General features: G+C 70.7%; 53 protein-coding genes and 1 tRNA gene (2 of these 54 cut by a window edge). 16 read left to right on the top strand and 38 right to left on the bottom strand.

Translation table 11 applies throughout. The features are described from left to right. The 21 genes from atpA to OG917_RS23800 all read right to left on the bottom strand — a co-directional run. Positions 1-850, bottom strand: the 5' portion of a protein-coding gene (gene atpA / locus OG917_RS23900) for a F0F1 ATP synthase subunit alpha (RefSeq protein WP_328319662.1). Its footprint begins 746 nt before the window's first position; only the first 850 of its 1,596 coding nucleotides appear in the window; its start codon is at positions 848-850; the stop codon falls past the left edge of the window. 98 nt (positions 851-948) lie between these two features. After that, on the bottom strand, positions 949-1,764 hold the full coding sequence (locus tag OG917_RS23895) for a F0F1 ATP synthase subunit delta (RefSeq protein ID WP_328319661.1): 816 nt from the start codon (positions 1,762-1,764) through the stop codon (positions 949-951). Further along, positions 1,761-2,303: a F0F1 ATP synthase subunit B gene (locus OG917_RS23890; RefSeq protein WP_328319660.1), complete on the bottom strand. Its 543-nt coding sequence runs from the start codon at positions 2,301-2,303 to the stop codon at positions 1,761-1,763. Before OG917_RS23890 ends, OG917_RS23895 begins: the two co-directional genes overlap by 4 nt. Before the next feature lie 39 nt (positions 2,304-2,342). Further along, complete coding sequence (atpE, locus tag OG917_RS23885; RefSeq protein ID WP_326693989.1) at positions 2,343-2,576, bottom strand: ATP synthase F0 subunit C; 234 nt, start codon at positions 2,574-2,576, stop codon at positions 2,343-2,345. 73 nt (positions 2,577-2,649) lie between these two features. Next, positions 2,650-3,486 carry a F0F1 ATP synthase subunit A gene (gene atpB, locus OG917_RS23880; protein ID WP_328322124.1) on the bottom strand — a complete coding sequence of 279 codons (837 nt, stop codon included), beginning with the start codon at positions 3,484-3,486 and terminating at the stop codon, positions 2,650-2,652. A 210-nt stretch (positions 3,487-3,696) separates the two neighbouring features. Then, the gene (locus OG917_RS23875) at positions 3,697-4,134 is read right to left on the bottom strand and encodes a hypothetical protein (RefSeq protein WP_328319659.1); all 438 of its coding nucleotides are present in this window, start codon (positions 4,132-4,134) and stop codon (positions 3,697-3,699) included. 261 nt (positions 4,135-4,395) lie between these two features. Continuing rightward, a complete protein-coding gene (locus OG917_RS23870) occupies positions 4,396-5,766 on the bottom strand; it encodes an MraY family glycosyltransferase (protein WP_328319658.1) in 1,371 nt (456 codons plus the stop codon). A gap of 106 nt (positions 5,767-5,872) precedes the next feature. Further along, entirely contained in the window at positions 5,873-7,114 is a 1,242-nt protein-coding gene (glyA, locus tag OG917_RS23865; protein ID WP_328319657.1) for a serine hydroxymethyltransferase, read from the bottom strand. Between the two features lie 122 nt (positions 7,115-7,236). Beyond that, positions 7,237-7,884 carry an arsenate reductase/protein-tyrosine-phosphatase family protein gene (locus tag OG917_RS23860; RefSeq protein WP_327295226.1) on the bottom strand — a complete coding sequence of 216 codons (648 nt, stop codon included), beginning with the start codon at positions 7,882-7,884 and terminating at the stop codon, positions 7,237-7,239. After that, a complete protein-coding gene (locus tag OG917_RS23855) occupies positions 7,881-8,528 on the bottom strand; it encodes an L-threonylcarbamoyladenylate synthase (protein ID WP_328319656.1) in 648 nt (215 codons plus the stop codon). The genes OG917_RS23860 and OG917_RS23855 overlap by 4 nt, the downstream gene beginning before the upstream one ends. Positions 8,529-8,596: 68 nt before the next feature. Beyond that, positions 8,597-9,442, bottom strand: coding sequence for a peptide chain release factor N(5)-glutamine methyltransferase (gene prmC / locus OG917_RS23850; RefSeq protein ID WP_328319655.1), 846 nt, complete (start codon positions 9,440-9,442; stop codon positions 8,597-8,599). A gap of 24 nt (positions 9,443-9,466) precedes the next feature. Further along, complete coding sequence (gene prfA, locus OG917_RS23845) at positions 9,467-10,546, bottom strand: peptide chain release factor 1 (protein ID WP_328319654.1); 1,080 nt, start codon at positions 10,544-10,546, stop codon at positions 9,467-9,469. Between the two features lie 109 nt (positions 10,547-10,655). Continuing rightward, positions 10,656-10,883 (bottom strand): 50S ribosomal protein L31, encoded by a 228-nt coding sequence (gene rpmE / locus OG917_RS23840; RefSeq protein ID WP_328319653.1) that lies wholly within the window; start codon positions 10,881-10,883, stop codon positions 10,656-10,658. A 181-nt stretch (positions 10,884-11,064) separates the two neighbouring features. Next, positions 11,065-12,168 (bottom strand): LCP family protein, encoded by a 1,104-nt coding sequence (locus OG917_RS23835; protein ID WP_328319652.1) that lies wholly within the window; start codon positions 12,166-12,168, stop codon positions 11,065-11,067. A gap of 408 nt (positions 12,169-12,576) precedes the next feature. Continuing rightward, on the bottom strand, positions 12,577-14,700 hold the full coding sequence (rho, locus tag OG917_RS23830) for a transcription termination factor Rho (RefSeq protein WP_328319651.1): 2,124 nt from the start codon (positions 14,698-14,700) through the stop codon (positions 12,577-12,579). Positions 14,701-15,050: 350 nt separating this feature from the next. Further along, the gene (gene thrB / locus OG917_RS23825) at positions 15,051-15,968 is read right to left on the bottom strand and encodes a homoserine kinase (RefSeq protein ID WP_328319649.1); all 918 of its coding nucleotides are present in this window, start codon (positions 15,966-15,968) and stop codon (positions 15,051-15,053) included. Positions 15,969-16,388: 420 nt separating this feature from the next. Continuing rightward, positions 16,389-17,459, bottom strand: coding sequence for a threonine synthase (thrC, locus tag OG917_RS23820; protein WP_328319648.1), 1,071 nt, complete (start codon positions 17,457-17,459; stop codon positions 16,389-16,391). A gap of 6 nt (positions 17,460-17,465) precedes the next feature. Next, a complete protein-coding gene (locus OG917_RS23815; protein ID WP_328319647.1) occupies positions 17,466-18,767 on the bottom strand; it encodes a homoserine dehydrogenase in 1,302 nt (433 codons plus the stop codon). A gap of 94 nt (positions 18,768-18,861) precedes the next feature. After that, on the bottom strand, positions 18,862-20,253 hold the full coding sequence (gene lysA, locus OG917_RS23810) for a diaminopimelate decarboxylase (protein ID WP_328319646.1): 1,392 nt from the start codon (positions 20,251-20,253) through the stop codon (positions 18,862-18,864). Positions 20,254-20,265: 12 nt separating this feature from the next. Then, positions 20,266-21,252, bottom strand: coding sequence for a DALR anticodon-binding domain-containing protein (locus OG917_RS23805; protein ID WP_328319645.1), 987 nt, complete (start codon positions 21,250-21,252; stop codon positions 20,266-20,268). A gap of 55 nt (positions 21,253-21,307) precedes the next feature. Next, positions 21,308-21,766, bottom strand: coding sequence for a response regulator (locus tag OG917_RS23800; protein ID WP_328319644.1), 459 nt, complete (start codon positions 21,764-21,766; stop codon positions 21,308-21,310). Between the two features lie 155 nt (positions 21,767-21,921). On the opposite strand from OG917_RS23800, the gene OG917_RS23795 reads away from it, so the two are divergent. After that, a tRNA-Arg gene (locus OG917_RS23795) sits at positions 21,922-21,993 on the top strand. A gap of 141 nt (positions 21,994-22,134) precedes the next feature. Here the strand turns inward: OG917_RS23795 and OG917_RS23790 are convergent. Further along, positions 22,135-22,500, bottom strand: coding sequence for a YybH family protein (locus tag OG917_RS23790; protein ID WP_328319643.1), 366 nt, complete (start codon positions 22,498-22,500; stop codon positions 22,135-22,137). A gap of 169 nt (positions 22,501-22,669) precedes the next feature. On the opposite strand from OG917_RS23790, the gene OG917_RS23785 reads away from it, so the two are divergent. Further along, positions 22,670-23,698 (top strand): LysR family transcriptional regulator, encoded by a 1,029-nt coding sequence (locus OG917_RS23785; protein ID WP_328319642.1) that lies wholly within the window; start codon positions 22,670-22,672, stop codon positions 23,696-23,698. On the opposite strand, the gene OG917_RS23780 is transcribed toward OG917_RS23785, so the two are convergent. From OG917_RS23780 to ku, 3 genes are all read right to left on the bottom strand, one after another. Continuing rightward, positions 23,682-24,422, bottom strand: coding sequence for a glycoside hydrolase family 75 protein (locus OG917_RS23780; RefSeq protein WP_443059099.1), 741 nt, complete (start codon positions 24,420-24,422; stop codon positions 23,682-23,684). The genes OG917_RS23785 and OG917_RS23780 overlap by 17 nt on opposite strands. A 190-nt stretch (positions 24,423-24,612) precedes the next feature. Further along, the gene (locus OG917_RS23775) at positions 24,613-26,457 is read right to left on the bottom strand and encodes an MFS transporter (protein WP_328319640.1); all 1,845 of its coding nucleotides are present in this window, start codon (positions 26,455-26,457) and stop codon (positions 24,613-24,615) included. A 478-nt stretch (positions 26,458-26,935) separates the two neighbouring features. Continuing rightward, complete coding sequence (gene ku, locus OG917_RS23770) at positions 26,936-28,165, bottom strand: non-homologous end joining protein Ku (protein WP_328319639.1); 1,230 nt, start codon at positions 28,163-28,165, stop codon at positions 26,936-26,938. A 119-nt stretch (positions 28,166-28,284) separates the two neighbouring features. Between ku and ligD the strand changes: the two genes are divergently transcribed. Beyond that, a complete protein-coding gene (gene ligD, locus OG917_RS23765) occupies positions 28,285-29,172 on the top strand; it encodes a non-homologous end-joining DNA ligase (protein WP_328319638.1) in 888 nt (295 codons plus the stop codon). Positions 29,173-29,247: 75 nt separating this feature from the next. Here the strand turns inward: ligD and OG917_RS23760 are convergent, their stop codons facing one another. Continuing rightward, positions 29,248-30,126, bottom strand: a complete 879-nt coding sequence (locus OG917_RS23760) for an NERD domain-containing protein (RefSeq protein WP_328319637.1) — start codon at positions 30,124-30,126, stop codon at positions 29,248-29,250. A 100-nt stretch (positions 30,127-30,226) separates the two neighbouring features. Between OG917_RS23760 and OG917_RS23755 the strand changes: the two genes are divergently transcribed. From OG917_RS23755 to OG917_RS23735, 5 genes are all read left to right on the top strand, one after another. Beyond that, entirely contained in the window at positions 30,227-30,538 is a 312-nt protein-coding gene (locus OG917_RS23755) for a zinc-ribbon domain-containing protein (RefSeq protein ID WP_328319636.1), read from the top strand. Positions 30,539-30,712: 174 nt separating this feature from the next. Beyond that, positions 30,713-32,092: an FtsW/RodA/SpoVE family cell cycle protein gene (locus OG917_RS23750; RefSeq protein WP_328319635.1), complete on the top strand. Its 1,380-nt coding sequence runs from the start codon at positions 30,713-30,715 to the stop codon at positions 32,090-32,092. Beyond that, positions 32,089-33,546: a penicillin-binding transpeptidase domain-containing protein gene (locus OG917_RS23745; RefSeq protein WP_328319634.1), complete on the top strand. Its 1,458-nt coding sequence runs from the start codon at positions 32,089-32,091 to the stop codon at positions 33,544-33,546. Before OG917_RS23750 ends, OG917_RS23745 begins: the two co-directional genes overlap by 4 nt. Before the next feature lie 98 nt (positions 33,547-33,644). Beyond that, positions 33,645-34,769, top strand: a complete 1,125-nt coding sequence (locus tag OG917_RS23740) for an amidase family protein (protein WP_328319633.1) — start codon at positions 33,645-33,647, stop codon at positions 34,767-34,769. A gap of 101 nt (positions 34,770-34,870) precedes the next feature. Next, positions 34,871-37,540, top strand: coding sequence for a SpoIIE family protein phosphatase (locus OG917_RS23735; RefSeq protein WP_328322122.1), 2,670 nt, complete (start codon positions 34,871-34,873; stop codon positions 37,538-37,540). A gap of 69 nt (positions 37,541-37,609) precedes the next feature. On the opposite strand, the gene OG917_RS23730 is transcribed toward OG917_RS23735, so the two are convergent. Next, a complete protein-coding gene (locus OG917_RS23730) occupies positions 37,610-38,710 on the bottom strand; it encodes a ferritin-like domain-containing protein (RefSeq protein WP_328319632.1) in 1,101 nt (366 codons plus the stop codon). Between the two features lie 128 nt (positions 38,711-38,838). Between OG917_RS23730 and OG917_RS23725 the strand changes: the two genes are divergently transcribed. After that, positions 38,839-39,771, top strand: a complete 933-nt coding sequence (locus tag OG917_RS23725; protein ID WP_328319631.1) for an AurF N-oxygenase family protein — start codon at positions 38,839-38,841, stop codon at positions 39,769-39,771. Positions 39,772-39,977: 206 nt separating this feature from the next. Here the strand turns inward: OG917_RS23725 and OG917_RS23720 are convergent, their stop codons facing one another. From OG917_RS23720 to OG917_RS23710, 3 genes are all read right to left on the bottom strand, one after another. Beyond that, on the bottom strand, positions 39,978-40,520 hold the full coding sequence (locus tag OG917_RS23720) for a GNAT family N-acetyltransferase (RefSeq protein WP_328319630.1): 543 nt from the start codon (positions 40,518-40,520) through the stop codon (positions 39,978-39,980). A 70-nt stretch (positions 40,521-40,590) separates the two neighbouring features. Beyond that, positions 40,591-40,800 carry a DUF397 domain-containing protein gene (locus OG917_RS23715; protein WP_328319629.1) on the bottom strand — a complete coding sequence of 70 codons (210 nt, stop codon included), beginning with the start codon at positions 40,798-40,800 and terminating at the stop codon, positions 40,591-40,593. Further along, positions 40,797-41,675 carry a helix-turn-helix domain-containing protein gene (locus OG917_RS23710; protein ID WP_328319628.1) on the bottom strand — a complete coding sequence of 293 codons (879 nt, stop codon included), beginning with the start codon at positions 41,673-41,675 and terminating at the stop codon, positions 40,797-40,799. The genes OG917_RS23715 and OG917_RS23710 overlap by 4 nt, the downstream gene beginning before the upstream one ends. Positions 41,676-41,838: 163 nt before the next feature. On the opposite strand from OG917_RS23710, the gene OG917_RS23705 reads away from it, so the two are divergent. Both OG917_RS23705 and OG917_RS23700 read left to right on the top strand, forming a co-directional pair. After that, entirely contained in the window at positions 41,839-42,282 is a 444-nt protein-coding gene (locus OG917_RS23705; RefSeq protein WP_328319627.1) for an ATP-binding protein, read from the top strand. 297 nt (positions 42,283-42,579) lie between these two features. Beyond that, entirely contained in the window at positions 42,580-43,926 is a 1,347-nt protein-coding gene (locus OG917_RS23700; protein ID WP_328319626.1) for an FG-GAP repeat domain-containing protein, read from the top strand. 408 nt (positions 43,927-44,334) lie between these two features. On the opposite strand, the gene OG917_RS23695 is transcribed toward OG917_RS23700, so the two are convergent. Next, positions 44,335-45,600 carry a 4-hydroxybenzoate 3-monooxygenase gene (locus OG917_RS23695; RefSeq protein ID WP_328319625.1) on the bottom strand — a complete coding sequence of 422 codons (1,266 nt, stop codon included), beginning with the start codon at positions 45,598-45,600 and terminating at the stop codon, positions 44,335-44,337. Positions 45,601-45,747: 147 nt separating this feature from the next. Between OG917_RS23695 and OG917_RS23690 the strand changes: the two genes are divergently transcribed. The 3 genes from OG917_RS23690 (at position 45,748) to OG917_RS23680 (ending at position 48,247) form a co-directional block, all read left to right on the top strand. Next, the gene (locus OG917_RS23690; RefSeq protein WP_328319624.1) at positions 45,748-46,479 is read left to right on the top strand and encodes a TetR/AcrR family transcriptional regulator; all 732 of its coding nucleotides are present in this window, start codon (positions 45,748-45,750) and stop codon (positions 46,477-46,479) included. 25 nt (positions 46,480-46,504) lie between these two features. Then, complete coding sequence (locus OG917_RS23685) at positions 46,505-46,828, top strand: hypothetical protein (RefSeq protein ID WP_328319623.1); 324 nt, start codon at positions 46,505-46,507, stop codon at positions 46,826-46,828. Between the two features lie 204 nt (positions 46,829-47,032). Next, positions 47,033-48,247, top strand: a complete 1,215-nt coding sequence (locus OG917_RS23680) for a C40 family peptidase (protein WP_328319622.1) — start codon at positions 47,033-47,035, stop codon at positions 48,245-48,247. Between the two features lie 180 nt (positions 48,248-48,427). Here the strand turns inward: OG917_RS23680 and OG917_RS23675 are convergent, their stop codons facing one another. Genes OG917_RS23675 through OG917_RS23655 form a run of 5 tightly spaced genes read right to left on the bottom strand, consistent with a single transcriptional unit; the run spans position 48,428 to position 53,720 of the window. Then, positions 48,428-49,666 carry a styrene monooxygenase/indole monooxygenase family protein gene (locus OG917_RS23675; protein ID WP_328319621.1) on the bottom strand — a complete coding sequence of 413 codons (1,239 nt, stop codon included), beginning with the start codon at positions 49,664-49,666 and terminating at the stop codon, positions 48,428-48,430. Positions 49,667-49,680: 14 nt separating this feature from the next. Continuing rightward, positions 49,681-50,307, bottom strand: a complete 627-nt coding sequence (locus OG917_RS23670; RefSeq protein ID WP_328319620.1) for a GTP-binding protein — start codon at positions 50,305-50,307, stop codon at positions 49,681-49,683. Continuing rightward, entirely contained in the window at positions 50,288-50,677 is a 390-nt protein-coding gene (locus OG917_RS23665) for a DUF742 domain-containing protein (protein WP_323183639.1), read from the bottom strand. The genes OG917_RS23670 and OG917_RS23665 overlap by 20 nt, the downstream gene beginning before the upstream one ends. Continuing rightward, the gene (locus tag OG917_RS23660; RefSeq protein ID WP_328319619.1) at positions 50,674-51,162 is read right to left on the bottom strand and encodes a roadblock/LC7 domain-containing protein; all 489 of its coding nucleotides are present in this window, start codon (positions 51,160-51,162) and stop codon (positions 50,674-50,676) included. The genes OG917_RS23665 and OG917_RS23660 overlap by 4 nt, the downstream gene beginning before the upstream one ends. Next, positions 51,159-53,720 (bottom strand): sensor histidine kinase, encoded by a 2,562-nt coding sequence (locus OG917_RS23655; protein ID WP_328319618.1) that lies wholly within the window; start codon positions 53,718-53,720, stop codon positions 51,159-51,161. Before OG917_RS23655 ends, OG917_RS23660 begins: the two co-directional genes overlap by 4 nt. Positions 53,721-54,096: 376 nt before the next feature. Between OG917_RS23655 and OG917_RS23650 the strand changes: the two genes are divergently transcribed. Further along, the gene (locus tag OG917_RS23650; RefSeq protein ID WP_328319617.1) at positions 54,097-54,879 is read left to right on the top strand and encodes a hypothetical protein; all 783 of its coding nucleotides are present in this window, start codon (positions 54,097-54,099) and stop codon (positions 54,877-54,879) included. 58 nt (positions 54,880-54,937) lie between these two features. Here OG917_RS23650 and OG917_RS23645 read toward each other — a convergent pair whose 3' ends face one another. Further along, a complete protein-coding gene (locus OG917_RS23645; protein ID WP_328319616.1) occupies positions 54,938-55,420 on the bottom strand; it encodes a MarR family winged helix-turn-helix transcriptional regulator in 483 nt (160 codons plus the stop codon). Between the two features lie 223 nt (positions 55,421-55,643). Here OG917_RS23645 and OG917_RS23640 point away from each other — a divergent pair, with 223 nt between their 5' ends. Beyond that, entirely contained in the window at positions 55,644-56,471 is an 828-nt protein-coding gene (locus tag OG917_RS23640) for a lysozyme (RefSeq protein WP_328319615.1), read from the top strand. A gap of 61 nt (positions 56,472-56,532) precedes the next feature. Here OG917_RS23640 and lon read toward each other — a convergent pair whose 3' ends face one another. Beyond that, positions 56,533-57,152, bottom strand: the end of a protein-coding gene (gene lon / locus OG917_RS23635) for an endopeptidase La (protein ID WP_328319614.1). It continues 1,783 nt past the right edge of the window; only the last 620 of its 2,403 coding nucleotides appear in the window; its start codon lies beyond the right edge, outside the window — the gene reads right to left on this strand; its stop codon occupies positions 56,533-56,535.

Below are 57,152 nucleotides of genomic sequence, written 5' to 3'. Positions count from 1 at the left end.
CACGGTAGGCGTCGGCCTGCTTCGAGAGGTCATCGAAGATGATCAGGACGTGCTTGCCCGCGTACATCCAGTGCTGGCCGATGGCCGAGCCGGTGTACGGCGCCAGGTACTTGAAGCCGGCCGGGTCGGAAGCCGGAGCAGCGACGATCGTCGTGTACTCCAGGGCGCCCGCCTCCTCCAGCGCACCGCGTACGGACGCGATGGTGGAGCCCTTCTGGCCGATGGCGACGTAGATGCAGCGGACCTGCTTCGACGGGTCGCCGGTGCGCCAGTTGTCACGCTGGTTGATGATCGTGTCGACGGCCAGCGCGGTCTTGCCGGTCTGCCGGTCACCGATGATCAGCTGACGCTGACCGCGGCCGATCGGCACCATCGCGTCGACGGCCTTGTAGCCGGTCTGCATCGGCTCGTGCACCGACTTGCGCACCATGACGCCGGGAGCCTGGAGCTCCAGCGCACGGCGGCTCTCGGTCTCGATGTCGCCGAGGCCGTCGATCGGGTTGCCGAGCGGGTCGACGACGCGGCCGAGGTAGCCCTCGCCGACACCGACCGCGAGCACCTCGCCGGTGCGCTGCACCGGCTGGCCCTCCTCGATCCCGTTGAACTCGCCGAGAACGATCGCGCCGATCTCGCGCTCTTCGAGGTTCAGCGCAAGACCGAGCGTGCCGTCTTCGAACTTCAGCAGCTCGTTCGCCATGGCCGAGGGAAGACCCTCGACCTTCGCGATACCGTCGCCGGCCACGCTGACCGTACCGACCTCCTCGCGCGAGGCCGCGTCCGGCTGGTACGACTGGACAAACGTCTCCAGTGCGTCCCGGATCTCCTCCGGCCGGATCGTGAGCTCCGCCATCTGGGTTCCCTGCTCTCCTTGTTGGGCCCGAATCAATTACTTGTCGGCCCAACTCGGGCCGTTATCAGTACTGTTGAGTTGGTGGCTGAGTCAGCCGGTCAGCCGGCCATCCGACGAGTGGCCTCGTCGAGACGGTCGGCGATGGAGCCATTGACTACCTCGTCGCCGACCCGCACCTGGATCCCGCCGAGGACCCTGGGGTCCACGTCCAGGTTCAGGTGCATCCGGCGGCCGTACAGCTTGGCCAGTACGGCGCCGAGGCGCTCCTTCTGGCCGTCGCTGAGCGGCGCCGCCGAGGTGACGACGGCGACCGTGCGGTCCCGGCGCTCCGCGGCGAGCCTGGACAGGGACTCGAGTCCCGCTTCCAGGCTACGTCCGCGCGGCTGGGTCACAAGACGCACGATCAGACGCTCGGTGACCACGTCGGCCTTGCCGCCGAGCAGGCTGCGGAGCAGCTCGCTCTTGGCCGAGACCGATGCGGTGCGGTCGGTGAGCGCGGCCCGCAGTCCGGTGCTGGAGGCGACGATCCGGCCGAACCGGAACAGTTCGTCCTCCACGTCGTCCAGCGTGCCGGCCTGCTGTGCAGCGGTGAGGTCGGCGGTGGCCGAGAGCTCCTCGACCGTGTCGACCAGGTCGCGCGACTGCGACCAGCGGGACCGGACAAGCCCGGCCACCAGGTCGGCGGTGTCCCCGCTGACCTGGCCGCTGAGCAGCCGTCCGGCCAGCTGGGCCTTGGCCTCACCGGCCTGCGACGGGTCGGTGAGGACCCGGCGCAGCGAGACCTCGCGGTCGAGCAGCGCGGTGACAGCGGCCAGCTCGTCGGCGACCTTCGCCGCGTCGGCCGACGGACTGTCGGTCAGCGCGTCGAGACGCTCACGTGCGGAGGCCAGTGCCTCGCGGCTCGCGCCGTTCATCGAGCGGCCTCGGCCTTCTCCTCAAGCTCATCGAGGAAACGGTCGACCGTGCGGCTCTGCCGGGCGTGGTCCTCAAGGGACTCGCCGACGAGCTTGCCGGCCAGATCCGTGGCGAGCTTGCCCACGTCCTGGCGCAGCGACTGCGCGGCCTGCTTGCGGTCGGCCTCGAGCTGGGTGTGACCGGCAGCGATGATCTCCTCACGCTGACGCTGGCCCTCCGCACGCATCTCAGTGATGAGTGCGGCACCCTGCTCCTGCGCCTCCTGGCGCAGCCGCGCGGCCTCGTGCCGGGCTTCGGCGAGCTGAGCCTTGTACTGCTCAAGCACGCTCTCGGCTTCGAGCTTGGCGGCGTCCGCCTTCTCCATACCGCCTTCGATGGCCTCGCGACGCTGGTCCAGAACCTTGTTGATGTTCGGGAGCAGCTTCTTCGCGAGGAAACCGAAGACGATGACAAAGGCGAGGAAGCCGATGACGAGCTCAGGGATCGGCGGAACGAGCGGGTTTTCCGTCTCGGCCGCCAGGTTGAGCAGCTGGCTCATATCAGTGCCCTTCGTCTAGTGGTTTCGCTGATCCGAAGATCACTTGCCGTAGACGAACGGCATGACCAGACCAATGAGGGCGAGCGCCTCACAGAAGGCGAAACCGAGAATCTGGTTGGACCGGATCAGACCGGCGGCCTCGGGCTGACGAGCAAGTGCCTGGGTGCCGTTACCGAAGATGATGCCGACGCCGACGCCGGGGCCGATCGCAGCGAGGCCGTAGCCGATGGAACCGAGGGAGCCGGACACGGCGGCGGCAAGAGTCTGGGACATGCCAGTTCTTCCTTCTCTTTCACGGACCGATGGGGGTTGGCCACCGGACGAATGGAGGTCAGGGGTGGAGCACTCAGTGGTTCTCGGCGAGCGCACCCTGGATATACGTGCACGTCAGCAGCACGAACACGTAAGCCTGAAGGGCTTGGATGAAGAGCTCGAAGGCCGTCATCACAATGGTCATCACGAAGGAGACGCCTGCGTAGGCGAAGCCGATACCGTTCAGCAGGTACCAGCTGGCGATCGTGAAGAGCAGCAGCAGCGTGTGGCCCGCAAACATGTTCGCGAACAGTCGTACGGCATGTGTGAAGGGCCGGACAAGCAGGTTCGAGAAGAATTCGATGACCATGGCAAGCGGCAGAACTGCGCCCAGCGACTTGTCGTAGCCCGTGAAGTTCTTGAGGGCGCCGACAAATCCGTGCCGCTTGAAAGTGAGTGACACCCACAGGATGTACACGATCGCTGCGAGCGCCGCCGGGTAGGCGATGATCGCCGTGACCGGGAACTGCGCGACCGGGATGATCGACCAGAGGTTCATCACCCAGACGAAGAAGAACAGCGAGACGATCAGCGGGACGTACTTCTCGCCCTCGCGCTTGCCGATCGTCTCGTACACGATCCCGCGGCGCACGAAGTCGTAGCCCGCCTCGGCGACCATCTGCAGCTTGCCCGGGACTACCTTCGGCTTACGGAAGGCCGCCCAGAAGAAGCCGACGATGACGACCGTGCCGAGCAGAGCCAGCAGCATCGTCTTGTTGAAGTACAAGTTGCTGTCCCCGTCGCCCCACAGGGGCTTGAACAGGAACGAGTGCAGGCCGGGAGCCGGGAATCCACAGCCGTCAAAGATGTGGCAGTCGGTCTCGAAGGCGAGCACCTGCGTCGGGTCAGCACTCACCGCGGGCTCCTTCAACATGGCGCATGGGTACGGCAACCTCGTTGTGTCGGCGCGGCGCACAGCCGCGGTTCGGCACTGGACTGGTGTTACGGATGTGGGGGCGGCTGGCAGGCAGTGAGCCTCGCGATGGTGCAGGCGTCAGCTCAGATGCCCGCGCCCGCAGTGCCGCAGTTGGAACCGGACGATAGCAGGATCCAGAACGCCCGCTTATCCCGCCCCTACCCTTCACTTCGACGAACCCGTCTTCTCGGGCTGGTGCCCGTCGGCGGAGTCCGGTTCGACGTAGAGGATCTTGGCCTTCATATGTGCCCGCGCCTGAGCCGCGATCCAGACAACCGTCGCCACAACCAGCGTGATGGCAAAAGACTTTGGGTTGAACAACGTGGTGTTCTTGAACACCGCGACAAAAATGAAGAGCAGCAACAACTGCGCCGTATAGAGCATGAGCCCCATGGCCTGGAACAGGTGCGGCAGGGACTTCGCAGTGCGATTCAGGACGACGAGCCCGATCCCCATGAAGACCATCACTACCACCGTGGCAACGAGTGCCCCGATCGCCCCCTTGCCGCCCGCGACCACGCCGCTGATCACAGCGGCGACAACGCCGGCTGCAGCGGTGGGTACGGCGGTCTGGAGGAGTGATCGGGCGTCATTGGACGGCATGGCGGCAGCTCCGCTTCGGGTGGGGGCAGGGTGTCGTCATGGACGAGCGTAGGCCCGGTTCGAGAGGAACTCTCGGGTCCAAAGAGCCGTCGCACTACGGCCCTTCGGCTTCATCGCCGGGTTTCGTGAACGGTATCACAAACTATTTGATGAGGTCTTTACCATGGGAGTGTGCTGCCCGTCACACATGAGAGTTAACTCGCGCGTCTGTGCATGCGGGCCGTCGGTTTGCCTGATATTGGCGCCTGTTGAGAGGAATGCTCAACGCCACGTGCGGGCCTCGCGCCGATCAGGGAGCCCGGATCGGGGACCAATTGCTGTCGCTCCGTTGACGCCTGCCGGAATCGGTTCGTTTCCGTTCACGTCGACGAGTGGGGCGGGATCTTCCATTTCAAGGGAATTGCCCGACTCGTCGGATTCCTCTGCGCCGGTCGTCTCCGCTTCCGTTCCGGCGGCCGGACGGCGGCTCCTGCGGTAGCGGGGCGGGACGATGTGCTGCGCCCACTTCGGGGCACGCGGGGTGAAACGCGGCATGAGCAGCAGCCCGAGACCGACCCCGCTCAGGACCACGACCGCCAGCAGGATCCAGGTGGACGTGGAGCGCACCGAGTAGGCGAGAGCGCCGAAGGCGAACAGGGCCGACCAGAAGTACATGATCAGCACCGCCCTGCTGTGCGAGTGGCCGATCTGCAGCAGCCGGTGGTGGAGATGGCCGCGGTCGGCGGCGAACGGCGACTGGCCGTTCCAGGTGCGGCGGACGATCGCCAGCACCAGGTCCGCGAAGGGGACCGCGATGATCGTCAGCGGCATCAGGAGCGGGATGAAGACCGGAAGCATCGCGTGGGTGGCCTCACGTCCGCCACCGAGGTTGAGGCTCATCGCGTCCGGGTCGACCTGACCGGTGACCGAGATGGCTCCGGCGGCGAGCACCAGGCCGATCATCATGGATCCCGAGTCGCCCATGAAGATCCGGGCCGGATGCATGTTGTGCGGCAGGAAGCCCAGGCACATCCCCATCAGGACGGCGGCGAAGAGGGTCGCCGGGGCGGCGGCCTCGATTCCGTACCCGTACCAGATCCGGTACGTGTACATGAAGAACGCCGCGGCCGCGATGCAGACCATGCCGGCCGCCAGACCGTCCAGGCCGTCCACGAAGTTCACCGCGTTGATGGTGATGACCACGAGCGCGACGGTCAGCAGGGTGCCCTGCCAGGAGGTGAGCGAGACGGTGCCGACGCCGGGGATGGGCAGCCACAGGATCGTCAGACCCTGCATGACCATCACGCCCGCCGCGATCATCTGGCCGCCGAGCTTGATCAGGGCGTCGATCTCGAACTTGTCGTCCAGGACACCGATGATCCAGATCAGTCCGGCGCCGGAGAGCAGCGCACGCGGCTCGTTCGACAGCGTGAAGACGCTGCCGAGGTTCTGCAGATGGGCCGCGACGAGCAGCCCCGCACAGAGACCGCCGAACATGGCGATGCCGCCGAGCCGCGGCGTCGGTTCTCGGTGCACATCACGGGCACGGATCTCCGGCATAGCCCCGGCCATGATGGCGAACTTCCTGACCGGCCCGGTCAGGAGATACGTCACCGCGGCCGTGACGCAGAGCGTCAGCAGGTATTCACGCACGGGCTGCCCCACAGATATCGCTGGCCATCTCAGCCCCACACCTTAGCTTCGGCCTGCATAAGGTTGAGGACACACGGGTAGCTCCGATGGTTGCACGAGTACTGCTCTAGCCCGAATTCGACGGAAATCTCCTGGCGAGTGCACGGACTTCTTCACGGGTCCCCCGCTCTTCCCGCAGCCCGGCCGGGAAGAGAGCGGCGATCTCGGCCATCTCCGGGGCCGCCATGCCCTGCGTGGTGACGGCGGCGGTGCCCAGACGGATGCCGCGCTCCTCACCGTAGGGCAGCGCGCAGGTGTCCAGGACCATCCCCGCCGAGGCCAGCCGGGCACGGGCAGCCCCGCCGCCGACGCCCAGCGGCGCCGGATCGGCGGTGATCAGGTGGGTGTCGGTCCCGCCGGTGGTGACCGCGAAGCCCTCGGCGGCCAGCCCGGCGGCGAGCACACGCGCGTTCTCCACCACCTGGTGGGCGTACGCCGAGAAGGCCGGCCCCGCCGCCTCGCCGAAGGCGACCGCCTTCGCGGCGATCGTGTGCATCTGGGCGCCGCCCTGGGTGAAGGGGAAGACGGCGCGGTCGATCCGGTCGGCGAGCTCTTCCCCGCAGAGGATCAGGCCGCCGCGCGGGCCGCGCAGCACCTTGTGGGTGGTGGCGCAGACCACGTCGGCGTACGGCACCGGGCTGGGCGCCGCTCCCCCGGCGATCAGGCCCATCGGGTGGGCGGCGTCCGCGATGAGGTAGGCACCCGCCTCGTCGGCGATCTCCCGGAAGGCCGCGTAGTCGGGGTGGCGGGGGTACGAGATCGAGCCGCAGACGATCGCCCGGGGCCGGTGCTGCCGCGCGAGGGCCCGCACCTGGCCGTAGTCGATGAGTCCGCTCTCCGCGTCCACGCCGTAGCCGACGAAGTCGAACCAGCGGCCGGAGAAGTTCGCGGGCGATCCGTGCGTGAGATGGCCGCCGTGCGGAAGCCCCATGGCCAGCACGGTGTCACCGGGTGTCAGAAGGGCCGCGTACGCCGCCAGGACGGCCGAGGAGCCCGAGTGCGGCTGGACGTTCGCGTGCTCGGCTCCGAAGAGCGCTGTGGCCCGCTCACAGGCGATGCCCTCGGCGAGATCGGCCAGCTCGCAGCCGCCGTGGTACCGGGCGCCGGGGTATCCCTCGGCGTACTTGTTGGCGAGCGAGGAGCCCAGCGCCGCCAGCACGGCGGGTGAGGTGAAGTTCTCCGCTGCGATCAGCTGGAGCGAGGTGGCCTGTCGCTCGTCCTCGCCCAGGAGCACATCGGCCATCTCGGGGTCCTGCCTGCGCAGGGCCTCGAAACCGGCGGGATGGGGGGCTGTGGTGGTGACCGGCATCGTGGGCTCCTCGGCGTCCCGTCCAATGTAGGACGGCCCGCTCGGGTGCGCCTGCCGGTGTTCTGCCGTACGGCGGACGGGCTCCGCCGCCCCGGTGCCGGGTCCCGGTTCCGCGGCGCGGCTCAGTGCGGCGCCGCGACCCCCGTGAGCGCCGTGACCACCGGGTCCAGCGCCTGGTTGATCTCGTCACCGATCGACCGGAAGAAGGTGATCGGTGCCCCGTACGGGTCGTTCACCTCGTCCGCCTCGACGGTCGGCGCCAGCAGCCAGCCCCGGAGCGCCGCGGCGGCCCGGACCAGCGCCCGTGCCCGCTCCACCACGCCCTCGTCGAGCGGGTCGGGCAGCGTCGCCGGGTCTATGGCCCGCACCAGCCGCGTGAACTCCTTCAGGGTGAAGGTCCGCAGCCCGGCCGAGTGGCCCATCGAGATGACCTGCGCCCGGTGGTCGCGGGTGGCGGTGAGTACCAGGTCGGCGCGGATGACGTGGTCGTCGAGCAGTTCGCGGCCGAGGAAGCCCCCGGCGTCCGCGCCGTAGTCCGCGAGCACGGTCGCCGCGTTGGCCTCCATCGGGGCGCCCTCGTGGCCCCAGGTGCCGGCGGACTCCACGATCAGACCGTCGGCGAGCCCGGTGCCCAGGCGGTCCGAGAGGGCATGGCGGGTCAGCCGCTCGGTGATCGGCGAGCGGCAGACGTTGCCTGTGCTGACGTGGAGGATCCTGAACGTGCCGCCGGAGGCGGACGCACCTATGCCACGCCCCTCAGGGGCTGTCAATTGGCCACCTCAAGGTCAGGTACCACCTTGCGCAGTTCCTCGGCGGAGAGCGCGCCCGCGCGGAGCAGGACGGGGACCTTGCCGGTGACGTCGACGATCGACGACGGCACGATGCCGGGGGTGGGGCCGCCGTCGAGGTAGACGGAGATGGAGTCGCCGAGCATCTCCTGCGCCGCGTCGCAGTCCTCCGGCGCCGGGTGGCCGGTCAGGTTGGCGCTGGAGACGGCCATCGGGCCGACCTCCGTGAGCAGCTCGATGGCGACGGGGTGCAACGGCATCCGCACGGCCACGGTCCCGCGGGTGTCGCCGAGGTCCCACTGGAGCGAGGGCTGGTGCTTGGCGACGAGCGTCAGCGCGCCCGGCCAGAACGCGTCGACCAGCTCCCAGGCCTGCTCCGAGAAGTCCGTGACCAGGCCGTGCAGGGTGTTCGGGGAACCGATGAGGACGGGGCTCGGCATGTTGCGGCCGCGCCCCTTGGCGTCCAGCAGATCGGCGACGCCCTCGGAGCTGAAGGCGTCGGCGCCGATGCCGTACACGGTGTCCGTCGGAAGGACGACGAGCTCGCCCCGGCGGACGGCGGACGCGGCTTCACGCAGACCGGTGGTGCGGTCGGTCGCATCGTTGGTGTCGTATCGCCGTGCCATTTAGCGCGCCTCCCTGAGCAAAGCCTGCAGAGCTTGAGAAATCTGGTGCGGAACCGGTCCTGCGATCGTCACGGCAGGGCCTTGCGGGCCGTGGCGAAGCGGGGGCGGTTGTTCAGGTCGGGGTGGTCGGCCGCGTCGGCCCAGCCCCGTTCCTCGGTGAAGATCCAGGGGACCTGGCCGCCCTGGGTGTCCGCGTGCTCGATGACGACCACGCCGCCGGGCACGAGGAGACGGTGGGCGGTGCGCTCGATGCCGCGGATCGTGTCGAGGCCGTCCTCGCCGGAGAAGAGGGCCATCTCCGGGTCGTGGTCACGGGCCTCGGGTGCGACGTACTCCCACTCGGTGAGCGGGATGTACGGCGGGTTGGAGATGACCAGGTCGACCTGGCCGTCCAGTTCGGGGAGGGCGGTCAGCGCGTCGCCCTGGTGGACGGTCACCCTGGACCCCTCGGCGTTCTTCCGGGTCCAGTGCAGCGCGTCGTCGGAGAGCTCCACGGCGTGCACGCGCGAGCGCGGCACCTCCTGGGCCATGGCCAGCGCGATGGCGCCGGAGCCCGTGCAGAGATCGACGATCAGCGGCTCGACGACGTCCATCGCGCGTACGGCGTCTATGGCCCACCCGACGACCGACTCGGTCTCCGGACGGGGTACGAACACCCCGGGGCCGACCTGCAGCTCCAGATAGCGGAAGAAGGCGCGGCCAGTGATGTGCTGGAGCGGCTCGCGGGCCTCACGGCGGGCGATGGTCTCCCAGTAGCGGGCGTCGAAGTCCGCGTCCTTGACGTTGTGGAGCTCGCCCCGCTTGACGCCGTGCACAAAGGCGGCGAGCTCCTCCGCGTCGAAGCGCGGGGAGGGCACGCCGGCGTCGGCCAGCCGCTGGGTGGCCTGGGCCACCTCGGCAAGCAGCAGGTTCATGCGGTTCTCCAGTACGGGCGGCTACTACTGGGCGGCGGCGAGCTTGGCCGCGGAGTCCGCGTCCACGCACGCCTGGATCACTGCGTCCAGGTCGCCGTCGAGCACCTGGTCCAAGTTGTACGCCTTGAAGCCGACGCGGTGGTCGGAGATCCGGTTTTCCGGGAAGTTGTACGTGCGGATCTTCTCGGACCTGTCGACGGTGCGGACCTGGCTGCGGCGGACGTCGGACGCCTCCTGTTCGGCGGCCTCCTGGGCGGCGGCCAGCAGCCGGGAGCGCAGAATGCGCATGGCCTGCTCCTTGTTCTGGAGCTGGCTCTTCTCGTTCTGGCAGGAGGCGACCACACCGGTCGGCAGGTGCGTGATGCGCACCGCGGAGTCGGTGGTGTTGACCGACTGCCCGCCGGGGCCGGACGAGCGGTAGACGTCGATCCGCAGGTCGTTGGAGTGGATCTCGACATCGACCTCCTCCGCCTCGGGCGTGACGAGCACACCGGCGGCCGAGGTGTGGATGCGGCCCTGGGACTCGGTGGAGGGCACACGCTGCACCCGGTGCACTCCGCCCTCGTACTTCAGCCGTGCCCAGACACCCTGGCCGGGCTCGGTCGCCCCGTTGCCGCCCTTGGTCTTCACCGCGACCTGGACGTCCTTGTAGCCGCCCAGCTCGGATTCGGTGGCGTCGATGATCTCGGTCTTCCAGCCGACGCGCTCGGCGTACCGCAGGTACATGCGGAGCAGGTCGCCCGCGAACAGCGCCGACTCGTCGCCGCCCGCGCCCGCCTTGACCTCAAGGAGCACGTCCTTGTCGTCGCTGGGGTCGCGCGGCACCAGGAGCAGCCTGAGCTTCTCGGTCAGCCCGTCGAGCTGCTTGTCGAGGATCTTGACCTCGGCCGCGAACTCCGGTTCGTCGTAGGAGAGTTCGCGTGCGGTCTCGATGTCCTCCCCGGTCTGCTTCCAGGAGCGGTACGTGGAGACGATCGGGGTCAGCTCGGCGTAGCGCTTGTTGAGCCTGCGCGCGTTGGCCTGGTCGGCGTGGACGGACGGGTCCGCGAGCTGTTCCTCAAGACCGGCGTGCTCGCCGATCAGTTCCTCGACCGCCTCGAACATCGGGGATTTCCTGCTTTCGTACATCAAGAAGGGCTGCTGCTCCGGACGGCAAAAGCGCCGGTCCGGGACGCTCCGGGAGGGAGCGTCCGAGGACCGGCGCAGTAGCTCGCTACTTGGCGGCGGAGTCCGCGGCCTTCTTGCCGAAGCGGGCCTCGAAGCGGGCCACGCGGCCACCGGTGTCGAGGATCTTCTGCTTGCCCGTGTAGAACGGGTGGCACTCGGAGCAGACCTCGGCACGGATGGTGCCTTCGGCGAGGGTGCTGTGAGTGGTGAACGAAGCACCGCAGGTGCAGCTGACCTGGGTCTCGTGGTACGAGGGGTGGATGTCGCGCTTCAAGGTGACTCCTAGTTTCGGGAGGGCGCCGGGTCGTGCGGGCGGAATTGTCCACACGTGAACCGGGGCCAGCGGACCAGTCTGCCAGGAGTGGCCCGCCCGTCAAAATTCCGGACGCTCGGTGAACCGGAGGTGGACCGGATCTATTCCGCCCACCAGCGCGGGACCGGGCTCCGCCCGCCGGTCACGAGCCGGTGACGACCTTGCCCGCGGAACCCTGGTCGCCCGCCGAGCCCTTGGTGGCGGAGGCCGGAATCGCCTTGTCGTGCTTCAGCGCCGCCCACACCTGCTGGGACTTCGCTTCCAGCGGGATGACGCGGTTGGGGTCGGACGGGTCGTACTCGACCGGCATCGTCACCATCTTCATGGAGCCCGCGCCGATGCCCTTGAGGCCGTCGGCGAAGGACGTCAGGCTCTTCACCGAGTCGATGTCGGAGTCGGTGGTGACGGACTTCGTCGCGGTGTCGGCGAGGTCGTAGAGCTTCTTGGGGTTGCTGAACACCCCCACGTGCTTGACCTGGTTGATCAGCGCCTTGATGAAGGCCTGCTGCAGCTGTATTCGCCCGAGGTCACTGCCATCACCGACACCGTGCCTGGTCCGGACGAGACCGAGCGCGTCCTTCCCGTTGAGGGTGTGGGCGCCCGCCTGCAGGTGCAGATGGCTCTTGTCGTCATTGATCGCCTTGCTGGTGGTGACGGGCACGCCACCCAGATCGTCGATGAGCGTCTGGAAGCCGGAGAAGTCGACTTCCAGATAGTGGTCCATCCGGATCCCGGACATCTTCTCGACGGTCTTGACCGCGCAGGCCGGGCCGCCGGTCTCGTACGCCGTGTTGAACATCGCCTGCCGGGCCCCGGGGGCGGTCGCGCCCTTGGAGGTGGTGCAGTCGGGGCGGTCGATGAGGGTGTCGCGCGGTATGGAGACCACGCTGGCCTTCTTGTGGCCCTTGTACACGTGGACGACCATCGCGGTGTCCGAGCGGGCACCGCCCTCGTCCTTGCCGTACGCGGAGTTGGCGCCGGCCCGGGAGTCGGAGCCGAGCACGAGGATGTCCATCGAGCCGTTGTCGACGTTGTGCGGGCGGTCGGTGCCGAGCTGGGCGTTGATGTCGACGCTCTTGAGGTTGCCGTCGAGCTTGAAGTACAGGAATCCGAGACCACCACCGCCGAGTACGACCACTCCGGCCGCCACCCATGCTGTGATCACCAGCGCCTTCCGGCGCGACGTGGCCTCCTTGCGGCGTTTGCCGCTGCCCCGTATTCGGCTGCCCTTCTGCGGCTCGCCCATGTCCCCTCCAGCTTCTCGGTGGTCCCGCTACCTCCTGCCCCGAAAGATCAGGCGCGGTCCGTCATCACTTGTGAGACGACGTATCCCGGAAAAGCGTTGCACAACGCGCTGTGACCCCGGAACGGCGTGACGGTCACGGACGGTAGCTGGGCGGAAGCGGTAAAAGCGGCCCCCACCTGCGGTTTTCTCATCCCCGCCGCGGACTGCCCGACCCCCGTGACGAGGGGCGCGCTGTGGCGAAGGTCTCGGCGGCGCCCGGGCCGCGCCGGGCACCGGCGGCGATGCCTGCGAGCGGTGAGGGACTGCCACCGCACCCGGCCCGTGCGGCCGGCCCGCAGGCCTCGCGCAAGCGGCCCGCCCCGTCACTTCCGTGACGGGGCGGGCCGGTTGACGCCGGCTGACGGGAGGTCAGTCGTTGCCGTTGCCGGACGAAGGTGTCGTCTTGGCGATCTGCATCAGGAACTCGGCGTTCGACTTCGTCTTCTTCATCTTGTCCAGCAGCAGCTCGATCGCCTGCTGCGAGTCGAGCGCGTGGAGCACCCGGCGCAGCTTCCAGACGATGGCGAGCTCCTCCGCGTTCAGGAGGATCTCTTCCTTACGGGTACCGGACGGGTCGACGTCCACCGCGGGGAAGATGCGCTTGTCGGCGAGCTTCCGGTCGAGCTTGAGCTCCATGTTGCCGGTGCCCTTGAACTCCTCGAAGATCACCTCGTCCATGCGCGAGCCGGTCTCCACCAGCGCGGTGGCGAGGATGGTCAGCGAGCCGCCGTCCTCGATGTTCCGCGCGGCACCGAAGAAGCGCTTCGGCGGGTAGAGGGCGGTCGAGTCGACACCGCCGGAGAGGATACGACCGGAGGCCGGGGCCGCCAGGTTGTACGCACGGCCGAGCCGGGTGATCGAGTCGAGCAGCACGACCACGTCGTGGCCCAGCTCGACGAGGCGCTTGGCGCGCTCGATGGCCAGCTCGGCAACGGTGGTGTGGTCCTCGGCGGGCCGGTCGAAGGTCGAGGAGATGACCTCGCCCTTCACCGACCGCTGCATGTCGGTGACCTCTTCGGGACGCTCGTCGACGAGGACGACCATCAGGTGGCACTCGGGGTTGTTGACCGTGATCGCGTTGGCGATGGCCTGCATGATCATGGTCTTACCGGTCTTCGGCGGAGCCACGATCAGACCGCGCTGGCCCTTGCCGATCGGCGCGACCAGGTCGATGATCCGGGTCGTCAACACACCCGGGTCGGTCTCCAGGCGGAGCCGGTCCTGCGGGTACAGCGGGGTCAGCTTCTGGAACTCCGGGCGCCCGCGGCCGGATTCGGCCGCCATGCCGTTCGCCGAGTCCAGCCGGACGAGCGCGTTGAACTTCTCGCGGCGCTCGCCGTCCTTGGGCTGGCGGACGGCTCCGGTGACGTGGTCACCCTTGCGCAGGCCGTTCTTGCGGACCTGGGCGAGCGAGACGTACACGTCGTTGGGGCCCGGCAGGTAGCCGGAGGTCCGGATGAACGCGTAGTTGTCGAGGATGTCCAGGATGCCCGCGACGGGGATCAGGACGTCGTCGTCGGCGACCTGCGGAGCGTCACCGAACTCCTGGCGCTCACCGCGACGGCCACGGCGGTCGCGGTAGCGGCCACGGCGGCCGCGGCGGCCTCCCTCGAAGTCGTCGTCGTTCTCGTCGGCGCGGGGGCCGTTGCCCTGGTTGCCCTGGTTGCCCTGGCGCTGGCCGCGCTGGCCGCCACCCTGCTGGTCGTCGCCCTTGCCGCCACGGTCACGGCGGTCACGGCCGCCGCGCTCGCCGCGGTCCTGACGGTCACCGCTGCCGCGCTCCTGACGGTCACCGCCGCCGCGCTCCTGACGGTCACCGCGGTCCTGGCGGTCGCCACGCTCACGGCGGTCCCCGCGCTGGCCGCGGTCCTGACGGTCACCGCGACGGCCCTCGGCGGTGTCGGTACCCGCCTCCGCCCTGGTCTCCTTGGACTCGGCCGGAGCCGACGCCGTGGCGGGCGCCGCCGTGGCGGCGGCCACGGACTGCGACTCCGCCTTGGCCTCTGCCTTGGCGGCCTTGGCCTCGGCGGCCGCGGGCTCGGGGCTGCCGGCCTGCGCAGTGGCGCGGCGACGGCGCCGCTCACCGGCGGGCTGGTCGTCGCTGGCGGGCTGACCGGGAATGTCGATCTGCTGCTGGGCCGCGGACTTCCCGGCAGCGGCGGGCTCGTCACCCGTGCGGGACTTGGAAGTGGCGCGGCGCTTGGGCTTGGTCTCGGTCGCGTCGCCGCCGGCGTCGGCCTTGGCGCTCTTCGGCGCGGAAGAACCGGCCTGCGCCTCCTTGATGACCTCGATCAGCTGGCTCTTGCGCATCCGCGCAGTGCCCTTGATGCCGAGGCCGGACGCGACCTGCTGCAGCTCGGCCAGGACCATGCCGTCGAGGCCGGTGCCGGAGCGGCGGCGCCGTGCGGTACTGCCGGTGGCAGCACCGGCGGCGGACGCGGCCTCGACAGAGTTGTCGGCAGTCACGCCCATCAGATCGGTGGTGTCGCTCACGAAGGGTCCTTCCCTGGAGCGGGCGTCGGCCTGTCTGGCTCGGCGACCGGTTGTGCTGTCCGACTGCGGTTCTGATCTTGACTGATCGCGAACCGACGCCGGGGCGGTGGTCCGCCGGAGTACGGCGGAGGGCAAGACGTGCTTGGGGTCCGGCAAAGGCCGGTTCCGGAGCGTGCTCGAAACTGCTCAGGCAGGCTGTCAGGCAGTTTGGGAGGCTCCCGGAAGAAATGGCGGTCCCTGATAGGGACACTGAGCACCGAGCCACAAAGACGTCGAGTGCTGACTTGAGGTTAACACTACCGGATCCAACAAATATTCCCCCTCTCGTTCACCGGCAACCGGACGCGCTCCTACGTACCCAGTGGCAGGACGCTCGTACCGGAGGCGTCGAGCGGCAGCCGGTTGGCCGCCCACCCTTCGCCGGCCAGGCGTGCGACCTTGTCGGCCGCACCGATCTCGACCAGCGCGAGCACCGTGGGGCCCGCACCGGAGATGACTGCGGGGACGCCGTCCGCCCGCAGCCGGTTGACCAGGGCCACGCTCTCGGGCATCGCCGGAGCGCGGTACTCCTGGTGCAGTCGGTCCTCGGTGGCCGCGAACAGCAGCTCGGGGCGCCTGGTCAGCGCCTCCACGAGCAGGGCCGCGCGGCCGGCGTTGGCGGCCGCGTCCACATGGGGGACGTTCCGCGGGAGAAGGCCACGCGCGGTCTCGGTGAGCACCGGCCTGCCGGGCACGAAAACCACCGGAACGATGGAGTCCGCGGGATCCATCCGGATCGCCCGCGCGCTTCCGCCGTCGGTCCAGGCCAGTGTGAAGCCGCCGAGCAGGCAGGCGGCGACGTTGTCGGGGTGGCCCTCGATCTCGGTGGCGAGTTCGAGCAGGGCCTCGTCGTCCAGCTTCTCCGCGCCGCCTATGGTCACGGCCCGGGCGGCGACGATGCCGGCGCAGATCGCGGCGGATGAGGAGCCGAGGCCGCGGCCGTGCGGGATGCGGTTGGCGCAGACGACTTCGAGGCCGCGCGGCTGCCCACCGAGCAGGTCGAAGGCGGTGCGCAGGGACCGTACGAGCAGGTGGCTCTCGTCGCGGGGGAGCGTGTCGGCGCCCTCGCCGGCGATGTCGACGTGCAGCCCGGCGTCGGCGACCCGGACGACCACGTCGTCGTACAGCCCCAGCGACAGACCGAAGGCATCGAAGCCCGGTCCGAGATTGGCGCTGGTGGCGGGGGTGCGCACCCGGACGGCGGCGGCACGGAACGCGGGACCGGCCATCGCTCTGACGACTCTCCTTGTGAGACTGCGAGTCTGGTTCGACCGCTGGATTCTTACGGGAATTGGGCTGTGCGTACCGGGAGAGCACTCCCCCGGTGCCCCTGGGCCGGGCGCCCCGGACAGGCCGGAAGCGCACCTGTAGGACACCACAGCAGCAACACCGCGGCATATGCGGCGGGGTGGGTTGCCTACAGCTTATCGAAGGAAGGTTCTGTCGCGACATAGGGCGCACAGGAGGCGCACGATGCGTGTCGCACACTCACCATGCGCTCCGGACCGGAGAGTCCCTCCGCACACCCCGTCCGGCGGTGACGCGGCAGCTCAGAGGCGCAGCCGGGGTACAGCCGGAGCATGGCCGGGGCACGGCCGCCCGGATCGCCGAAGCGGGCCCGGGCGGGGCGGGCCCCGGCCCGCCGGAGGCTACGCCAGGCCCAGCCGCTCGGCCGCCACCACGGCGTCGACCGGCACGGTGACCGGCTGCGGGGCTCCCGCGACCGCCCAGTCCGGGTCCTTGAGGCCGTTGCCGGTGACCGTGCAGACGATCGTCTGGCCCGGGTCGACCTTGCCCTCGTCCGCCGCCTTCAGCAGGCCGGCCACCGACGCGGCCGAAGCGGGCTCCACGAAGACGCCCTCCTGCGAGGCCAACAGCCGGTAGGCGGAGAGGATCTGACGGTCGGTGACCTCGTCGATGAAACCGCCGGACTCCTCGCGCGCGTCAAGCGCGAACTGCCAGGAGGCCGGGTTCCCGATCCGGATCGCCGTGGCGATCGTGGAGGGGTCCTTGACGATCTCGCCGCGCACGATGGGCGCGGAGCCGGAGGCCTGGAAGCCCCACATCCGGGGCGTACGGCCGGCCGGGCCGTCCGCCGCGTACTCCTTGTAACCCTTCCAGTACGCCGTGATGTTGCCGGCGTTGCCGACGGGCAGCACATGGATGTCGGGGGCGTCGCCGAGGGCGTCGACGATCTCGAACGCCCCCGTCTTCTGACCCTCGATACGGGATGGATTGACCGAATTGACCAGCGCCACGGGGTAGTTGTCGGAGAGCGAGCGGGCCAGCGTCAGGCAGTCGTCGAAGTTCCCGTCCACCTGGAGGATCTTCGCGCCGTGCACCAGCGCCTGCCCCATCTTGCCCAGGGCGATCTTGCCCTGCGGCACCAGGACGGCGCAGACCATCCCGGCGCGCACGGCGTAGGCGGCTGCCGAGGCCGAGGTGTTGCCCGTGGAGGCACAGATGACGGCCTGCGCGCCCTGCTCCTTGGCGTGGGTGATCGCCATGGTCATGCCCCGGTCCTTGAAGGACCCCGTGGGGTTGGCGCCCTCGACCTTGAGGTGCACCTCGCAGCCGGTGCGCTCGGAAAGGACCTGCGCGGGTACGAGTGGCGTACCGCCCTCACGGAGCGTCACGACAGGTGTCGCGCTCGTGACCGGCAGGCGGTCCCGGTACTCCTCGATGATGCCGCGCCACTGGTGGGTGCCCTTGGTGGTCATGGGTCCTTACTCCCCTTCAACACGCATGATGCTGGCGACACCGAGCACGGTGTCGAGCTTGCGCAGCGCCTCGACGGTCCCGGAAAGGGCTGCGTCGGGCGCGCGGTGGGTGACGACGACGAGGGATGCCTCGCCGCCTCCGTCCTGCCGGCCCTGCTGGCGTACCGTGTCGATCGATACGCCCTGCTCGGCGAAGACCGTGGCCACCTGGGCGAGAACACCCGGCTTGTCGGCCACGTCGAGACTGATGTGGTAGCGCGTCACGACATCGCCCATGGGGCTCACGGGCAGCATCGTGTACGCGGACTCGCCGGGGCCTGTGGCCTCGTTGAGCCTGTTGCGGCAGACCGCGACCAGGTCGCCGAGGACCGCGGACGCGGTGGGTGAGCCGCCGGCGCCGGGGCCGTAGAACATCAGCTGCCCGGCCGCCTCGGCCTCGATGAACACCGCGTTGTACGCCTCGCGCACCGAGGCCAGCGGGTGGCTGAGCGGGATCATCGCGGGGTGGACACGCGCGGTGACGGACTTGCCGTCGGCGGCCCGCTCGCAGATGGCGAGCAGCTTGACGGTGCAGCCCATGCGCTTGGCGGACGCGATGTCGGCCGCGGTGACCTCGGTGAGGCCCTCGCGGTGGACGTCGTCGAGCCGTACCCGGGTGTGGAAGGCGATGCCCGCGAGGATCGCGGCCTTGGCGGCCGCGTCGAACCCCTCGACGTCGGCCGTGGGGTCGGCCTCGGCGTACCCCAGCGCGGTGGCCTCGTCCAGCGCCTCGGAGTAGCCCGCGCCGGTGCTGTCCATCTTGTCGAGGATGAAGTTGGTGGTGCCGTTGACGATGCCCAGGACGCGGTTCACCTTGTCCCCGGCGAGCGACTCGCGCAGCGGGCGGACGAGCGGGATCGCTCCGGCGACGGCCGCCTCGTAGTAGAGGTCCCTGCCCTGCCCCTGTGCCGCCGCGTGCAAGGCGGCACCGTCCTTGGCGAGCAGCGCCTTGTTGGCAGAGACGACGCTCGCACCGTGCTCGAAGGCGGTGGTGATGAGCGTACGGGCGGGCTCGATGCCGCCGATGACCTCGATCACGACGTCGATGTCCCCGCGTTTGACCAGGGCCATCGCGTCCGTGGTGATGAGCGAGGGGTCGATGCCCTCACGGACCTTGGAAGGACGGCGGACGGCCACACCGGCGAGCTCGACGGGGGCACCGATCCGTGCCGCGAGGTCGTCGGCGTGCGTCGTCATGATGCGCGCCACCTCTGAGCCGACGACTCCACAGCCCAGCAGCGCCACCTTCAGCGGACGCGTACGCATCATCCGACCTCACTTCTCATACTTCTACGGTTGGACCAGTCTCACTCACCGGACGGGGGTTTCTGTCCCCCGTCCGGATTCTGAGATGACTATTTCACTAGCCGACATCGAGGCGCAGGAGATCTTCCTCCGTCTCGCGCCGGACGATCACCCGGGCCTCGCCGTCCCTGACGGCGACGACGGGCGGCCGGAGCGCGTGGTTGTAGTTGCTCGCCATCGCGCGGCAGTAGGCACCGGTGGCCGGTACCGCGACGAGGTCTCCGGGCGCCAGGTCCGCGGGCAGGAACGCGTCCTTGACCACGATGTCGCCGCTCTCACAGTGCTTGCCGACCACCCGGGCGAGCATCGGCTCGGCGGTCGAGGTGCGCGAGACCAGGGCCACGCTGTACTCGGCGTCGTAGAGCGCCGTACGGATGTTGTCGGACATGCCGCCGTCGACGCTGACGTAGGTGCGCAGCCCTTCGAGCGGCTTGATGGTGCCGACCTCGTACAGCGTGAAGGCCGTGGGCCCGACGATGGCGCGCCCCGGCTCGACGGAGATGCGCGGGGTGGCGAGGCCGGCCGCCTCGCACTCCCGGCTGACGATCTCGCCGAGCGCCTTGGCGATCTCCTGCGGCTCGCGGGGGTCGTCCTCGGAGGTGTACGCGATGCCGAGGCCGCCACCGAGGTCGATCTCGGGGAGCTCGACGCCGTGTTCGTCGCGGACCTCGGCGAGGAGCTGCACGACCCGGCGGGCGGAGACCTCGAAGCCCGCCATGTCGAAGATCTGGGAGCCGATGTGGGAGTGGATACCGATGAGTTCGAGGCCGTCGAGCTTGAGCGCCCTGCGGACGGCTTCGGCCGCCTGGCCGTCGGCGAGGGCGATCCCGAACTTCTGGTCCTCGTGCGCGGTGGCGATGAACTCGTGCGTGTGCGCCTCGACGCCGACGGTGACCCGGATCTGGACCGGCTGGCGCACCCCGTGGCTCTGCGCGATGTGGGCGACCCGGACGATCTCCTGGAAGGAGTCGAGGACGATGCGGCCGACTCCGGCCTCGACGGCCCGCTCGATCTCCTCGGCCGTCTTGTTGTTGCCGTGGAAGGCGATGCGCTCGGCGGGCATCCCCGCGGCCAGCGCGGTGGCCAGCTCGCCGCCCGAGCAGACGTCGAGGTTGAGCCCCTCTTCCCTGAGCCACTTCACGACGGCGCGCGAGAGGAAGGCCTTGCCCGCGTAGAACACGTCCGCGTCCCGCCCGAAGGCGTCGGCCCAGGCCCGGCACCTGGCCCGGAAGTCGTCCTCGTCGAGGAAGTAGGCGGGGGTGCCGAACTCCTCGGCCAGCCGGGTCACTTCGATGCCGCCGACGGTGACGACCCCGTCCGCGTTGCGGCCGACCGTACGCGCCCAGACCTTCTCGTCCAGGGTGTTGAGGTCCTCCGCGGGGGCGGAGTAGTGGCCCTCGGTGTAGACATCGGCGTGCCGGGGCCCGGCGGGGTGTGCGGAACGGCTCATCTCTTCGCTCTTTCAGATGTGTTCGGGTGCGCTGATACCGAGCAGGGACAGGCCGCCTGCCAGCACCGTCCCGGCGGCCTCGGTGAGGGCGAGCCGGGAGCGGTGGGCGGCCGTGGGTTTCTCGTCCCCGACGGGAAGCACCGAGATGTGGAACGCCAGAAAGGCATCGGCGACCACGACGAGCTGCCGTGCGATCCGGTGACCTGCGCCGAAGGGCGCGGGGGCGGTGGGGGTGAGTGCGGGGGCGGAACCGGGGACTGCCGTGGGGGCTCCCTCCCGGGGAGCCGGACGGCCCTGGGGGGCGGTCGCGGATTCGACGGCCGCGGGGTAGTCGGCGAGGGCGGCGACCAGGGCGGCCGCCCCGTGGTCCCGCTCGCAGGCGGCCTCGTAGTCGCTCCCGTACGCGGCACGGAAGCCCAGATCACGGGCGTTGCGGAGGAGAGCGCGGCTGCGGGCATGGGCGTACTGCACACGGAACAGCGGGTTGCTCTCGCGCCGCACCAGCAGCTCGTCACCACCGCCGCCGAAGAGTGCTCCCCAGCGCGCGGCGTCGAGGCCGGGACGGTCGCCGGCGGGAAAGCGGCCTGAGCCGCCCCGCGGCGTACCACTGCTTGCCGCGCCATCGGGCCCCGGTCCTTCGCACGGCGGGGCGTCAGGGCGCAGGCCGTACCGGGCGCCCTCCGCGAGCACGGTACGGACGACGCTTCCGGAGGCGTCCGGCACCAGCGTGAAGTTCAGGAAGCCGGGCCCGGTGACCTCGACACGCTCGATCCCCCGCGTCCCGGCGAGCCGCTGCCGCAGGGCCTCGGCGACCGCGCGGGGCGCCATCCCTGCCGGGCCGGCCAGCTGGAGGGCCGCGCTGGTCGCGTAGTCGCCGCGCCCGCCCGGCCTGGGCCGCTCGACCCTGACCCGCTCCGGCACCGGCACGCACAGGGCACCCTCGTCCACCGCGCGGCGCACGGCGCGCGCGACAGTGAGGGAGAGCTCTGCGGGAGTCACAGGACCAGCGTATGGGAGAAGGGGGGCCACTCCGCGAACCGGTTTCGCCATCCGGTCAGCCGAGGGTGCTCCCCGCCCATCCCGCGGGCGTGCTCCCGCCGCCCGGTGTGCTCCGGTCAGGGGCACCCGCGGGCGAGCGCTCCAGCCGCATCAGCCGGCCCACGAGCCGGATCAGCTCGGCAGGCTCGAAGGGCTTGGCCAGAAAGGCGTCGACCCCGGAGGCGAGTCCGCTCTCCACCTCCTGCTGGGAACACGCGCTGATGATCGCGAGCGGCAGCCGGCAGGTCCGCGGGTCGGCGCGCAGCCGTGCAGCGGTCCGCAGACCGTCGAGGCGGGGCATCACGACGTCGAGGGTGATCACATCGGGGGCGACCCGGTGGACGACGTCCAGGCACTCGGCACCATCGGCCGCGGTCACGACCTCGAAGCCCTCCAGTTCGAGATTGACCCTGATCAACTGCCGGATGACCTTGTTGTCGTCGACAACGAGCACCCTGCCGTACGTGCCTGACACACCTGCGAGCGTAGGACCGCGGCCACCGTCGCGTCCGGGTTTTGCCCACTTCCACCCCGTGCGGGGAAGGGACCCGGTCCCCCGCGGAAACCTGTTCATGATCACCCCTGCTGAGCTGGTAGGGTTCTACCCGTCGCCGCTTACCGCAGCGATACGCCCCCGTAGCTCAGGGGATAGAGCATCGGCCTCCGGAGCCGGGTGCGCAGGTTCGAATCCTGCCGGGGGCACTTCCGGATGGACCCTCCGATCAGCGGAAACGCTGCTCGGAGGGTCTTTTTCATGCGGTCTGCGGTGCTCGGGCCGCAGTGGCCGACGGGCCCGTACGAAGCACCGGGGCACCCGGGGCACACACACCCCGCCCCCTCTCCTCAGCGGCCGGGCGGTGCGAACTCCGGCTGGTCGAGCAGGCGTTGCCAGCTCCCGTCGGGCTGACGGCGGACCACCTGGGCGCGGGCGCCCGTTCCGTCCTTGGGTGGGGTCGAGGTGAGCGCGATGTCGCCGTTGACCAGCGTCGGCAGCGGCTGTTCCGGTTCGAAGTGGGGCCGGTGCGAGAGCACCTTCTCCCACAGGGCGCGGATCGCCTCACGGCCCACCGTCCGTTCGCCCGGCGGATAGGCCATCACCGCACCCTCCTCGTAGAGCTCGGCGACCCCGGCCGCGTCGCCCGCGTTGGAGCGTTCGACGAACAGACGGGTGATGTCCTCGGGCCGCATCGCCTTCTCGTACTCCGGCATGGTCTCCTCCTCGTTCCGCACGGTCGGTCCCGACGCCGTACCCCCGGCCGGGTCGGGGCCGGGCGCCGTCCCCTCCGGCCTGGTCGGGCCGGGCGCCGTACCCCCAGCCTGGTCGGCCCGGAATGAGAAGTCCAACAGATGGATCTGCTGGGAACTAGAATCAGTACTCATGGACCTCAGGCAGCTGGAGTACTTCGTCGCCGTCGCCGAGGAGCGGAACTTCACCCGCGCCGCGGAGCGTGTGCACATCAGCCAGTCCGGAGTCAGCGCTCAGATCCGGCAGCTGGAGCGCGAACTCGGTACGGAGCTGTTCGACCGGTCGGCGCGCACCGCCACCCTGACCGCCGAGGGGCGGGCCGCACTCGACCACGCTCGTGCGGCGCTTTCCGCAGCCGACGCAGTGGGCCGGGCGGTGAGCGACGTGTCCGGCGTGGTGCGGGGACGGCTCTCCGTGGGCATGGTCATCGGGTGCACCGTCTCGCCGCTCTTCGACGCGCTCGCCGCGTTCCACGGGGCACACCCCGGAGTGGAGATCTCACTGCAGGAGGACAACTCCGCCCGGCTGGTCGACGGCGTACGCGCAGGCGCCCTCGACCTGGCCCTCATCGGTACGGCCTCCCCGGCCCCCGGGGGGCTGGAGTCGCTGACCCTCATCAGTGAGCGGCTGGTCGTGGCCGTCCCCCCGGACCATGCCCTGGCGAAGCGGCGCCGGATCGCCCTGAGCGATGTCGCCCGGCACCCTGTGGTGTGCATGCCCGTCGGTACCGGCCTGCGTACCGTCTTCGACCGGGCCTGCGGGGAGCAGCGGGTCCAGCCGGTCATCGCACTGCAGGCCAGCGCCGCGGACGCCATCGCCGACCTGGCCGCCCGTGGTCTCGGGGTGGCCGTCCTCAGCGAGTCGATGGCCGAGCGGTACCGCGACCGGCTCGTTCCGCTCCCGCTGGCCGACGTACCGGCGCCCGCCCTGCTCGCCCTGGTCTGGAAGCCCTCGCCGGGGCCGGCCGTGCGTGAGCTGCTGGTGCACGGCCGGCGGGCGTTCTTCGGTTCCGCGCCGGGGCGGGCGCCCGGCCCCGCACCCGCGCCCCCGGACCGGCCCGGGCGGGGACGGGGCACGGACGGGGGCGGGGACGGGGGCGGGGTCCCGGACGACCGGTCGCGCGGGGTGGTCGGGCGAACCGGCGTCAGTTGTTCGCGATGAACTCCTTCGCCAGGGCTTCACCGCTGGTCACCGCCGCCGAGTGGCTCTCGATCGGGGCGGCCTTCGAGTTCTTGAAGAGGATGTACGTGACGCCGGAATCGGTCCCGCCGGTCTCCGGGTCGGGGTCGATGCCCAGGCTCTTTGCGGTGCTGTAGGAGGCCTCGCCGATGATCTCGTCGGGGCCGGTGTCGCCGACCACCGCGTACTCGACCTTGTTGTTGTAGATGACGGCCACCACTCCACCACCCTTGATCCCGGCCGACGAGTAGTCCCAGATACCGCTGGAGCTCGGCACGACGACGTACGGGAGCGCCGCGGCGCTCAGCGGTTTCCCGTCGGACTGGTGGAACGCGGTGTCGTCCTGGAACCAGGGGTCCGTGTCGGCGTTGCACTGCGTGGTGACCTGACCGTCGCAGTCGACGTCCATGTCGGCCTTCCAGAAGACCGCTCCGCTCTTGCCGCAGACCGGCACGGTCGCCGAAGTCTCCTCATCGGTGCGGTACTTGCCACTGGAGATCTGCGAACAGCTCCCGACCTTCGCCAGCAGGTCCGCCGCGCTCACCGATCCCTCCTGGATCTTCCGGGCCTGCTGGGCCTGCTGGGCCTGCTGGGCCTGGGGTGTCGCTGCGGTGGTGTGCGGAGTGGCCGAAGCGGGCAGCGCTGCGGCGAAAGGGGCGGCGGCGGTGATGAGAAGGGCGGCGGCGCATGGGGGCTCCTCTGCCAGGAAAGCTGTTAGGAAAGTTTCCTTACCGGGACATGACAAAGGTGCCCACCGTGAACCGCCCCGTCAACCCCGCGTACGGAAGGATGCGACGGCCGGAGATCGCGACCGCCCCGCCCGGCAACCCGGTTCCGGCCGGCCGTGCGAGCGGTGTCGGCGCCCCCGGCCTGGGGCGCCGACACCGCTCCCGGACCTAACCGCGCGGCGCCCCGCCGTGCCCCGCGGGGGACGATCCGCGCCCCGGGCCCGCCGGGTGAACGCCCTCACCGTCCGGCACCACCGGCTCGCTCAGGCCAAGGCCCGCGCCTCCGGAGACCCCGGCGAGCTCGGATCCCAGCGACTCGACCGGTACCTGCTTGCGGCTCACCCGGCCGGTCAGCAGGGACGAGACCGCGGCCACCAGACAGGCCGCCACCGCGAACCAGAAGGCGATGACCAGCCCCTGGTGGAAGGGGCCGGAGATCAGGTGCGGGAAGAACTCCTTGCTGGTGAGGTGCTTGCCCCCGTCCGGCAGCTTGGTCAGATGGTCCCCGAGAAGCTGCTGGAGGGGGTTGTAGCCCAGGAACGCGGCGAACAGGACCGCGATCGGGGGGAGCTGGGACACCTGCGAGGCCTCGGCACCCGGTACACCCTGAGCCACCAGACCGTCGTGCATCACGCTCGGCAGGGTGTGCGAGAGGCCCGCGATCATGAGACTGAAGAAGATACCGATCGACAGAACCATCGCCGAGTTCTGGAACGTCGCCGTCATCCCGGACCCGGCGCCCCGCGACTCCGCCGGGACGGCGTTCATGATCTCGGCCCGGTTGGGCGAGGCGAAGAGTCCGGAACCGACCCCGTTGACCAGCAGCAGCAGCGCGAAGACCCAGTAGTGGAAGTCGGTGGGCAGCGTCATCAGCACCAGGAAGCTCACCGCGGTCAGCAGCGCACCGCCGACCGTGAACGGCCGTGACCCGAGCCGGTCCGACAGCCAGCCGGAGAGCGGCGCCGACAGCAGGAAGCCGACCGTCAGCGGGATCATGTAGATGCCCGCCCAGAGCGGGGTCTTCTCGAAGCTGTAGCCGTGCAGGGGCAGCCATATCCCCTGCAGCCAGATGATCAGCATGAACTGGAGGCCACCGCGTCCCAGCGCGGTGAGCAGGCTGGCGATATTGCCCGCCGTGAAGGCCCGCAGCCGGAAGAGGGAGAGCCGGAAGAGCGGTTCGGCCACCTTCAGCTCGATCCAGACGAACGCACCCAGCACGGCCACCCCGCCGATCAGCGCGGTCAGCACCCACGGGTTGAGCCATCCCATGGTGCTGCCGCCGTAGGGCTGGATCCCGTAGGTGATGCCGACCAGCACCGAGATGAGGCCGACCGCGAACGTGACGTTCCCCCACCAGTCCATGCGCGCCCTGGCCCGCACGCCGGTGTCATGCAGCTTCACATAGGCCCAGATCGTGCCGAAGACGCCGAACGGTACCGATACCAGGAAGATCATCTTCCAGTTCACCGGCGCCAGTACACCGCCCAGAATCAACCCGAGGAACGAACCGGCGATGGCGGCGATGGAGTTGATACCCAGTGCCGTACCGCGCTGGTTGGCCGGGAACGCGTCGGTCAGGATCGCCGTGGAGTTGGCGAAGAGCAGTGCGCCGCCGACACCCTGCGCGATGCGCCAGCCGATCAGCCAGAGCGCGCCCGCGCTGCCGTCCATCCAGGTGACCGAGAGCATGACCGAGCAGAGCGTGAAGGCGGCGAACCCGAGGTTGTACATACGGACCCGGCCGAACATGTCGCCGAGTCTCCCGAAGGTGACCACGAGGACCGCGGTGACCACCATGAAGCCCATCAGCATCCAGAGCAGATAGCTGGTGTTCGCGGAGTCCAGCGGATCCAGATGAATACCGCGGAAGATGTCCGGAAGCGCGATCAGCACGATCGACTGATTGATCATCACCATCAGCACACCGAGCGTGGTGTTCGACAGCGCAATCCACTTGTAGTGCTCCCCCGGCCCGGCCGGGGGAGGCGACTCTGCGGGTATTCGACCGGTCATGCCCACGATGCACGTTCCCCTCTGCACGCGCCCCTGCCCCGCCGACACCGGGGGACACGGGTCGTTAGTTGACGCAAGCAATCTAACTCTTGTACGTGGCATCCACATTTTGTGGCGAGAGGGAACGCACCCTCCGGACCAGCCGGTACGCCCCTCCGGCCCCTCGCGTCACCCCGGCCACCGGCAGGAGCGCGCGGGCGCGGAGTACGGAGCGGACACCAAAGCAGCACGTCAGCGCGTGCCCGACCCGGCGCTCGGTACGGCCGGCAGGGGCGCGGGCGCAGGGCTCACGGATCGGATCTTTACCGAACGTGTATCTTATTTGTGACTCAGCTCACCACACATGGAAGGCTGGACCCGGCCACCCGGGGAGCAGGGCGAGGCGCGGCCGCACCCCTAACGCGCCCGGTTCAGGCGCGGTTGACGGTGCCTCCGGCACGGGCATCCGCACAGCGGTGGGCGCGGGTGGTGCCGGGCCTCAGGCCGACGCACGCTTCTTCCGCCCGCTCCCGGACGACCCGGCGGCGGCCGCCTTCCTGGCTGCGCCGCCCCCGGCCGACGCCCCAGGCGAAGTCTTCTTCGCCGGGGCCTTCTTCGCCGTGGCCTTCTTCGCCGTGGCCTTCTTCGCCGTGGCCTTCTTCGCCGTGGCCTTCTTCGCCGGGGCCTTCTCGGCCGGAGCCTTCTTCGCCGTGGTCTTCTTCGCCGACGAGGAGCCACCGCTGTGTCCGCCCGAGGCCGTGCTGCGCGCGGTGGTCTTCTTCGCCGCCGCCTTCTTCGGGGCCGCACGGCCCGAAGCCGCCTTCTTCGGGGCCGGCTTGGCAGCCCGGCCCCCGGCCTGAGCGCCCTCGCCCCTCGCTTCCGCCCTCCGCTTCCCGGCCGGCCGCAACTCCCGGACGTCGGCGCCCGCACCCGCATCCCCGCCGTTCTCCTCACCCGTGGACCTCGCCGCCCGCACGCTCTTCTCCAGGGCCGACATCAGGTCGATGACCTTGCCCTCACCGGTGTCCCCGGCGGGCTGGGCGGGTGTCTGTTCGCCGGAGGCCTTCGCGGCGACCAACTCCTCCACCGCTTCCCGGTAGTCGTCGTGCAGCGAGTCCATCTCGACCTCGCCCAGGGTGTCCATCAGAGTGTCGGCCAGGTCGAGTTCCGCGTCACGCACCTTGATGCCGGTCTCCGGGGCAGCGCCTTCGTACGACCTGATCTCGTCCGGCCAGAGCAGCCCGTGCATGGCGATGGTGTCGCCGACGACCCGCAGCATGCCGAGCCGCTCCCTGCCGCGCAATGCGAACTTGCCGATGGCGGCCCGGCGGCTGCGCTTCAGCGCCTCACGCAGCAGGACGTAGGGCTTCGCGGCCTGGAGTCCGCCGGCGACCAGGTAGTAGGCCGAGCCCATCTGCAACGGGTCGATGGAGTCGAACGGCACGAACGCCACGATGTCGATCGTCTTCGCGGTCGGCAGGGGCAGTGCGGCCAGGTCCTCGTCGGTGATCGGGACGACGGAGCCGTCGTCGGCCTCGTACGCCTTGCCGATCTCGTCGGCGGTGAGCTCCTCCCCGTCCAGCTCGCAGACCTTCCGGTAGCGGATACGGCCGCCGTCGGCGATGTGGATCTGGCGGAAGGAGACGGAGTGGTTCTCGGTGGCGTTCACCAGCTTGACCGGAATGCTCACCAGCCCGAAGGAGATCGCCCCGTTCCAGATGGATCGCACAGTGGCTCCCGTCCGTCCGTACCGCTCCGCAGGGCCCGTGGCCCCCGCGAGCGCTCTGCGCCCGCCAGCTCCATCCTGCTATCTATCGCATTCTTCGCATTTCGTGGGATTCTCATCGTATGTCGCCGATCACCGAGGTGGAGGGGCGGCGCCTTTCGCTCACCCACCTCGACAAGGTCCTGTATCCGGCCACGGGCACCACGAAGGGTGAGGTCCTGCACTACTGCGCCAGCACGGCGGGGGCCCTGCTGGCGCATCTGCACGACCGCCCCGTCTCCTTCCTGCGGTATCCGGACGGCCCCGGCGGCCAGCACTTCTTCACCAAGAACGTGCCGCCCGGCACCCCCTCCTGGGTACACACGGCGGAGGTGCCGCGCTCCAGGACCAGGGACGCCCGGCAGGTTCTGCTGCAGGACCTGGCGAGTCTGATGTGGGCGGCCAATCTGGTGGTGGAGTTCCACACGCCCCAGTGGCAGGCCGGGGCGCCGGCCCGCGCCGACCGTCTCGTCCTGGATCTGGATCCCGGGGAGCCCGCCACCGCGGTCGAGTGCTGCACGGTGGCGCTGTGGCTGCGGGAGCGGCTGTCGGCCGACGGACTGACCGCGTACGCGAAGACCTCGGGCTCCAAGGGGCTGCACCTGCTGGCACCGCTGGAGCCGACGCCGTCGGACGAGGTGTCCGCGTACGCCAAGCGGCTCGCGGTCGAGGCCGAGGCCGCCCTGCCCGAGCTGGCCCTGCACCGGATGAAGCGGGCGCTGCGGCCGGGCAAGGTCTTCGTGGACCACAGCCAGAACGCGGCGGCGAAGACCACGGCGGCGCCGTACACGGTGCGCGCACGGGCCGAGCCGACCGTCTCCACACCGGTGACCTGGGACGAGATCGAGGCGTGCACGGCCCCCGCGGACCTGGTCTTCATGATCGACGACATCGGCCCGCGGCTCCAGCGCTACGGTGATCTGCTGGGCCCGCTGATCAATCCCAACCGGGCCCGGCCGCTGCCCCGCTGAACCAGTACCCACCGGGCCCGGCCGCTGCCCCGCCGGTCAACACCGGCCGGGCCCGGCCTGCCCCCACCCGACCCGTCACACCCTCAGCCACGTCCGCCGGTCACGGGCCGTGGCGTACAGCGAATCGACGTCCGCCGGTTTCAGGACTCCTCCCAGCCCGGCAAGACCGCCCACCTCGCCGTCCCGCAGCAGCCGTACGCCCGTCTGCCCGCCGTCCCTGACCAGCACGGCACTCCCCGGCGCGGTCCGCGGGCCGGTCCCCCCGCGTCCGGCCGCGCCCCGCCGCACCGGGTCCACCCCGGCCGCCCCGACGATCCCGAGCACCGGACGTACCGCGGTGGCCAGGGCGAGCGAGGCGCGCTCCGCTTCGTGGCGGGCCCACCGCAGCTGCGGCTCCGGCTGCCCGCGTCCCGTCGTGACCAGCGGATCCGCAATCCGGACCCGCCGCTTCCCGGCGTACAGGGTCCGCACGGACAGCACCCCGGCCGGGCCGATCAGGAGATGGCCGATATACCCGCCGCCGGGCAGCGGCACCGCGTGCAGCACCCGCCATCCGGCCCCCTCCAGGGTGTCCAGCTCGGCCCCCAGCACCTCCTGAGCGGTGAGCGCGGTGAGCGCGGCACGCCGGGGAGCCCTCCGGAAGCGGGAGGCGGGGATCGCGGCCAGTGTCGCGTGCAGCGCCTCGCCCGGCCGGTTGGGCGCGAGGTCGTCGTCCGGATGGAGCGTGAGCAGCGCGAGCTCGGCCGGGGTGGGTACGGGCGGCGGGCCGACCGCGGGCTCCCCCGTCAGGTAGGGCGCGAGGGCGGCGAGCACCTCGGCCCTGTACTCGTCCAGGACCAGGCTGACCTGGCCGGACTCCCGGTCGTACCAGGCGGCGGCCCGGCCTCCCGGCAGCGTGACGTACAGACACGTCCTGCCCCGGTACCGCCCCGGCGTGACCCTGAGTTCCGGCATACCGCATCACCCCACCCCGACCATGGGAACAGGCCGGGCGCCGCAAGGGCAAGAAGCCGGTTACGGTGTACCGCGATTACTGACCACGAGGGGACCCATCATGATCATTTTTGGCAGTAGAGGCTATCTCTACCAGCTGGCCATACTGACGCTGGTGTGCGGGCGCTGCGGAAATCCGTCCGCGCACACGCTCCGCAAGCGCGTCACCAAGTTCACGCTCTTCTTCGTGCCGCTCTTCCCGCTCTCCGTCAAGTACGCGACACAGTGCACCTTCTGCGGTGTCGAGAACCGGACCACCAAGGAGCAGGCCGAGCAGCTCCTCGCGCAGAGCGCCGCCATGCCGCAGGGGCCGCAGCAGGGTTACGCGCAGCCCACCCCGCAGCAGCAGGGACAGAACCCGTACCAGCAGTGAGCCACCGCCGGCCACGCGGCCGGCGATGCCGGTCCGGGCGGCCCTGACAGAGCGTCACACCAGGGCCGTCCCACGGCCGTCCCGCGACGGCCATCGCCCGCACGGCCCCGGCACCCCATCGGCTCACTGTGACATTAGCGGACATAGCGTCAGCGTCTTGCTACGTTGCCTGGCATGACCGCAACGACCGCGGACGCTCCCCCGCCGGACCTACGCCTGCCGAAGCGTCGGGGCGTCGAGCTGGTGATGCTGACCGGTGCCGTACTGATCTCCGTCTACGGCTACATCGACGTCGGGCTCGCCAGGAACGACGCCGTACCGGCGGACACGCTGAACTACGGTGCGGGTCTTGGCCTGCTGGCTCTGCTCGCCCATCTCGCCGTCCGGTTCCGCGCCCCGTACGCGGATCCGCTGCTGCTGCCGATCGCCGTGCTCCTCAACGGCATCGGACTCGTCCTGATCTACCGTCTCGACCTGGAGACCCCGGGCGACAGCGCGGCGCCCACCCAGCTGATCTGGTCCACGCTCGCGGTGGCGCTCTTCATCTGCTGCGTACTCTTCCTGCGCGACCACCGGATCCTCCAGCGGTACACCTACCTCTCGGTCGCCGCCGCCCTGGTCCTGATGATCATCCCGATCCTGTTCCCCGCGGTGAACGGCGCGAAGATCTGGATCCGGGTCGGCGGTTTCTCCATCCAGCCCGGCGAGTTCGCCAAGATCCTGCTCGCGGTCTTCTTCGCCGCGTACCTCTCGGCCAACCGCAACGCCCTCTCCTACACGGGCCGCAGGATCTGGCGTCTCCAACTTCCCACCATGCGCGTGCTGGCACCGGTGCTGGCGATCTGGCTGATCAGCGTGGGGGTCCTCGTCCTGGAGCGCGACCTCGGGACCTCACTGCTCTTCTTCGGCCTGTTCGTGATCATGCTGTACGTGGCGACCGGCCGGCTCAGCTGGATCGCCATCGGCATGGTGATGGCGGCCTTGGGCGCGTTCGTCGTGGGCAGTCTCGAACCCCATATCCACAGCAGAGTCGAGGACTGGCTGCACCCCTTCGCCTCCATCGACGCCGGCCGGGGCGCCAACCAGCTCGCCCAGTCGCTGTTCTCCTTCGCGGCGGGCGGTGTCCTCGGAACCGGCCTGGGACTCGGCCACTCGATCCTCATCGGCTTCGCGGTGAAGTCCGACTTCATCCTGGCGACAGCGGGCGAGGAGCTGGGCCTGGCGGGGCTCTCCGCCCTCTTCCTGCTGTACGCCCTGGTGGTGGCCCGGGGGTACCGGGCCGGGCTCGCGCTCCGCGACTCCTTCGGGCGGCTGCTCGCGATCGGCCTCTCCTCGATCCTGGCGATCCAGGTCTTCGTGATCGCGGGCGGGGTGATGGGGCTGATCCCGCTGACCGGCATGGCCATGCCCTTCCTCGCCAAAGGCGGCTCCTCCCTGGTCACCAACTGGGTGATCGTGGCGCTGCTCATCCGGATCAGCGACTCCGCACGCAGACCGGACCCCGCTTTCGTGGAGTCCGGGATCATCGCACCGATCGTGGAGGACGAGTCGTGATCCGCTACATCCGGCGGGCCGCCGCCTGCTGTCTGCTGCTCCTGGTCGCGCTGCTGGCCAACGCCGCCCGGATCCAGGTCTTCCAGGCGGACTCCCTGGACAAGAATCCGGCCAACCGCCGCCAGACGATCACTCGTTACCACGAACCGCGCGGCAACATCCTGGTCGGCGGAGCCCGCGTCACCGGGACGAAGGACACCGGCCAGCAGCTGCGGTACGAACGCACGTACCGCGAGGGGCCGCTCTACGCGCCGGTCACCGGGTACGCGTCGCAGACCTACGGCACCACCCTGATCGAGAACGCCGAGGACGCCATCCTCACCGGCACCGACTCGATGCTCGCCCCCGTCCCGCTCTGGAACGAACTGACCCGCGCCCAGCAGCCGGGCGGCGATGTCGCCACCACCATCAGGGCGCCCGTGCAGGAGGCCGCCTTCAACGGGCTGGGCCGCAGACGCGGCGCGGTCGCCGCTGTCGAGCCGTCGACCGGGAAGATCCTGGCCCTGGTCAGCACCCCTTCGTACGATCCGGGGGAACTGTCGGGCACCGGCCCGTCCGTCACCGGTGCGTGGTCCCGGCTGACCGGCTCGCGGAGCCAGCCGATGCTCAACCGGGCCATCCGGCAGACCTATCCGCCCGGTTCCACCTTCAAGATCGTGACAGCGGCGGCCGCCCTCGACGCCGGAGTGGTCACCGACATGAACGCGGACACCGACACCCCCGACCCGTACACCCTGCCCGGCACCACGACGGTCCTGCCGAACGAGGCGAGCGGCTGCGGCGACGCTTCGCTCGCGTACGCCATCGAGGTCTCCTGCAACACGGTGATGGCCAGCCTCGGGGTGCGGACCGGACTCGACGGGATGGACGAGGCGGCCGGCAGGTTCGGCTTCAACGACGCCGGCCTGCGGATCCCCTCCGGGGTTGCCAGGAGCAACTTCGACACCGACATGAGCAGGGACCAGCTGGCGCTCTCCTCGATCGGGCAGTTCAACACCTCGGCGACTCCGCTGCAGATGGCGATGGTCGCGTCGGCCGTCGCGAACGGGGGTGAGCTGATGTACCCCCATCTGGTCGACCGGACCACGGCCAGGGGCGGCAGGGTCGTCAGCCGTACCGACCCGAAGTCGTACCGCCGGGCGATGGAGGCCTCCACGGCGGTCCAGCTCCAGCAGATGATGGTCGACGTCGTGACGCGGGGCACCGGCTCCAGCGCGGCCATCCCCGGCGCGACGGTCGGCGGCAAGACCGGCACCGCCCAGAACGGCGTCGGCAACGCCGGTACGCCGTACGCCTGGTTCATCTCCTGGGCGAAGGCCGACGGCGCAAGCCGGCCGGCGGTCGCGGTGGCGGTGGTCGTCGAGGATGCCTCCGCCCACCGCGCCGACATCACCGGCGGCGGCTTCGCGGCGCCGATCGCACGGGCGGTCATGCGGGCGGCGCTGGGGGACTGAGGGCTGCGCCGGCGGCGGGGGCAGCCGGTGCACGGGGGCGCGGCACGGGGAACCGGGACACTGAGGCGGGGGCCGGGACACGGCCGTACCGATGGGGGATGACGGCGATGACGGTGGCAGTCGCGGAAGCGCTCGGACGGATCGCACGGCTGGACCCGGCCCTGAGCGCCTTCACCGAGGTCTGGCCGCAGCAGCCACCGGACGGCGGAGCCTGCGGCCCGGCCGACAGCGGGGCGGGCCTGCCGCCCGGCGCCGGGGTCGGCGGCCTGCCGCTCGCCGGGACGCCGTTCGCGGTGAAGGGCCCGGCCGGTATCCGCGGCTGTGCCGCCCGGCGGCTGCGGGCCGCCGGCGCCGTCCCGGTCGGCTCGACGGCGGTGCCGGGGCCCGGGACGCACTGGCAGACCTGGGGGCTCGGCGCACACGGCCCGACCCGCAATCCGTGGCGCCCGGACCGCACGCCGGGCGGTTCGTCGGCCGGGGCGGCGGTGGCGGTCGCCACCGGCATGGTCCCGCTGGCGACCGGGAGCGACGGCGCGGGGTCGGTGCGCATCCCGGCCGCGTGGTGCGGCGTACTGGGTCTGAGGACGACAGCGGGCCTGCTGCCGTCACCCGACCGGACCGGACTGGCGTCGGCCGGTGTACTGGCGGCGGACGCGGCCGGGGCGCAGGCCTACCTGCGTGCGGTGACGGGGGCCTGCGTGCCGGCCCTGCCGGAGTTCCCGGTGCCCGCCGTCTGGTCGTCCGACCTGGGCTTCGCCGCGGTCGACGACGAAGTGGAGCGGGTCGCGAGACGGGCGGTGGAGCGTCTGGCCGCGGCCGGTCTCATACGGCTCGAAGCCACCTCGTACGCCCTGCTCGACCCGTGCGACGCCTGGCTGGCCGTGCGGGGCGGGCGGCCGGGCGATGCCACCGCGGTCCGGGCGGAGAACGGCCACCGCCTGGCGTCCCTCTTCGCTCGCACGCCCTTGCTGCTCACCCCGGTGACACCGAACCGCCCGCATGGCCACGAGGGGCCGGGCGAGCGGTACTCCACCTCGCTGACCTGGGCCTTCAACCTCAGCGGCCATCCAGCGGTGAGCATCCCCGCGGGGTTCGACCCGGACGGGTGCCCGGTGGGACTGCAGATCGTGGCGGCGCACCGGCAGGACGCCTCGCTGCTGGAGATGGCACGGGCAGCCGAGACGATCATGGAGAGCACCGTTTGGCCCGCTTCGCCCCGATGAGGGATCAATGCTAAGAAACGAGAGTGACCGCACACCGCCGGAACCCCGTGCACCTCTCCCGCTGGAGGCTGCGCCGGAGTCTGGCCGCGCAGGTGTTCACCATGCAGGTGGTCCTGATCGTCCTGCTGGTAGCCGCTGCCGCGGTGGCGCTGGTGCTGCAGTCGAGGAGCAACAGTGTGCGCGCGGCCAAGAGCCGCTCGCTGGCCGTCGCCGAGACGTTCGCCCACGCCCCCGGACTGCCGCAGGCGCTGCGCTCACGTGATCCGACGGCCGTGCTGGAGCCGCTGGCGGAGGGCGCGCGCAAGGGCGCGAAGGTCGACTTCGTCGCCGTGATGAACACCCGGGGCATCCGCTACACGGACTCCCTCCCCTCGCTGATCGGCAAGCGTGCCACCGGTGATCTGAGCCGGGCGGTGGCGGGACACGCGTTCACCGAGATCTTCAACGGCTCCCCGTCGGACGCCGTACGGGCCGTCGTGCCGGTGAAGGACTCCCACGGCCGGGTCGTCGGCCTGGTCTCGGCCGGTATCGAGATCAGCAATGTGTCGAACCTCGTCGGCCGGAGGCTGCCGCTCCTCCTCGCCGCGGCCGCGGCCGCGCTCATCCTGGCCACCGTCGGCGCGGCCCTGGTGAGCCGGCGGCTCAGCCGTCAGACGCACGGTCTGGGGCCTGCCGAGATGACCCGGATGTACGAGCACAACGACGCCGTCCTGCACGCGGTGCGCGAGGGCGTGCTGATCGTCGGGAGCGACGGGCACGTGCGGCTGGCGAACGACGAGGCGCGCCGGCTGCTCTCCCTGCCGCCCGATGCCGAGCTGGGCGATATCACGGACCTCGGGCTGGCCCCGGCGACGGAGCAGCTGCTGACCCGGGGGGAGGTGGTGACCGACGCCGTGCACCTCACCGGGGACCGGCTGCTGGCGGTCAACCTGCGGCTCGCGCCGACCCGGGCCGGCCTCGGCAGCAGGGTGGTGACCCTGCGCGACACCACCGAGCTGCGGGCCCTGACCGGCCGCGCGGAGGCGGCCCGGGAGCGGCTGCAGCTGCTGTACGACGCGAGCGGGCGGGTGGGCACATCGCTGGACGCCGTGCGGACCGCCGAGGAGCTGGCGGAGGTGGCGGTGCCGCGGTTCGCCGACTTCGTCACGGTGGACCTGACGGAGCCGGTGCTGTCCGGCGGGGAGCCGGGCGGCGCCTTCGCCTCGATGCGGCGGGCCGCCCTGCGGGGTGTCCGGGACAGCTCGGCGCTGGACCCGGCGGGCACTCGCATCGACGTGGAGCCGGGGACGCCGCTGGCGCAGTACCTGGCCGCCGGGGAGGCCACGCTGGAGGCCGACCTCCCCGGTACGCACGACTGGCGTGCGCAGGACCCGGCCGGCGGCCTGCGCGCCGTGGAGGAAGGCCTGGGCTCCCTGATCCGCATGCCGCTCACGGCGCGCGGGGTCGTGCTGGGGCTGGTGAGCTTCTGGCGCACCCAGGAGCGTGCCCCGTACGAGGAGGAGGACATCTCCTTCGCCGAGGAGCTGGCCCTGCGGGCCGCGCTGAGTGTGGACAACGCCCGCCGGTTCACCCGTGAGCACACCACGGCGGTCACCCTCCAGCAGAGTCTGCTCCCCCACGACCTGCCGGAGAACCGGGCGCTGGACGTGGCGCACCGCTACGTCCCCGCCCGCGCGGGGGTGGGCGGGGACTGGTTCGACGTCATCCCGCTGCCCGGTGCGCGGGTCGCCCTCGTCATCGGCGACGTCGTCGGCCACGGCCTGCACGCAGCGGTGACCATGGGGCGGCTCCGCACGGCCGTCCACAACTTCTCCTCGCTCGATCTGTCCCCGGACGAGATCCTCGGCCACCTCAACGATCTGGTCCTCACCATGGACGAGGGGAACAGCTCGCTGGGCAACGGCACGAGCGTCACCGGCGCCACCTGCCTGTACGCGGTCTACGAGTCCGCCTCGGGCCGGTGCACACTGGCCAGCGCCGGCCACCTCGCGCCGGCCCTCGTCGGCCCCGACGGAACAGCGCGCTTCCCCGACATCCCCGCGGGGCCGCCCCTCGGGACCGCCAACCTCCCTTTCGAGACTGCCCAGTTCGACCTGGCGGCGGGCACCAGCCTGGTGCTGTACACCGACGGCCTGCTGGAAGAGCGTGGCGGCCGGGACATCGACGCGGGCCTGGAGCTGCTCCGCTCCACCCTGGAGGGGCAGGCCGCGCGCGACACGGATCCGCAGGAGATGTGCCGGAGCGTGTTCGAGGCGCTGGCACCGTCGCACCGGGAGGACGACGCCGCACTCCTCGTGGCCAGGACCCGGCTCCTCGACCCGTCGTCCGTCGCGGACTGGGAGATGGACGCCGATCCGGCGGCGGTCGCCGCGGTACGGTCCCAGGCCGCCCGCAGGCTCGGCGAATGGGGCCTGGACGAGATCGCGTTCAACACCGAGCTCATCCTGAGCGAACTGCTCACCAACGCGGTCCGCTACGGCACCGCGCCGATCCGGGTGCGGCTGCTCCACAGTGCCACGCTGACCTGCGAGGTCGCGGACAGCAGCAGCACCTCGCCACACCTCAAACGGGCGGCGGACATGGACGAGGGCGGCCGGGGGCTCTACCTCGTCGCGCAGTTCGCGGAACGCTGGGGCACCAGGTACCCGCCCCGAGGGAAGATCATCTGGGCCGAGCAGCTCCTCACCGGACCGCAGCCGCAGCCCGAGCCCTGGTCCGTGGATCTGGACGACCTGGACGACCTGGAAGGGCTCGGCGGCCCGGACCTCTGACGGGCCGCCGGGACGGGACGGCGGGAGGGCGGTGCGGGCCCCGGAGCGCGGCGGCCCGCCGGACCCCGGTCAGGCGCCGTCCGCGATCGCCGACTCCACCTCGGCCACCCGCTCGCACTCCTCCTGAGCGAACCGCTCCCTGTCGAGCTGCTCGGCGATCTCCTCGTCCTGCGACATCAGGAGATCGAGGTTGGAGTTGCCCATCTCGAAGACACCCATGTCGACATAGGCCTTCTGCAGCCGTTTGCCCCAGAGGCCGATGTCCTTGACGCACGGGACGATCCGGCTGAAGAGCAACTGCCGGAAGAGCGTGAGGAATTCGGACTGCTCCGAGAGCTGCTCGGCCTCCTTCTTCGCGATGCCGAAATTCTCCAGGACCTCCACCCCGCGCAGCCGGTCGCGCATCAGGTAGCAGCCCTCGATCACGAACTCCTCGCGCTCCCGGAGCTCGGCGTCGGTCAGCTGCTTGTAGTAGTCGCGCAGGGCCATCCGCCCGAAGGCCACATGGCGGGCCTCGTCCTGCATGACGTACGCCAGGATCTGCTTGGGGAGCGGCTTGTCGGTGGTGTCGCGGATCATGCCGAAGGCGGCGAGCGCCAGGCCCTCGATGAGGACCTGCATGCCCAGATACGGCATGTCCCAGCGGGAGTCGCGCAGGGTGTCGCCGAGCAGGGCCTGGAGGTTGTCGTTGATCGGGTAGAGCATCCCGATCTTCTCGTGCAGGAACCGGCCGTATATCTCGGCGTGCCTGGCCTCGTCCATGGTCTGGGTGGCCGAGTAGAACTTGGCATCCATGTCCGGGGCCGACTCCACGATCCGGGCGGCGCAGACCATCGCGCCCTGCTCACCGTGGAGGAACTGGCTGAACTGCCAGGACGTGTAGTGCTTGCGCAGTTCGCCCCGGTCGCGCTCGGTCATCTTCGCCCAGTGCGGGGTTCCGTAGAGGGTCATCGCCTCGTCCGGGGTACCGAGCGGATCGCAGGGGTCGACTTCGAGCGACCAGTCGATGCGCTTCGCGCCGTCCCACTGCTTGTCCTTGCCCTTCTGGTACAGGGCGAGCAGACGGTCGCGCCCTTCGTCGTACTCCCAGCTGAACCGGGCCGAACCCGACGCCGGTATCTGCCAGTTGGGCTCGACCGGTCCCGTGGTGTAGAGCTCATGCGTCGACATACCTGGCAGGCTCACATGTTGGTAGACGCTGAGTCAACAAGTCGCGCACAAGGGATTGACGCAGCTTACTGACAAGCCGTCTCATAAGGAGTGACCACCGGTAACCCGAAGCGCGAGGTACCTCAGAGATGACGACAGCGACCGAACGCGAAGTACTCCGTGACGCCCTCGGCCTGCTCAGGGACCGTGAACAGGTGGCCGAGCGCCTGCTCGAATCGTCCGCCAAGCACTCCTTCGACCCGGAGAAGGAGCTCGACTGGGCCGCCCCCGTCGAGGACGGCAAGTGGTTCTGGCCGCCCGAGCTCGTATCGCTCTACGACACCCCGCTCTGGCGGAGGATGTCCGGGGACCAGCGGATGGAGCTCGCCCGGCACGAGGCGGCGTCGCTGGCCTCGCTCGGCATCTGGTTCGAGATCATCCTGATGCAGCTGCTCGTGCGGCACATCTACGACAAGTCGGTGACCAGCAGTCATGTGCGGTACGCGCTGACCGAGATAGCCGACGAGTGCCGGCACTCGATGATGTTCGCGAAGATGATCGAGAAGGGCGGGGCGCCGTCGTACCCGGTGCCGCGGATGTACCACAATCTCGCCCGCGTGCTGAAGACGATCTCCACGACGCCCGGCTCCTTCGCCGCGACCCTGCTGGGCGAGGAGATCCTCGACTACATGCAGCGGCTGACCTTCCCCGACGAGCGCGTACAGACACTGGTCCGCGGCGTGACGCGCATCCATGTGATCGAGGAGGCGCGCCATGTCCGTTACGCCCGCGAGGAGTTGCGCCGCCAGATGGTCACCGCTCCGCGCTGGGAGCAGCACCTCACCCGGATCGGCTGCGGTGAGGCGGCGCGGGTCTTCTCCACCTGCTTCATCAACCCGCAGGTGTACACGAACACCGGCCTGGACCGCCGGGAGGCCGTCGCCCAGGTCAAGGCGAGCGGCCACCGCGCGGAGGTCATGCAGAACGGCGCCAGGCGGCTGACGGATTTCCTGGACGACATCGGCGTACTCCGGGGCGCGGGGCGGAAGTTGTGGGTGAGCTCGGGGCTGCTGGCGAAGTAGGGCAGCGCCGGCCGGCCCGGTGAACCTCCGGCGAGCGCCCTCACCGGGCGACGCGGAAGCCCTGGCCGAGTGCGGAAGGACCTGACAGGCCCTCTCCGCGGTCGGGTCGGGCCGGTGCGCCCATCGCCTCACGGGACAATGCCCCGTGGCCACCAGGTGCGGCGGACGCGAGGTCCGCTACGAGGCTGACGCCCCGGTAGCCGCCATCAACGAACCGGTGCGACGTACTCGTCCGACAACAGCTCGAAGACGCGCACGCGTCGGCCACAGGTGGGGTTGACGGTCTCGCGGACCGGACGCATCCCCAGTTTGGCCATGATCCGTTCGGAGGCGTCGTTGCCCACCTGAGCGATGCTGACGATCCGCTCCAGCCCTCGCTCTTCGAACCCGAACCGCACAGCGGCCGCAGCCGCCTCGGTGGCCAAGCCCTGCCCCCAGTGGGAGCGCCCCAGCCGCCAGCCGACCTCAACCGCCGGAAGTACCTCCGGCAGGAAGTGGGGCACCGAAAGGCCGGTGAACCCGGCCAGCTCGCCGGTGGACCGGATCTCCACGGCGAACAGACCGAAGCCCTGTGACTCCCATTCGCTCTCCCACGCCTGGACCCCGCCGCGGGTCTCCTCCTCGTCACGGACGCTGCCGTCACGGATCCACCGCATGACCTCGGGGTCGGCATGGACGGCGGCCAGGGGCGCAATGTCTCCCTCGTGCCAGCGCCGCAGAATCAAACGGGGAGTCTCAAGCGTGACCATCCGAACATTGTGGATCACGCATGGGCTCGCCACCGTCCTCGGGACCTCGGTGGGCGCCCACGCAGCAGGATCAGCCCGTGGACGCGTGTGCCACGAAATCCGCCCACACGGCCGGGGCGAAGCCGAGCTCCGGGCCCGGTACGTTCTTGGAGTCGCGGACGTGGACCGCACCGGGTGTGGGTGCGACTTCGATGCAGTCGTTGCCGCTGCTGCTGTCGCTGTAGCTGCTCTTGAACCACTCCAGCTCGGAAGCATCCCTGGCAGAGGGCTTGCAGATCATGTCTCTCCCAGCACTTGCTCGATGAAGGCCAGTGACTCCTCCGGCGAAAGAGCCTGGGCCCGGATCATGCCATAGCGAAGATCAAGGATTTGAAGGTGCTTTGGGTCCGAGACCAGGCGGCCGTTGAACGCGCCAGGCGATCGTCCCACGGCCGTGCCGTCTCCGAACTTCAGTACCTCGATCCCACCGCCCAGTCCCGGGTGAGTCTCGCATTTGAGAGGCATGACCTGAAGGGAAACGGTCCGCAACCGGCCCACCTCCAGAAGTCGTTCGAGCTGACGACGCTGTTCCATTCTGCCTCCGATGGGCCGCCTCAGCGCAGCCTCTTCCTGGACGAAGCTGAGCGCGGGCGCCGGCGAGCGCTCAAAGATCGAGCGCCGGGCCATCCGGCCCGCCACACCGCGCTCCACTTCATCTTGGGAGTAGGAAGGCTGTCGCGTCTCCAGCAGCACCCGTGCGTGCCCCTCCGTCTGCAACAGGCCGTGGATTCCGTGGTCTGCGTACACGCCGACCTCTACCGCCCGTGCCTCCATCCGCGCCAGATCCCGGATCTTCTTCGGGTACCGGACCTCGGCGACGTCCTTCTTCATCAAGGCGATCTTCCCCCGGGCGCCCAATACCTCGTCCGCCCGGTCCAGGAACTCCGGGCGGGGAATGCGACGCCCGCCCTCCACCTTGTAGACCAGGTCCTCCCCGTACCCGATCGCCGCGCCGAACTCGCCCGCCCGCAGCCCCGCCGACTCCCGCCACGCCTTGAGCTGACGGCCCACCGCAGCGACCACCGCGGCGCCCGACTCGTCGTCGGGGTCGACGTCCCAGCCGGGCTCGTCCGCCCCGCCGACGCCGCGCTCCGTACCGGCCTCATCCACGCTCATCCGTGCCCCGCTTCCGACGTGCCTGCCGTTCCTGCTCAACCCTGTTCGTTTCCACCACGTCACCCGGGACAGCCGGGACAGCACCGGACAAGTACGGGACAGTCACCATACGTAGCCGTCATGTCGCTGTGCACGGCAGGCCGGTGCGGCCACGCTCAGTGATGTGACTCACGAACTCACCCGAACCGAACCCTCCACCCCTACCCGGCAGTTCACCGTGCTGCTCTCCCCCACCCGCCGGGGCGCGCGGCTCGCCCGGCTGCTCGCCACCGCGCATCTGGGCGCCTGGGGACTCCCGTCGGTGACGGCCGCGCACATCGTTGCCGAGCTGGCCACCAACGCGTTCGTCCACGGCCGGGTGCCCGGCAGGGACTTCCGGTTGAGCCTCGCCGTGCACGGCGGCGGGACGCTCCTGCGGATCGAGGTGACCGACACACGCGGCGACCGCCTTCCGATCGCCCCGCACGGCGCCATCGCCCGCCCCGCCGACGACGCCGAGTCCGGGCGCGGTCTGCTGATCGTCGAGGCGCTCGCCGACCGGTGGGGCGTGATCCCTGGCCCCGTCCCCGGCAAGGTCGTCTGGGCGGAGATCGACCTCGTACGGTGACTGCCACCGCACCCACGGACATGCGACGGCCCCGGCAGGACGGCAACCCCGGACCGAGGGCCTGACCCCCGAGGAAGCGGGAGCTCCCCGATGGGTACCGAGCAGATCACGGCTGTCAGGCGGGTCGCTGCGTTCGCTTCGCTCCCTCCGTCTCAGCGGCCGGAACGGGGAGGGAGGAGGAGAGGGAGGAGGAGAGGGAGGAGGGGGGAGGAGGGGGGAGGACCGTCGTGCATCACCCCCGTAACGAAACGATCTGCTTCCTTGTGCCGGCCTGGTCCACTCCCGTGAGGTGGGTTGATGCACTTTCCGACAGCAGGCAGTCCGCTCTTCCGCCACCTGCGCATGTGGCACGCCGTGTCGGCTTCCCTCGTAGTGGTGGCGGTAGTGGCGTTCCTCGTCCTCCTCCCGTCCGACGGCGTGCCCGCCGTGCCCAACAGCCCCTGCCGGGCATCCGGTGCGGCGCACGATGACGCGCCCGCGACCCCCGACACCGACGGGGACGGCTTCGCCGATCTGGTGTACGAGAACGCCGACACGGAGAACTTCGACGTGGTCGTCGTGCCCGGCTCCGAGCACGGTCCTGACCACGCCCGCACGACCGTCCTCACCCGCCACGACCTCGGTGTGCCGGACCGCATCCAGACGAGCGACGACCCGTGGCAGCCCACGGTCGCCGACCTGGATGAGGACGGCCACGCCGATTTCGTCACCGGCTCCGCCGCCGGCGTCCTGTGGGGAGGCCCCAAGGGCCCGCAGGCCGGCGGACCGCACGGGCGCGTCCCCCTGCCGGGCAGCGGATACCACACCGCGCCGGTCGCCGGCGACTTCGACGGGGACGGCCACACCGATCTCGCGGTCTTCAGGGACAGGGCCTCGAACGAGGATCCGGAACTGGTCGTCCTCAAGGGACCGTTCAAGCGCTCCGGCGCCCCCGCCCGGACCGTGGAGATCCCCAGCCCGGTCCACGACGGCGCGACACCCGATCTGGTCGCGGGGGACGCGAACGACGACCGCGCGACCGACCTCGCGCTCTATGGCTCTCCGTGGGACCCGCCCCTGCTGTTCACCGGCGGTGCCCGTACCGCCGCTGGCCTGAGCAAGGACCCCGAGCGGCTGCCGGAGGGCGAGAACGTCGTCTTCGGCGACTTCGACGGCGACGGGCGGCACGATGTCGCCGTCGGACGGAGCTTCGTCGACAGCTACGACGAGGTCGACACACCCCACCGGCGCGGCCAGGTCCGCGTCCGCTACGGGAAGGAGCCGGGGAAGTGGGTCACCCTGGAGGGCGGCGGCTTCAAGGAGGGCTTCGGCACCGGGCTCGCCGCCGCGGACTTCAACGGCGATGGCTGCGACGACCTGGCCGTACAGCTCACCAAGAAGAAGGAGACGGGGGACGCGCGGATCGAAGTGCTGCGGGGCGGCTCCGAGCACGGGCTCGGGTCGAAGCCCTGGCGCGCCACCAAGCGCTCCGTGCCGGGTGACGACGGCCCCATCGACGGCACGCTCATCGCCGCTCACGACTGGGACGGCGACGGCAAGGCGGAAATGGCCCTTCTCGGCGGGGACAGATGGTGGATCACCGACGGCACGGACCGCGACGAGGCGTCCTTCCCGGTCGCCCCCAGCAAGAACCAAGGTTCGTAGGCACGTGCGGGGCGGTCCGGGCTCCGCAGGCTCGGGTCCCGTGACGGGTGGCGGTGGGGTGCCCGCCGCGTTCCCGGCGCCTCGAACAGGCCGCGGACTCACCGGGACCTGGCCGCGCAGAAGGGTCACCCGTGCGCGGCCCCCGTCTGCGATCTGATGCACCGGACAGCCCCTGGCGCGCCCGCGCGCCCCGTACCGCGTTCGACGGACCTGGCCCGCGCCACGGCTGCCGGGCCGGGACGCACCGGTCTGCCGTCCGGCCTGCGTCGCCCGGCCCGGCAGGCCGCACGGATCGGTCCGGACGTGGGGAGACCTCCGGAGCTGTGCGGGCGCCCGGACCTGTTCGGGCGCCCGGGCCTGTGCGGGCGTGCGCGGGCGTCCGGGCGTGTGCGGGCGTCCGGGCACTCCTCAGCCCGTCAGCGCTCCGCCCTCCTCTCCCATGTACAGACCCGCGAATGCCCGTGCGTCATGGCCGGGCTCCAGGAGCCGCCGCAGCCGGGCCCGCGCGGTACCCGCCCGGAAGCGGTCGCCGGACGAGGCCCCGTGCAGCACGTCCGAGAACCACTGCGAGAACTCCTGGTACTGCCAGACGCGGCGCAGGCACGCCTGCGAGTAGGCCGCGAGCCCACCGGCACCGGCCCGGTTGCCGTCCTCGCCCGCGCCGCCGTCCTCGCCCTTGTCGGCCGCGATCAGCGCGTCCGCGAGCAGCAGCGCGTCATGGATCGCGAGATTCATCCCCTTCGCAGCGATGGGTGCCACCAGGTGAGCGGAGTCCCCTGCGAGATGGAGGCGGCCGTAGGACATCGGCTCCACCACGTAGTTGTGCATGTCCAGGACCACCTTCTCGACGAGCGGGCCTTCCGTCAGCGGCGGGGCGCCGCCCGCGGCGAGCCGGACGCGCAGCTCCTGCCACACACGCTCGTGCGGCCAGTTCCCCGTGGTGTCGCCGGGCGGGACCTGGAGGTAGTAGCGGGTGACCTCGGGGCTGCGGGCCATGTGCGCGCCGAACCCGCGCTCGTGGAGGCCGAACACCACTCCGTCGGCGGACGGCGGCGCCTGGGCGAGCACCGCCAGCCAGGCCACCCCGTCGTCACGCCGGCTGACAGCGACAGCGCCGTCGGGTATCGAAGCCCGCGCGACGCCCCGCGCACCGTCGCAGCCCGCGATGTGGTCGCACGCGAGATGGTGCCGGGCGCCGGTCACCGGATCGGTGTAGGAAACCACGGGCCGGTCGCCGTCGATGCCCTCAAGCCGTACGTCGCGGACACCGAAGCGGGCATCCCCGGCGCCCTTGTCCGCGTACGACGCGAGCAGGTCGGTGACCAGCTGGGGCTGCGGGTAGACGAAGTGCCGCCGGCCGGAGAGCTCGGCCGTCGGGACGGTGTGCCGCTCCCCGTCGAAGCGGAACTCGAACTCGCCCTGGGTGTCGGCGTGCAGGAGTATCCGCTCGGCGAGCCCGTGCTCGGCGAGGGCGCGTACCGCCCACTCCTCCATGAACCCGGCACGTGGCCGGCGCTCGATGGACTCTCTGCTGTCCGCTTCCAGCAGCACGCAGTCGACTCCGCTGTCGTGCAGGCGATTCGCCACGACGAGGCCGGCGGGTCCGGCTCCGATGACGACGACGGATGTGTGCGCGAGAACGGGTGAAGCCGGAGACACGTCGGGGGGATCCATTCGAGTTCGTGGGGGTGAAGGCCCTGGAGGACACGGGCCGGAACTGACCAATGATCAATCGCAGTATGGCGGTGGCGCCAGTGCCCCCTGCTCCGGGGCGCTCCTCCGAGGGTGCCCCGCCGTGAACACCGGGATTACGCTGCGGTCATGACCCCCGCAGCGATCCCCGCGTACCGACGCCTCAGCGTCCAGGAGCGCCGTGTCCAGCTCCTCGACGCGGCCCTGACGCTCTTCGCGCACCGGGCGCCCGACGAGGTGTCGCTCGACGACGTCGCCGAGGCCGCCGGGGTCTCCCGGCCGCTGGTCTACCGGTACTTCCCCGGCGGCAAGCAGCAGTTGTACGAGACGGCGCTGCGCTCCGCCGCCGACCAGCTGGAACTCTGCTTCGCCGCGACGCACACCGGCCCGCTCACCGTGCGACTGGCCGGGGTGCTCGACCGCTACCTGGCTTTCGTGGACGAACACGACGCCGGATTCTCCGCGCTGCTCCAGGGCGGCAGTGTCGCCGAGACGTCCCGCACCGGCGCGATCGTGGACGAGGTGCGCCGGGCCGCGGCCGAGCAGATCCTCGTCCACCTCGGGGTCGGGGCGCCGGGGCCGCGGCTGCGCATGATGGTGCGCACCTGGATCGCGGCCGTCGAGGCCGCCTCGCTGATCTGGCTGGACGAGGGGAAGCAGCCACCGCTCGACGAACTGCGCGACTGGCTGATCGACCACCTCGTCGCGCTGCTCGCGGCGACCGCGGCGACGGACCGTCAGACGGCGGCGGCCGTCAGGACCGCGCTGGCCTGCGAGGGTCCCGACGGGGCGGTCGGCGTCCTGGCCCGCCGGCTGCTGCCCGTGGTGGACGAGGCCGCACGGCTGCTGGGCGGTGTCTGACCCGGGCACGCGTCAGACTGGCCCGGTGAAGAGCGAAGAGACCCTGTTCGAGGGCGGCCCGCTGGACGGGCGGATCCTGCCCATCCTGCTCGGCCCGACCGGCCAGCCGCCCAAGGTGTACGAGGTGCCCGTCCCGGACGCCGGGGGCGGGCCGCCGACCGTACTGGTCTATGTCCGCACCCCGGCCGGCCACACCAGACGGCTCGGCATCCAGCGCGGCTGGAAATACGTGTACACGCCGGACGGGCGCCCCCGCACCCTGAAGTGGCCCTGGTCGAAACCGGACACTGTCCCGGGCGCGGGAACGGACACGGACACGGGAGGCGGAGCGGGCGGCGGGCCCGCCTGAGCCGTGCCCGGCCGAGCCCGGAGGGCAGGACGCCGTACCGTGCGTGAGCCGCTTCCGGCCGGGCGGACGTGGGTCGCGCACCCGGCGCACCCTGTCCGGGTGACCGTATTGGTCCGATCCGCCCACCCGTGAGGCGGTATCAGCCGCTTCGCCGCATGCTCGGCCCCGGGGTGGACGGCCCGCCCCGGAAGCTGAGGTGATGTGGTGTCAGGAAGACTGCTGCGGTTGATCTGTACGACAGCGCTGGCCACGGTGATCGTCGGCGCGTCCCCCGCACTCGCTGTGCCGGCCGCCCTCGGCAGTCCCGTGCCGGAGCCGGGCCCGGCAGCGTCTCCGCACCCGTCAGGGGCCTCCGCCCCGGCCGCCCCGGGCACCCCGGGCAAGAGCGCCGGGCCCGCCGCCCCCGCCCGTCCGGCGAAACCCGGCAGCCCCGCCCCTGCCCCCGGCCCGGGCCGGCCCGGAGTCGCACCCGCCGCCCCCGACACACCGGCCGAGGTCACCCTGAACCGGCTCAGGACCCTCTACCGGCAGTCCGAGCAGGCAGGACAGAAGTACCGCGCCACCACGGAGGCGCTCAAGCGCCAGGAGACCGCGGCGAAGAGCGTCGGCGCCGGTCTGGTGAAGGCCCGGATGGAGCTCGCGCAGAGCAGGAACGCCGCCGGGCGGCTGGCTCGCGAGCAGTACCAGGGGCGGTCCGGGCTCTCCCCGTATCTGAGCCTGATGCTCGGCGGCGACCCCCAGCAGGCCCTCGACGCGGAGCACCAGATCGAGCGGGCATCGGCCGACGTGCTGGCCAGAGCCGGGCGGCTCGAAAAGGCCGAGCGGCACGCCGGGACACTCGACTCCGCGTCACGCACCGCGCTCCGTAAGAAGCAGGCGCTCGTCGCCCAGCAGAAGAAGCAGCACCGGACCGCCCAGGCCCGGCTGCGCGAGGCGGAGGCCCTGCTGGCCGGGCTCTCCCCCACCGAGGCGTCCGACGTACGGGCTCAGGACGACGCCGACACCAGCGCGGCCCAGGGCGCCCTGGACTCCTCAGGGGCGCTGAGCGGGCCCCAGGCATCGGCGACGGTACAGGGCGCCCGCGCCGTGGCGTTCGCACGCGCCCAGGTCGGCAAGCCGTACCTCTGGGGCGCCGAGGGCCCGCACTCCTTCGACTGCTCGGGGCTGACCCGGCGCGCCTGGGAGCACGCGGGGCGCACGATCCCCCGGACCAGCCAGCAGCAGTGGCGCCGCCTGCACAGGGTCTCGCTGCGGTCGCTGCGCCCCGGCGACCTGATCCTCTACTTCCCCGGGGCCACCCATGTCGCGCTGTACGTCGGGGGCGGCAAGGTCGTCCAGGCGCCCCGCCCCGGCGCCACCGTGCGGATCTCGCCGATGGCGTCGAACCCGATCCTCGGCGCGGTACGCCCAGACTCCTGACCTGAACGGTGAGCGGGAGCGGCGGGGGCGGTCGGTGTGCCCGGCGCCCGCCGGCCGGCTGACCCCGACCGGCCCGCTGACCGATTACCCGGCCGGCCCGACTGCCGTCTGTGGGCCTCCGAGGATGGCCCACAGACGCAACGTTCACCAATGTTGACCGCCGCTTCGCAAGTCAGACACCTATGCAGCGCCGGAGACCTCGGCGAGGTACGCGTCCGTCTTCTCCGGGTCGAAGAAGAAGTTGTCGAAGTCGGCCGGGTTGTCGAAGCCGTTGGCGAAGCGGTCGGCCACCGGCTGGAGCTGCCCGGCGGCTCCGATGAGGTTCAGCACATGCTCCGGGGGGACGCCCAGCATCGCGTTGGTCCACTTGGTGACGTGCTGCGCAGTGTCCCAGTAGCGGTCGAACGTCTGCTGCATCCACGCCTCGTCGAAGGGCTGGTCGCCCCGTTCGACGATGGAGCCGAGATAGGCGGCGGCGCACTTGGACGCCGAGTTGGAGCCCTGGCCGGTGATCGGGTCGTTCGCCACGACCACATCGGCGACCCCGAGGACCAGGCCGCCACCGGGCAGCCGCTCGATCGGGTTGCGGACCGTGGGTGCGTACCGGCCGGCGAGCGTGCCGCCCGCGTCGGTGAGTTCGACGTCGGTGGCGCGCGCGTACTCCCAGGGCGTGAACTTCTCCATGAGTTCCAGCGTCAGGGACAGGTGCTCGGAGGGGTCCTTGATGCCCTGGAAGGCATCCAGTGGTCCGCCGGGTATGCCCTCCCAGAAGAGGATGTCGGCGCGGCCGCTGTGGGTGAGGGTCGGCATCACGAAGAGCTCGCCGACGCCGGGCACCAGATTGCAGCGCACCGCGTCGAAGTCGGGGTGCTCGGGGCGGGGGCCCATGCCGTGCACGTACGACACCGCCAGCGCACGCTGTGGCACGGTGAACGGCGACCGGGACGCGTCCCGGCCGAACATCGAGACCAGCTCGCCCTTGCCGGCGGAGACCATCACCAGGTCGTAGTTCCGGGCGAAGAAGTCCAGGTCGGACACTGCCGCGCCATGGATGACCAGCTGACCGCCGCGCTGCGCGAAGGTCTCCATCCAGCCGGCCATCTTGACGCGCTGGTCGACGGACTGCGCATAGCCGTCGAGCTTGCCGACCCAGTCGATGGCGCGCGAGGAGTCGGGGGCCGCCACCGAGACGCCCAGACCCTCGATCCTCGGCGCCTGGGACTCCCAGAAGTTGAGCTGGAGGTCGCGCTCGTGCTGCAGCGCCGTGTGGAACATGCACTGCGTGGACATGACCCTGCCGGAGCGGATCTCATCGGCCGTGCGGTTGGACATGAGGGTGACCTCGTAGCCCTGGGACTGGAGGCCGAGGGCCAGCTGGAGCCCGGACTGGCCGGCTCCGACGATGAGTATCTTCCGCATGGCGCGTTGCTCTCCTATTCGGGGGTGGTGTCGAGTGCGTGGCCCACCAGGGCCAGCAGGGACTCGACCACCGTAATTCTGTTACGCGCGTCCATGATCAGTACAGGCACGTGCGGCGGAATCGTCAGGGCTTCCCGCACGTCCTGCGGCTCGAAGTCCGGCGTGCCCTCGAAGTGGTTGACCGAGACGATGTACGGCAGACCGCAGCTCTCGAAGTAGTCGAGGGCGGGAAAGCAGTCGGCGAGCCTGCGGGTGTCGGCGAGGACTATCGCGCCGATCGCACCACGCACGAGGTCGTCCCACATGAACCAGAAGCGCTGCTGCCCCGGGGTGCCGAACACGTACAGCACAAGGTCGTCGTCGAGGGTCAGCCTGCCGAAGTCCATCGCGACCGTGGTGGTCAGCTTGTCCGGCGTCGCGCTGAGGTCGTCGGTCTCCTCGCTCGCCCGGGTCATCAGGGCCTCGGTCTGGAGCGGGGTGATCTCCGATACCGAACTGACGAAGGTCGTCTTGCCGACGCCGAAGCCGCCCGCCACCACGATCTTGGTGGATATGGGGGCCCGGGTGCGGTCGTTCTGCCAGGCCTGGACGGACTCGTCGGCCTCGGCGGGGATCAGCGTCTCAGAGACGGCGGAGTCCACTCAGCACCCTTTCGAGCAACGCGCGGTCGGGCTGGCCTTCACCGTGCCCGGTACCGTACACACGGATTTTTCCCTGGTCTGCGAGGTCGCTGAGCAGGACCCTGACGACCCCCAGCGGCATCTTGAGCAGCGCCGAGATCTCCGCGACGGTACGCATCCGGCGGCAGATCTCGACGATGGCGCGCATCTCCGGCATGAGCCGCGCGGGGCCGTTGGCCAGCTCCGGGCGCTCCGGGGACGCTTCGATCGCGGCGACGAAGGTCTCCACGAAGAGGATGTGGCCGAATTTGGTGCGGCCGCCGGTGAGCGAGTACGGGCGCACTCGTGCGGGGCGGCGATCCGGGTTGCGGACCGGAAGGGCCGGGGTCACTGGGCGCTCTCCATCGATTTGCGCAGCTCGCTGCGGAGTTCGGGGGTGAGGACATGACCGGCGCGGCCGACGAAGAGCGCCATGTGGTAGGCGACGACGCTCATGTCGCAGTCCGGTGTGGCGTGGACACCCAGCAGCGACCCGTCGCTGATCGACATCACGAAGACACTGCCTTCCTCCATCGCCACCATCGTCTGCTTGACGCCTCCGCCGTCCATCAGCTTCGCGGCACCGATGGTGAGGCTGCCGATGCCGGAGACGATGGTGGCCAGGTCGGCGGCCGATCCCTTGGGGCCGGCGCGCCGGGCGGTCCGTGCCTCCGCGCCGGCCGCCGAGACCTCGGGGTCCGACGAGAGCAGCATCAGCCCGTCGGACGAGACGACGGCGACGGAACGGAGCCCTGGGACCTCCTCGACGAGGTTCTTCAACAGCCAGTGCAGGTTCCGGGCTTCACTGCTGAGTCCGAATGTGCTGGGCGCAGTCAACTGCGTGCCTCCTCGACACTGTCCCCCGCGTCATCGGTACGTACATCATCCGATCTCTGGTCCGAGATCTCCGTTTCGACGTCCTTGCGGCCGTCCTTCGCTCCTTGGTGGAAGCCGCCGAGGCGCCGGCGCAGGGCATCGGCGTCCACGCTGCCTGTGCGCTGCTTCGGGGCCGTACCGGTGGGCCTGGTCACCTGGGGCACCCGCTTGGGCAGCCCCTTGTCGGTGATGCGGCCGGCCCCCTCCGGGGGTCCGCCGGTGGCGGCGGAGTCCGGGGCCGGAGCGGCCGGGCCCGCAGGTCCGGACACGGGCTCCGGCTCCGCCACGGGGGCCGGGCGCCGCATCGTGAAGGTCGGCTCGTCCACCTCGTCGGCGGTGCGCTCGTGCGCGTCGGCGCCTATCTCGTAACGCGACCTGGCCGGGATGGTGTTGGAGTTGGCCTCCGCCACCGAACCGGGGAGGTTCAGCACCGGAGCGGAACCGGCGTTCGGGACGAACTGCGGGGGTACGGCCGGCGGTACGTCCGGCAGCAGGGCGCCGGGCAGCACGACCACCGCGGCCACACCGCCCTGCTTCTGCTCGCGCAGCTCGATCCGGACGCCGTGCCGCTTGGCGAGCAGCGAGGCCACGTGGAGGCCGAGTCCGGACTGCTCGTCGCCGGGCGCGCCGGGACGGGAGGCGTCGGGGTCGGCGAGGAGGGCGTTGAGTTCGGCGCGGCGGCCGGGTGACATGCCGATGCCCTCGTCCTGCACGGAGAGCATCACCTCGCCGTTCTCCAGGAGCCAGCCGGAGAGCTGGACATGAGCGTCCGGCGGGGAGAACGCGGTGGCGTTCTCCAGCAGCTCGGCGACGAGGTGGCTGATGTCGTCGGCTGCGAAGCCGGCGACCTGGGAGTGCGGCGGCAGCGACTGGATGGCCACCCGCTCGTACCGCTCGATCTCACTGACCGAGGCGCGCAGGACGTCCACCAGCGGAACCGGTCCGCTGCCGTGCCCGTGGCTGTGCTCGGTGCCCGCGAGGACCAGCAGGTTCTCGCTGTGGCGGCGCAGCACGGTGGCCATGTGGTCGAGCTTGAAGAGGGTGGCGAGCGCCTCGGGGTCCTGTTCGCGCTCCTCCAGCCCCTCGATGACGGTGAGCTGACGCTCGACCAGGCCGAGGGAGCGGAGCGAGAGGTTGACGAAGGTCGCCTGGATGGTGTGGCGCAGCCGGTCGAGCCGGGCGGTGACGTCGGCGACGTCCGCCTCCAGCATGGCGCGTTCGGCGTCGAACCGGTCGCGGCCACCGCGCAGCTCGCGCTGGTCGCCCGCGAGGGATTCGGCGCGCGCGCCCGCGACCAGCACCTTGCTGTGCAGGGCGTTGATGGACCGGACGACCTGCGCGAACTCGTCGTTGCGGCCGGTGAAGGCGATCGGCTCCTCCGCGTCGGGAGCGCCGGCCAGGCGCGCGGCGCCGATCCGGAGCACGGCGAGCGGGCGGGTGAGCGTACGGGCCACGGCTGCGCCGACCCCGATGGTGAGGAGCAGCAGGAATCCGGCGAGGGCGATCCGCAGCTCCAGCGCGGTCACCGCGTCGTCACGGAGTACGGCGATCCGTTTGGCCTGCCGGCCGGCGAGCGACGCCTCGACACCACGCATCTGGTCGACGCGCGCGCTGAGCGCGGCGCCTGCCTTGGCCGGGTCGGTCCTGAGCTCGGCTGCGGAGAGAGTGGGCTGGTCGGCGAGGCGCGCGAGGTACGCGTCGGCGCTGCTGACCTCGGGGCCCGAGACCGTGGATGCGAGCGACTCCCGCTCGTCCGGACCTGCCGCCTGGTCGAAGTCGGCGAGGGCGGCGAGCTCGCGGACCCTGGCCTGCTGGGCCGCCGCGCTCAGGGCGTCCCTGGTGCGGCCGTCGGCGCCGCCTGCCACGCCCTGCTGCTGTACGTAGGTCCCGGTCACCGGGTCGTACACGGGGGTCGATGCGGGGCGCGGGACGGCAAGCGCGCCGAGCAGCAGCCCGCGGGTCTGCGCAGCCTGGCCGACGGCCCGGCCGAGGCCGGCCGCGGCGCGGGTGGCCGCAGCTGCCTCGGGGGGTGTCCGGTCGGCCAGCTGGGCGGCGGTGTCCTGGACCTTCTCGATGAGGTCGGAGTAGGCCTTGTTGGCGTCGAGCGCGGTGCTCTTGCCGGTCAGAGCCGTCCTGCGGACGGAGGGGAGAGTGGCGAGGTCGTGCCGGAGCGCGGCCGGGGCGGCCGTGCCGATCTCCTCGATGTCGCTGTCGACCCGGGTGGCCCGGTCGGCGGCGAGCTTGTCCTTCTTGGCACGCCCGCCCGCGATGTAGACCGTGACGTCGTCCCGCTCGTCCGCGAGGTCATGGGCGAGGGACACTGTCTGCTGGTCCAGGCCCGAGAGCGTGACCAGCCGCTGGGCGTCGGTCAGCTCGGCCGAAGCACCGTAGACCGCGGGGGCACTCGCCGCGAGTACGGCGAGACCGACGACGGCCACACCGGTGACCAGGCGCCTGCGTACCCGGAGGGTGCGCTCGGGCGGCGCGCCTCTGTTGCCCCGAAGCCGCTTGTTCTGCACCGGTGCTCACAATCTTGACTCGTCCACGCATGACGCCGAGGTGATGACTGATCACAAGGATGCGCTCCCACCTCTGGTACGGCTTCTGACCATTCCAGTGGTTTTGGGAGGGGAGTGCGCATCACCAGGTCAGCCACCTGAACGAGTGAACATCAACAGCAAGTTGGCGAACAACTCTGCGACCCGCGCACGCGGGGCGCGCACGGGGCGCCGGTTGGAACTTCCGGACCGGCTTTGGCAGGATGCGCGCCCGCAGCGCGCCGGGTCGATCACGGAGTCGTACATTCCGTCCCAAGTTCCCCGGCCTGTGCGGCGGTCCGTACCATTCGCCTGTCGCTGTGCGCTCCCCGTGAAGGCCTCGGGCAGACTGGCCGCCATGCGGATCGAACTCGCCTCCATCCCCGGCTCCCCCGAACGCCCCAACGAGGACTGGACCGGTGCGGTCCTGCCTGCCTCGGGACAGGGCGGCCTGCTCGTACTGCTCGACGGTGTGACACCTCCGGCGGGGCCGGACGGATGTGTGCACGGCGTGCCGTGGTTCACCGCCCGGCTCGGCGGCTCACTGGTCGAACTGTCCGGTTCGCGACGGGATATGAGCCTGCGTGAGGTGCTCGCGGAGTCGATCCGCCTTACCGCCGAAGCGCACCGCTCAATCTGTGACCTTTCTCACGTACGAACCCCTCAGGCAACGGTCGTCATGGCCCGCTGGTCGGCGGAGACCGTCGAACACCTGGTGCTCTGTGACTCGGCACTGCTCATCGAGGACGCTTCGGGGGGCGTACGGACGATCGTCGACGACCGCCTCCACCGGCTGCCGCGCGAGGCCCTGGCGACCGAGGCGACAGCCGACGCGGTACGGAACCAGGAGGGCGGCTTCTTCACCGCGGCCGCCGATCCCGGGGTGGCGGCGCGCGCGGTGACCGGGCGCACTCCCCTGACGGAAGTACGGGCCCTGGCCGCGCTCAGCGACGGAGCGGGCCGCTGGGTGGAGGTCTTCCGGGAGGGCGACTGGGCGGAATGCCTCGCGGTGCTGCGCAAGGAGGGCGCGCAGGCGCTGATCGGCCGCGTGCGGGCACTGGAGGACGCGGACACGGACCGCGCGTTCCTGCGGAACGGCAAGACGCACGACGACGCGTCGGCCGTACTGCTGGAGCTCTAGCCCGGCAGGGCGCACGGCCGGCGAGGCGCACGGGGCCCGGCCCCGTGCGCCCCCGGGCTCAGCTCTCGGCGCGCGCGTTCAAGTGGTGCAGCAGGCGTGCCAATTCGGCCACCTCGGCCCGGTCCCAGCCGTCCAGCTTGCGTACGTACTCGGCCCGGCGCGCGTCCCGTACCCGCCGCATCCGCTCCCGCCCCTCGGCGGTGAGCTGCACCAGGAAGGCACGCCCGTCCCCGGGGTCCTGCTCACGGGTGACCAGGCCGAGGTCCTCCAGGGAGCGCAGTTGACGGCTCATGGTCGCCCGGCCGACCCCGATATAGGCGGCCAGGTCGGTGGCACGCTGCCCGCCCCACTCGTCGAGGCAGACCAGCAGCCCGTAGGCCGCGGCCTCCAGATCAGGGTGGACCGCGCGCGACATCTCTCCGGACGAGGCCCGGGCACGGCGCAGGAAGACCGTCAACTCCCGTTCCACTGCAAGGAATTCATGGTCCACACCACCTTCGGGCGGTGCGGGGAGTTCACTTCCGGTACCGCTGTCGTGCACGTCAGCACTCCTTATGAGCTTTCCCGCTCCTGAAAGTTTCTTTCATCGCCTGCCATCGCCGCAGCTGGGCCAGTATTTCGCAGGAGTAGACCAACGGCAGCACCCAGCCCCTCTTCCGCCGTACGGGTCTACGTGCGTAGCGTCACCCTCGCTGACATGTCCACACCATGACATGACGGAGTTCTTCCCAGCTCCCCCCACCGAGCCTTTCGGAGGCACGCACATGCCCGTGCTCAGATCCGGAACGGCCCGACGCGGACGTATCGCCGCAGTCGGGATCCTTCTCGCCTTCCTCACCTCCCTGCTGGCCCTGCCCGGCGCGGCGTCCGCCGCGGACACCCCCGCACGCGGCACGGCCACCATGGGGATGGGCGTCATCGCGCACGACGGCCAGGGGGGCACCCCCCGCAACACCCCGTCGGCGGTCCAGACCGAAGGCGTCGACGTCTCCGGCTACCAGGGCAACGTCAACTGGGCGACGCTGTGGGGCAGCGGCGTGCGGTGGGCCTACACCAAGGCCAGCGAGGGCAACTACTACACGAACCCCTCCTTCACGCAGCAGTACAACGGCTCGTACAACGTCGGGATGATCCGCGGCGCCTACCACTTCGCGACCCCGAACGACTCCAGCGGTGCGAACCAGGCGAACTACTTCGTCAGCCACGGCGGCGGCTGGTCCCGCGACGGCAAGACCCTGCCCGGCGTGCTGGACATCGAGTGGAATCCTTACGGTGACGCCTGCTACGGCCTGAGCGCGGCATCGATGGTCGCCTGGATCCACGACTTCGCCAACACCTACAAGTCGCTCACCGGGCGCGACGCGGTCATCTACACCGCGACCAGCTGGTGGACGCAGTGCACGGGGAACAACAGCGGCTTCGGGGCCACCAACCCGCTCTGGATCGCACGCTACGACTCGGCGCCGGGCGCACTTCCCGCCGGGTGGGGCGTCCAGACCATGTGGCAGTACACCTCGACCGGGCCGACGGTCGGTGACCACGACAAGTTCAACGGCGCGCTGGACCGGGTGCAGGCACTCGCCAACGGCTGACGCCACGACGCGGCACAGGGCCCCCGGCGCCCGCGGCGCCGGGGGCCCTGCGTTCCGGCCGTCAGGCGGCTGCCGGGAGCCGTACCTCCGCCGGGGAGAGCGCGATCTCCAGGACCTGGCGGACGTCGGTCACCGGGTGCACCTCCAGGGTGTCGAGCACCTCGGCGGGGACATCGTCCAGATCGGCCTCGTTCCGCTTGGGGATCACGACGGTCGTGATGCCCGCCCGGTGCGCGGCCAGCAGCTTCTGCTTCAGGCCCCCGATCGGCAGCACCCGCCCGGTCAGCGACACCTCACCGGTCATGGCCACGTCGGTGCGAACCTGCCTGCCGGAGAGCAGCGAGGCCAGCGCCGTCGTCATCGTGATGCCGGCGCTCGGACCGTCCTTGGGCACCGCGCCCGCCGGGAAGTGGATGTGCACGCCGCGGTCCTTGAGGTCCGCCACGGGCAGCTCCAGTTCGGCGCCGCGCGAGCGCAGGAAGGAGAGCGCGATCTGCGCCGACTCCTTCATGACGTCGCCGAGCTGGCCGGTCAGGCTCAGCCCCGCACCGCCGGTCTCGGGATCGGCCAGCGACGCCTCGACGAAGAGGACGTCGCCGCCCGCGCCGGTGACCGCGAGCCCGGTGGCCACGCCGGGCACCGCCGTACGGCGCTCGGCCGGGTCCTGAGCGGACTCCGGCA

This window comes from Streptomyces sp. NBC_00388 (genome assembly GCF_036061255.1).
Classification (GTDB): domain Bacteria; phylum Actinomycetota; class Actinomycetes; order Streptomycetales; family Streptomycetaceae; genus Streptomyces.
This window is presented reverse-complemented; position numbering and strand designations above follow the sequence as displayed.

What these genes read in the sequence shown, in the direction of transcription:
- OG917_RS23895 (WP_328319661.1), bottom strand. Translation starts at nt 1,764, where the DNA reads ATGAACGGCGCGAGCCGCGAGGCACTGGCCTCCGCACGTGAGCGTCTC.
- OG917_RS23890 (WP_328319660.1), bottom strand. Translation starts at nt 2,303, where the DNA reads ATGAGCCAGCTGCTCAACCTGGCGGCCGAGACGGAAAACCCGCTCGTT.
- atpE (WP_326693989.1), bottom strand. Translation starts at nt 2,576, where the DNA reads ATGTCCCAGACTCTTGCCGCCGCCGTGTCCGGCTCCCTCGGTTCCATC.
- OG917_RS23875 (WP_328319659.1), bottom strand. Translation starts at nt 4,134, where the DNA reads ATGCCGTCCAATGACGCCCGATCACTCCTCCAGACCGCCGTACCCACC.
- glyA (WP_328319657.1), bottom strand. Translation starts at nt 7,114, where the DNA reads ATGCCGGTCACCACCACAGCCCCCCATCCCGCCGGTTTCGAGGCCCTG.
- OG917_RS23855 (WP_328319656.1), bottom strand. Translation starts at nt 8,528, where the DNA reads ATGGCACGGCGATACGACACCAACGATGCGACCGACCGCACCACCGGT.
- prmC (WP_328319655.1), bottom strand. Translation starts at nt 9,442, where the DNA reads ATGAACCTGCTGCTTGCCGAGGTGGCCCAGGCCACCCAGCGGCTGGCC.
- prfA (WP_328319654.1), bottom strand. Translation starts at nt 10,546, where the DNA reads ATGTTCGAGGCGGTCGAGGAACTGATCGGCGAGCACGCCGGTCTTGAG.
- OG917_RS23835 (WP_328319652.1), bottom strand. Translation starts at nt 12,168, where the DNA reads ATGGGCGAGCCGCAGAAGGGCAGCCGAATACGGGGCAGCGGCAAACGC.
- thrB (WP_328319649.1), bottom strand. Translation starts at nt 15,968, where the DNA reads ATGGCCGGTCCCGCGTTCCGTGCCGCCGCCGTCCGGGTGCGCACCCCC.
- thrC (WP_328319648.1), bottom strand. Translation starts at nt 17,459, where the DNA reads ATGACCACCAAGGGCACCCACCAGTGGCGCGGCATCATCGAGGAGTAC.
- OG917_RS23815 (WP_328319647.1), bottom strand. Translation starts at nt 18,767, where the DNA reads ATGATGCGTACGCGTCCGCTGAAGGTGGCGCTGCTGGGCTGTGGAGTC.
- lysA (WP_328319646.1), bottom strand. Translation starts at nt 20,253, where the DNA reads ATGAGCCGTTCCGCACACCCCGCCGGGCCCCGGCACGCCGATGTCTAC.
- OG917_RS23790 (WP_328319643.1), bottom strand. Translation starts at nt 22,500, where the DNA reads ATGCCGGAGTACGAGAAGGCGATGCGGCCCGAGGACATCACCCGTCTG.
- OG917_RS23785 (WP_328319642.1), top strand. Translation starts at nt 22,670, where the DNA reads ATGGACCTCAGGCAGCTGGAGTACTTCGTCGCCGTCGCCGAGGAGCGG.
- OG917_RS23775 (WP_328319640.1), bottom strand. Translation starts at nt 26,457, where the DNA reads ATGACCGGTCGAATACCCGCAGAGTCGCCTCCCCCGGCCGGGCCGGGG.
- ligD (WP_328319638.1), top strand. Translation starts at nt 28,285, where the DNA reads ATGTCGCCGATCACCGAGGTGGAGGGGCGGCGCCTTTCGCTCACCCAC.
- OG917_RS23760 (WP_328319637.1), bottom strand. Translation starts at nt 30,126, where the DNA reads ATGCCGGAACTCAGGGTCACGCCGGGGCGGTACCGGGGCAGGACGTGT.
- OG917_RS23755 (WP_328319636.1), top strand. Translation starts at nt 30,227, where the DNA reads ATGATCATTTTTGGCAGTAGAGGCTATCTCTACCAGCTGGCCATACTG.
- OG917_RS23750 (WP_328319635.1), top strand. Translation starts at nt 30,713, where the DNA reads ATGACCGCAACGACCGCGGACGCTCCCCCGCCGGACCTACGCCTGCCG.
- OG917_RS23740 (WP_328319633.1), top strand. Translation starts at nt 33,645, where the DNA reads ATGACGGCGATGACGGTGGCAGTCGCGGAAGCGCTCGGACGGATCGCA.
- OG917_RS23735 (WP_328322122.1), top strand. Translation starts at nt 34,871, where the DNA reads ATGCAGGTGGTCCTGATCGTCCTGCTGGTAGCCGCTGCCGCGGTGGCG.
- OG917_RS23730 (WP_328319632.1), bottom strand. Translation starts at nt 38,710, where the DNA reads ATGTCGACGCATGAGCTCTACACCACGGGACCGGTCGAGCCCAACTGG.
- OG917_RS23725 (WP_328319631.1), top strand. Translation starts at nt 38,839, where the DNA reads ATGACGACAGCGACCGAACGCGAAGTACTCCGTGACGCCCTCGGCCTG.
- OG917_RS23720 (WP_328319630.1), bottom strand. Translation starts at nt 40,520, where the DNA reads ATGGTCACGCTTGAGACTCCCCGTTTGATTCTGCGGCGCTGGCACGAG.
- OG917_RS23715 (WP_328319629.1), bottom strand. Translation starts at nt 40,800, where the DNA reads ATGATCTGCAAGCCCTCTGCCAGGGATGCTTCCGAGCTGGAGTGGTTC.
- OG917_RS23710 (WP_328319628.1), bottom strand. Translation starts at nt 41,675, where the DNA reads ATGAGCGTGGATGAGGCCGGTACGGAGCGCGGCGTCGGCGGGGCGGAC.
- OG917_RS23700 (WP_328319626.1), top strand. Translation starts at nt 42,580, where the DNA reads ATGCACTTTCCGACAGCAGGCAGTCCGCTCTTCCGCCACCTGCGCATG.
- OG917_RS23695 (WP_328319625.1), bottom strand. Translation starts at nt 45,600, where the DNA reads ATGGATCCCCCCGACGTGTCTCCGGCTTCACCCGTTCTCGCGCACACA.
- OG917_RS23690 (WP_328319624.1), top strand. Translation starts at nt 45,748, where the DNA reads ATGACCCCCGCAGCGATCCCCGCGTACCGACGCCTCAGCGTCCAGGAG.
- OG917_RS23675 (WP_328319621.1), bottom strand. Translation starts at nt 49,666, where the DNA reads ATGCGGAAGATACTCATCGTCGGAGCCGGCCAGTCCGGGCTCCAGCTG.
- OG917_RS23650 (WP_328319617.1), top strand. Translation starts at nt 54,097, where the DNA reads ATGCGGATCGAACTCGCCTCCATCCCCGGCTCCCCCGAACGCCCCAAC.
- OG917_RS23640 (WP_328319615.1), top strand. Translation starts at nt 55,644, where the DNA reads ATGCCCGTGCTCAGATCCGGAACGGCCCGACGCGGACGTATCGCCGCA.